Source organism: uncultured Bacteroides sp. (assembly GCF_937912035.1).
In the GTDB taxonomy this organism is placed as follows: domain Bacteria; phylum Bacteroidota; class Bacteroidia; order Bacteroidales; family Bacteroidaceae; genus Phocaeicola.
On record NZ_CALDPF010000010.1, the window covers coordinates 57,672 to 107,403 of the forward strand.

Here is a 49,732-nt window from a genome sequence, read left to right on the forward strand (position 1 = left end):
TCCGGTTTGAGCCATCTTCCTGGCTGCAAAAAGTTTTCCGCCTAAAAACAGTGGTTGTTCTATCTGAACGCCACCTGTATAGGTGTTGTTCAGATTAAGTTCAGCAGCTACAGAAGGCATCAGTTCTGCACCAAAATCTTTATCCGCATAAAGATAGCCACCTGCAGCTGATAACTTTGGAAGGAAATTGCTGTTCATGTTCTTTAACTGCAATTGGGCTTTTTGTATAGAAAAATCAGCCAGTTTCCCCTGCTTGTTATTTGCTGCTGCAATATCACAGCATTCTTCCAGTGTCAATTGTTGGGAATATCCCCAAAGAGAACAGAATGAAAATATACAGGCAATTATAATCTTTTTCATAATCAGTCACATTTTATTTTAAAGAATAATGCATAAAATACTGGTATAATCATCAGCGTGATGATGGTACCCACAAGTAGACCTCCCATAATGGCTACTGCCATTGGTCCGAACATGGCATCGGATGTTAGCGGTATCATTCCAAGTATCGTAGTCCCGGATGCCATCATAACGGGGCGAAGGCGTGAGGATGATGCAGCAAGAAGTGCATCTACCGGTTTTGCTCCTGCATTCATCTGAGCTGTAATCTCATCGATTAGTACAACTCCGTTCTTTATCATCATACCGATAAGTCCCAGTGCACCGACGATGGCTACAAAACTGAACGGTTTTCCGCTTACCAGGATTCCAAACACAATGCCGATATAAGCCAAAGGAAGACATAGGAAAATAATGATGGGTTTCTTGAAATCACGGAACAAATAAATCAGAATACCAAACATCATGATGATGGCTATCGGAAAATTCATGAACAGGTATTTGTTTGAATCAGTACTTGCCTTATATTCACCCAACCATTTCATGGTATATCCTTCGGGAAAATGTATCTGCTCCTTGATTTTCTTTTCCAGTGCCTGCCGTGTATTTTCAGCAGTGTATCCTGACGCATTGTTGCATTGTACCATTATAGCACGCTGTGCATTGTAGCGATATACTACAGGATCTTTCCACACATAACTCAGACTATCAGTTACTGAATTCACAGGTTTGGCATAAGTGAGACCTATAATAAGATCTTTTTTGTCTGCACCGCTCATCAGTACGTCTTTAACCCGCGATTCGTTTGTTAGAGTGTTGATGTCGGGCATTACATTCCACAACTGGACATTGTCAAGCTGATCATAACCGGATGTTTTAAGCAGTATGTTCTGTGAGATGTTACCATCGTAGAAGCGACCCACTGGAATTCCATCGGTTGCGGACAGTAATGACATGCCGGCATCAGTCCTGCTCAGTCCTGCCCTTCTTCCCAATTGCTGGTCATAATTTATATTGATGTCAAGCACAGGATCATCCCAGTTGTCTGTAACCAATGTTGCTGAAGGCTCCTGACGCATAATATCCTGTATTGAATCTCTTAAATTCTTCAAAACCTGAGGGTCTGGACCAGATATAAGCAGCTCAACGGGGAATTCCATGTACATAATATTATATTTCTTCAAACGGATAAATGAATCGGGATAACGACTGTTTAAATAGGCTTGCCATTTTTTCATACAGGCATCGATATCCTTATTGTCTTTGAAGTCAATAATCAGTTCACCGTAGCGGAGACTCGGATCGGCTACCGAGCGTACAAGGTTATAACGTGCAGGTGTACCACCTAACGACATGGTTACATGGGTTACTTCTTTTTGAGATTTCAGGAAATCCGTTATTTCTGTCAGATCCTTTTCCACTTTTTCAATTCGTGAACCTTCCGGCAGTTTATATTCCATGTAAATCTGATTGTAAGTCAGGTCTGGAAAGAATGTCTGTGGCAACAGCCGGAAGCATGCCATACTGACGAGCAGCAATGCTACAACACATGTGAGTGTGATAAAACGGTGTCTGAGAAATACCATCAGCATGCTGCGGAATTTGCGATACAATGGTGAATTGAACACTTCGTCAGAAGAAACATTATTGTCAAGCTTCAAGTAGCTGTTTGCATGTATCGGCACATGTACAAGAGCCAGCACCCAGCTCAACAGTAAGGATACAGCTAGTACAACAAACAGATCACGGGCATATTCACCAGCCATATCGGGAGACAATGAGATGGGCATGAAAGCAATGATGGCAATCAAAGTAGCTCCAAGAAGCGGACGAGCCGTGATATTGGCAGTATGCACCAGTGATTCAGGCCTTTTCATACCTCTTTTACTGTCCACAAGAATACCATCAACTACCACTATTGCATTATCAACCAGCATACCCATGGCAATGATAAATGCACCAAGAGATACCCTTTGGATGGTACCGTCAAAATAGTAAAGTCCAACAAAAGAGCCTAAAACCGTGATTACAAGTCCTGTACCTATAATCACACCGCTTCTGAATCCCATTGTAATCATCAGGATTACTATGACAATTACCACTGACTCTATCAGATTTATAATAAAGTTATTGATAGCATCATCTACACGCTCTGGCTGATAAAAAACCTTATGAAATTGAAAGCCTGACGGCAGTTCTTTCTGTAATTCTTCCAAACGCGCGGTTACTACTTCACCGACCTTCAGAATATCATAACCGGATTCCATGGCTATTGCTATGCCACAGGCTGTTTGGCCGTCATAGACAATCTTATTACGCTGCGGATTTTCATATGCCTCTCTTACATCAGCTATATCTTTCAGACGGAACATATCTGATTCATGCCCGTGAATCATCAGATTACGGATTTCATCCAAGGAGTGAAACGTGTCTGACACATTTACACGCATTCTTTCCTCACCGCTGTTGAAATAACCAGCATAAACGGTTTTGTCCTGATCCTGAAGGGTTGTAATAATCTCTGCCGGTAAAATTCCAAGACGGGCCATTTTGTCCTTGTCAATAACTATTTCAACAGTGGGTGTAGCAGTACCATAAAGCTGTACATTGCGTATTCCTTCCAGATTTATCAGCTCACGCTGTATGAACTGGGAATAATGCAGCATGTCACGCTCAGAAAAGCCATCGGCAGTAATGGTATAAAACATACCATAAACCGCACTGAAATCGTCTAATACCTGTGGTACAGAAGCACCGGAAGGCAATTGTGATGTACAATCTACAATTTTCTTTCTCAGCAAATCCCATTTCTGTTCCAGATCTTTGCTTGGCACTGTTGTTTTCAGAACTACTTTTATCAATGAAAGGTCATTCATTGATTTCGACTCTATATAATCAATGTCTCCCATTTGTCTGATGGCTTTCTCCAATTTGTCAGAAACTTCGAGTTCTACCTTGTGGGCATCAGCACCCGGATAGACAGTCATTACAAGTGCCTGCTTTACCATCAGCTCCGGATCTTCCATTTTACTCATAGAGTAGAATCCCCACACACCTCCAACTATCAATAAAGCAATAAAAAACTTTATCAGAGCCTTGTTTGTCAATGCATATTCAGAAATACTTCTCATAACATTCCTCCTATATTTGTTTTAGATGGGGCAGACATGATGTTTACGGCTTCCCCTTCTTTAATAGAATGAATACCGCTTACTACAACCTGCTGTCCTTCATTTATTCCGGATACTGTTACCTTGTCATGGTCTATATTCCGTATTTTTATATTTACTTTTTTAGCAATGTTCTGTTTTTCCAAAACCCATACTGATGTTTCGTTGTTCGAGTTCATAATGGCCGAAAGTGGTATGCTTACTGTTTTCTCAATATCAGGTGAAGAGAATGTCAGTCTTACCTGACAGTTTTTTCCGGCGACAATCTTATGCTCTGCTGCATCTTTCGGCTGAATAATAAATTCAGCTTTATAAAGTTGTGCCGCATTGGCCTGTTGACTGATACTGCCAAGTTCTAAGTTTATGTGTTTGCCATTTATCTCCAGCCAACTGCTGGTAAGGCTGTCAATTCTTTCAAAATCTCGGAAAGGCAGGAATACTTCTACCTTCAGGGTATTCTTTGAAATAAAAGAAATGACAGGCATGCCGGCTTGTACAATTTCCCCTTTCTGGTGGTAGATATTTTGTATATAGCCATCAAAAGGGGCTCTAATATTGGTATATTCTAAAGCATCCTTGGCAGCCTGATATTTAGAAAGTACAACTTTATGTGCAGCTTCTGCTTTCTCAAAATCATTGGGTGATATGGTTTTGGACGCATAGAGTTGCTTAATACGATTAAACTCATTATCCGATTGCTGGTATGCAGCCAATGCAGCTTTCTCATTAATCTCATAATCATGGGAATCCAATGTGGCAAGCAAATCACCTTTTCTTACTTCCGTTCCTGATTTGTCCAATAAACTTTCAATTTGTCCGTTTACTCTAAACGAAATAGACAAATCGTCCTGTGGCTTAACAATGCCAGGATAATTATGATTTTCACTCAGGTTATTGACTGTAGCAGTGGTAGTTTTAACCAAAGGAGCATGGTGTGCTTCTTCTACCTGCTTTTTACAAGAACTAATTGTAGCTATCAAAGCTAAAGCAACTAAACTTAATATTGATTTTGACATAATACATTTGTTTTTTACGCCGCAAAGTTCTGTATAAAAAGTGGATGATACATAACCGTTTATTCCTGAGTGATGTTCTAAAATCCGCAATGATTGAAATTATGTTCTATTATTCAAGAAATGCGTTCCATTATTCTGTTTCATATTGAAAATAAGATAATAACGGATAACTTTGCGAAAAAAACTATGAACGGAACAACAAAATTAATGACATCAATTAATCAGGTTATCAGAGGTGATGTATCCTGTATTGATGATAACTTTATTATTATTGACAGGCTGGATAAAATTAATATTTCTACGTCGAGCTGTCCTATAAGAATTAATGCTGCTACTATAGGTGTATGTTTTTCAGGAGAAATGATTATAGATATAAACGGGGTTGAACACCAGATTAATCCTGGAGAATTAATTATAACACTGTCAAATGACATAATTCAATATAAAAAGATATCAAATGATATCAAAGGAATGTTGCTTATAGTCTCACAAAATTTTCTGGAAGATACATTAGAAAGGGTTGACGAAACTTTGCCTCTGTTTCTTTATATACAAAAATACCCTTGTATGAATCTGTCAATTAAAGAATGCAGTATGATACAAAACTACTATAACTTCTTTGAAATGCAGTTGGACTATAAACATCCTTATCCTTTTCAAAATAAAATTATCCGTTCTATCCTGCAGGCTTTTATTTGTTATATCACAAGTATTTTTGTCATGGAAAAAGACTTGAACAGACATAACAGGAATGAAGAAATTTTCAGACAGTTTATACAGCTTACTATAAGCAATTTCAAGAAAAGAGAAAAGCTCGATTTTTATGCACAGAAACTGTATATATCAACTAAATATTTGTGCGACATAATTAAGAGGACTAGTGGTCATACACCAAGAGAATGGATTGACCATTATACAATTCTTGAAGCAAAGATTTTGTTACAGACTACAGATAAAACAACAGAGCAAATATCTTACGAATTAAATTTTCCTAATCCTTCTTTTTTCTGTAAATTCTTCAAAAAAAATGTGGGAATGACAACAAAAGAATACAGAATGTCATTATTACGATAAGTATACATTAGCAATACATTACTTTATATCATAATCCTTATTTAGGATATAACCACCGTTAAGAAATCTTTTTTAAATGTTGTAGAAAGTTAAATCACAAGATTACATAACCAATTTCTTTGGTATTGATGTAATTGTTTTTACATTTGTGTCTGACAATAGTGTCAGAATAATAGTCAAACACATATAAATATATGATTAAGTTAGGTTTAGATGTAGGTTCAACAACTGCAAAAATGGTTGCTGTAGATAAAGAAGGTCGTATCATATATTCAAAATACGAAAGGCATAATGCGAAGGCAAAGGATGTGATTATTTTAATGCTTAAAGAACTGGGAACTATAGTAAATAATGAAGATATTGCTATAAGAATAACAGGTTCAGTTGGAATGGGACTTTCAGAAAAATATGGTATTCCGTTTGTGCAGGAAGTGGTTGCAGCAACAAAGGCTGTTCAGAATAAATATCCACATATAGTATCTATGATAGATATAGGAGGTGAAGATGCCAAAGTTGTTTTCTTTAAGGATTCAGAAGCTGTTGACCTACGTATGAACGGCAACTGTGCCGGAGGTACAGGGGCTTTCATAGACCAGATGGCCATTATTCTTGGTGTCAGTGTGGATGAAATGAATGAACTGGCAATGAATGCTACACATGTATATCCGATAGCTTCACGCTGTGGCGTTTTCTGTAAGACTGATATACAAAATCTTATAGCCAAGAATGTGAGTCGTGAGGATATTGCAGCTTCCATTTTCCATGCAGTAGCAGTGCAGACGGTTGTAACCCTGGCAAGAGGATATGATATAAAGACTCCGATTCTCTTCTGTGGCGGACCTCTTACTTTCATTCCTGCTCTTAGAAAGGCTTTTATCGAATATCTGTCAGTCAATAACGATGACATTATCTTACCGGAAAACGGAACACAGCTTCCGGCTCTGGGAACAGCACTTGCTCATGTTGAGAAGGAGTATATAGTTTCTTTGTCCTCGCTTATCGCGACTTTAGAGAAACCAGAAGAAACTGCTGTACGTAAAGACGGTCTCAAACCTGTTTTTTCAAACTCTGAAGAATATGATAAGTGGAAAGAAGAAAAACAGAAGAATGTTGTAAAAACAGGAACTCTAAAACCAGGTAAACAGGAAGTCTATATAGGCATAGACTCAGGATCAACAACAACTAAAATCGTTGTGACTGATAAAGATGCAAATCTTATCTATTCATTTTACAGCAACAATGGAGGAAAACCTATTGAAACAGTAGAAAAGGGATTTAGAGGTTTGCTTGATGAATGCAGCAAAACTGGAACACAGCTTGTCGTAAAAGGAAGCTGCTCTACCGGTTATGGTGAAGACCTGATAAAAGCTGCATTCCAATTGGATTACGGTATAGTTGAAACTATTGCACACTATATGGGTGCACACCATTTTGACAAGGAAGTATCCTTTATTCTGGATATTGGCGGTCAGGATATGAAAGCCATTTTTATAAACAATGGTGTAATAGACAGAATAGAGATAAATGAGGCATGTTCTTCCGGTTGCGGTTCCTTTATAGAAACATTTGCCAAGACGCTTGGTTATACAGCACCGGAGTTCTCTCAGGCTGCCTGCCGTTCCACTTGTCCGGCTGATCTTGGAACCAGATGCACAGTCTTTATGAACTCAAAAGTAAAACAGGTACTTCGTGAAGGTGCTACGGTGGAAGATATTTCAGCCGGCCTTGCTTACTCAGTAGTGAAGAACTGTCTGTATAAAGTTCTTAAACTGAAAGATACTTCCGTTTTGGGAAATCATCTTGTTGTTCAGGGTGGTACAATGAGAAACGATGCCATTGTAAGAGCTTTGGAAATCCATACCGGTATGAAAGTTACAAGATGTAATATACCGGAACTGATGGGTGCATTCGGATGTGCCCTTTATGCCCGTGAGCATTCCTGCCGTGAAATTCCTTTTGAGACCATGGTAAGCATGGCCGGATTTACCTCACGCACCTTAAATTGCAAAGGATGCGACAACCAGTGTCCGGTTATCTGTTATCATTTTGAAAACGGGAAACGCTATTATTCAGGCAATCGGTGTGAGAGGGTTTTCACCAACGGAGAAAAAAACATGAAACGTGGTGAAAATATGTATCAGATAAAGAATGAACTGCTCTTTTCACGTAAGTCAATAGCTGATAATTCAACTCTTACAGTCGGTATTCCGCGTTGCCTTAACATGTATGAGGAATATCCGTTCTGGCATACACTGCTGGAGTCATGTAACATCAAGGTCGTGCTGTCGGATGTATCCAATTACACCAGATATGAATGCAATGCCAGAATGGTCATGTCTGATAACATCTGTTTCCCTGCAAAGCTTGTTCACAGCCATATACAAAATCTTATAGACAAGAAAGTTGACAGGATATTTATGCCTTTTGTCATATTCGAGCGTCAGGGCAAGGAACAGAACAGCTATAACTGCCCGATTGTTACCGGTTATTCTGAAGTGATAAAAAGTGTCCAGGGTTCCGGTGCTGTTATAGATTCCCCGGCCATTAACTTTAAAGACAAGAAGCTGCTGTTTAAACAATGCGAAGAATATCTTAAATCCCTTGGTGTTGATTCACGTAAAGTAAAGACCGCTTTTGAAAAGGCATGTCAAGAACAGGACAGATTTATAAATGAACTTATCACCAGAAATGAGACAATATTAAACAAGGCACTCGAGGAAAACAGAATGACGGTTCTGCTTGCCGGACGTCCTTACCACACAGATATGCTGATTCAGCACAAAGTGTCTGACATGCTTGCAGATATGGGTATAAGCATAATTACAGATGATTTTGTGAGAAATAAAGAAACAGACCTGGATGACGTTCATTTTCTTCCTCAATGGTCATATCCAAACAGAATACTTCGAGCTGCAAAATGGGCATGTGCGCAGGATTCAAAGATTCAGTTTGTCGAACTTACTTCATTCGGCTGCGGACCTGATGCCTTTCTTGTTGATGAAGTCAGGGATCTTCTCATTAGAAACGGGAAAGTATTCACTCTTCTGAAACTGGATGATGTCAATAATGTAGGTTCGATGAAGCTCAGGGTCCGTTCATTGATTGAGAGTATCCGTCTGGCAGAAGAAAACAAACATACAGGACACGCACATCATGATTTCAAGACTGTACCGGTATATGACGATGAGTACCGGAACAGGAAAATCCTTGTACCATTCTTTACGCCGTTTATATCTCCTCTCATACCGGCTGTTATGAAAGTGGCAGGTTACGATGTTGAGAATCTTCCTCTAAGTGACAGTCAGTCATGTGAATGGGGGCTAAAATATGCCAACAATGAAATATGTTATCCTGCAACTCTTGTTGTTGGAGACATCATTAAAGCTTTCAAAAGTGGTAAATACGATCCGGACAATTCTGTAATAGCCATGACGCAGACAGGAGGCCAGTGCCGCGCCAGCAACTATATTGCCATTATCAAAAAAGCCCTGGTAGATGCAGGATATGAAAACACTCCGGTCGTTTCACTTACCATGTCAGGTTCAATAAAAAATGACCAGCCAGCTTTCAGGATAAACTGGCTTAAAGTATTGCCGGTTGCTTTCCGTGCAGTCCTCTACAGTGACTGTATATCCAAATTCTACTATGCGTCCGTTGTAAGGGAAAGAAACAAAGGTGAAGCAGAAAAACTTAAGGACATGTATCTGAATGTGGCAGATGAGCTGATCCGCAAAAACCATTCAAAAGAACTCCTGAATTATCTTTCTCTTGCCGCAGCAGACTTTAACAGGATATGTATGGAAAAGGACTGTCCTAAAGTCGGCATTGTCGGAGAAATATATCTGAAATTCAACACTTTTGCACACAGGAATTTACTATCGTGGCTGTCAGAACGCGGTATTGAGGTAGTACCTCCGGTACTGACCGACTTCTTTATGCAAAGCTTTGTAAACATAAAAGTAAATGTTAAGTCAAATATATGTGGTAAGGATTATCCTGACTTTGTTTATCTATGGATTTATAAAATAATTCGCAGAGAAATAGATAAATTTAATGATGCAGCTTGGAAGTTCCGCTATTTTACATGTTTTGAGGATATATTTGAACAGGCAGAAGAAGCACGTAAGGCTATATCATTGAATGCACAGTTCGGTGAAGGTTGGCTTTTACCTGGCGAGATGCTGTCATTAGCCAGAAAAGAAGTGAAAAATGTCATCAGTTTACAGCCTTTTGGCTGTATTGCCAACCATATTGTTTCTAAGGGAATAGAAAAGAGGATAAAAACTTTAGTCCCTGATATTAATATATTATCTTTGGACTTTGACAGCGGTGTCAGTGAAGTGAACATAATTAACCGTATGCTGTTGTTTGTAGATAAACTTGAAAAATAATAATTCAAAATATGGAAAATAATATTCTGGAAGAGAAAATTATAGCTGTAGCTAAAGAAGTCTTTATAGAAAAGGGATTTGACGGTGCAAGTATGAGTGATATTGCAGCAAGAGTGGGTATAAACCGTCCGACTCTGCATTATTACTATCGTACAAAGGACAAGATGTTCCAGGCTGTCTTTTTGTCTATTATACAGTCGTTCATTCCAAAGATACAGGATGTGTTCGTAGATGACAATAAGCCGTTTTCAGAGAAAATAAAGATTGTTGTTGATACATATCTTGAAGTTGCCAAAAATAATCCATATATGCCTATGTTTGTAATGCGTGAAATAAACCGTAATGCAAAAGATTTCATAAAGGCTGTAAAACCCGTATATATGGATAAGTTTCTTAATCAGATAGCAATATATCTGCAGTCTGCCATGGATAAAGGGGATATAAAACAAGTCCCTTTGAGAATAGTGTTCAACACATTCTATGGGCTTATGTCATTCCCTTTTTTGAGCAAGAATCTGATATTTATGGAATCAGATAAAGAGTTTAATGATCTGATTGATGAGTGGAAACCATATATGGTAGATCAGATGATACATTTGTTATGTAAATAGACGCGATTAAAAATAATAATATAGTATGAAACAGATTCTTTCAATTTTAGTTCTGACATTATGTGCCTGCTCTTCCAATAATAACATTAATTTGACAGGCCGTTGGATAGAGGTTCTTCCACAGGGAGTATCTTATGTACAAGGTATGGACTTAAAAGAAGACGGTTCTGCAGAGTCGGTAGGTATGAGGACTTTGCTTTATCATCAGTGGAGTGTATCGGATAACAAACTGATATTGAATGGAGAAAGTATAGGTAACGGACAGACTATCCAGTTCTCTGATACAATGAGAATTGTCAGATGTAATATAGATACGCTTGTCGTAGAAAGAAACAACAGAAATATTGTATTTATCAAGGATAATGGTACTTCAAAAGCAGCGAATAATGAACCCACAAGAAAAGCATATGATGGCTTTGTATGGAAACAGCTCTCAGGTGCCGGTCTCACACTTTGGGCCCAGGAAAATGAAAATATACGATTAATAGCTGATCCGTCTTTACCGGGTATATCAATGGTAAGAAAAGGAGATAAAATTCCACATAGACTTATACAGATTTTTAATCTACCTAATAAGGATATAAATGATGTTATCAGAACATTGGAAACTTCTTCAAGCTGGGATAAAGGACAGACTTGTAAGTTTGAAGAAATAAAGTCAATGAAACAAGGAGTCAGAAAATTCATTATGGTTCCTGATGGAGATTATGCTACGATAATCAATGAAAAGATGCAGTCAGAACCTGTTCCTGCTCCATGCAACGGATGGGGTGTCGGTAACAGTGGAAAACGATACTTCGAGATACATGACAGTAATCCGGGCAAGGCTATTTTCATTGAAATAGGCCAGGATGCTCCTTTATTTGACGAAAACAGCATCTCATTTTCCGGTTCAACGATTTCTCAGCTTAATGGTGAAATATCTAAAGATGAATTATATACATTGAAAGGTACATTGACTATTGGTCATGAAGTTCGTTCTTTTAAACCTGAAGACAGTAGCGAAGAATATTGGATAGTGGATAAAACAGACTCTTTGAATGATATATATGATAAGGCAACTAAAGGACGTAAGAATGGAAAGCCGTTGCAGGCAGTTTTGAAAGTAGAATACAACGGAAAGTGGAATGATGGCTTTGCTGCGGATTATGCTGGTGTGTTTTTTGTAAGGGAAATTATTTCTGTGAAATAATAGTTGCTGGATAATTTACTGTTGATTGACGTATATATTTGGTTATAAACCATAGTAGAAACTCCTTTAGTGCAAGGTGCAAGCCTCTTTATATATTAAGGGGCTTGCACCTTGCACTAAAAGTGTAGCAGAGAGCTTTGGAAAATATTTATTATCAATCATTTGGCTTTTAGTTCGAAAAAGATTACCTTTGAACCGTGAATTAGTGATGACGGAGGTTGTCAACAAGGGTTCATTAGAGATTTGGCAGTTTTGCTACAAAAATGCTACAGAAGAAAGTGTTGACAAGTGTAAAACTAATTGATATACAGAGTTGAAGCTGAAAGGTTCGAGTTCCCCAGCTTCCGCAAAAGCTCCATAATCAATGATTATGGAGCTTTTTTGTTATTTTTATTTTCAAATTATAAGAGATTAATTTATTGGGGATTAAGTAAGTGTCTTGCCAATTGTCTTATTTGTTTCATACTTGGAAAAGAATATTTGAAGTTATTGATTTGTACTCTACGTTCAAATAGCATCATTATTAGTAGTATAACAGCTCCGATTATAAGATATCCGAATATTTCCTTAACTGAGACCATATATATCTGTTGGTTTACCAAAGAAACCAAATCGTTGTAAGGCATTTCAATAGCCCGGAGGTTAAGAGAGTCTATTTCAGAATTTAAAACGGTAAGATTTTTTCTCTGTAGATACAACAGCATGTTATCTATCAGGGACATGCCTATAGGAGTTCCTAACGACATTCTCATAAAACCTATAATACATAAAGACTGGAAATTGTGTACAAAAGGTACGATGTAGGATATATACAGTGTAAGTATTATGTAAAGCCATAAAAGCGCAAATCCTCGAATAAAAGCCGGGAAGTAGAATTTTTCAATGTTACATTCCGGATTTATATAGAAATACATCATGACAAGATATACAATAAAAAGGCAATATCCGCTAATGATAATACCTCTCAATCTTTTTCTTTTTCTGAAAAACGTGTAACACAGCAAAGCACTTATTATCATGCCTCCTAACGAGAAATATGACAGATATGAGATATTCTGCTGGTCTAATTTGAGTACACTTCCCATATAAGGATTTTGTAACATACCGGGAGCTGCCTGAATAATGTATATTGCACCGAATAGTACAAATATTTTCATTAGCTTCGGATACTTCCATGCTGCCGGATTTATATATGGTCGTTTGATACTTTTAATATTCATATATTGTAATATTGATGCTGCCGTTAAAATTATAATGGCAAATCTAATATGTAAGGAATGTCCCCATTCTAGATATTTACCGTATGTCATAATGAATAGTAAGGCTGTAAGAATAACTCCCCATAGAATAAAGCCCAGCCAGTCTATTCCATATAAAGGGATACGTTTTCCTTCTCTGTAATGACGTATCAGTACCATTATGAATATTGCTGTAATCACCAACGATAGTATTACAATCCATTGAAAATAAATCCAGGATGAGTGACATACAATATCTGTAATAACAGGTGTAAATAATTGCGAACTGCCTTGCACTATTACAAATACAACAGAGTAAAATATGGCATAATTCCTGCTCGGTGTAACTATAAGCTGAATACAGACCATTGCCTCAAAAACGGCAAGCATTCTGAAAAATCCTGCAACAAGACTTACGCAACATAGCAATGCTACATTGTCAGTAGCGAGCAGACAAATATGGCATAATATTACTACAAAGGATGATGCCAACATGAGTTCTCTAGTGGTAAATCTGAACCGGAGCCTGAATAACATCGGAAAACTGATATTCATACCGATAAAAGCCATAAACCCAATCATAGTGGCGTCTTCCTGGATAAAAGAGAATCTGCCTACTTGCATATTCATGGTTGCCATGTGTGATGCTCCAGATAGAAGAAATACAAACGACCAAAGAATCATTATCCATAATCGCATTCTTTCAGGAACAAAGTTTCTGAAACATCTTATGCTGTTCTTTTCCATTTTCAATATCTAACAAGACATTCAACGTTCATTCCCGCACGGAGTTTTCTGATAAGACCTTTATCAACATCCGACTTATCGAACTCTATGCGTACCGGTATTCTCTGTTCTACCTTCACAAAATTTCCTGTAGAATTATCTTGTGGAACAATGGAAAATGCAGATCCTGTTGCATCCGACAATGATGAAACTGTTCCGGAGAATTTCATGTATGGAAAGGCGTCAACTTTTATCTCCACAGTTTGTCCTTCAGCAATATGAGCTATCTGTGATTCACGAAAGTTGGCCATAATCCATTTTTCATTACCGTCCACTATATTCAATAAAGTCTGTCCGTCTTGTACCAGCTGTCCTTCCTGAATGTTTTTTCTTCCAATTACTCCACTGCATGGAGCTGTCAGTATAGTATATGAGAGATTCAGTTTGGCAAGATTCTTTTTTAAGGATGTCAGTTTTATTTCTGATTCTGCCAGCTGTATGCGTTGTTCTTGCTGTCTTTTTTTAAGTATGGCGTTTGACTTTTTTTCTTTGCTGGTATTGTATTGTGCAAGTTTTACCTGATAATCAGCCTGAGCATTGTCAAACTGCTCCTTGGTCACAGCCTCTTTTTTTATAAGGTTCTCGTATCGTTTGTATGCAGTTAGAGCATTTTCTTTTTCTGCTTCGTTTTTCTTGATTTCCGATTCCGCTATTATAATTTCCGATTCTGCTGTATGGAGTAATATTTCCGATTCTATTTTTTGTGTTACAGCTTTTTGATATGCAACTTCCGCTTCATTTAATGCCAAGATATACTGTTCATCTTCAATTATCAACAGTGTATCTCCTTTCTGTATATTCTGAAATTCATTGAAGTATATTTTCCGGATATACCCTTTTACACGATTGTTCACAGGTACTACAAGTTGTCGGACTTGTGCATTTTCCGTATATTCAACATTCCCAATATACAAACAATTGTTTACTATATAAAATCCTGCCAAAACAAGCAGAACTATGGCAATATAACGGATTATACGGTTTATTTTATTCCTCTTTTCATTTTTATTCTCCATATTATAACTCTCCCATTATTTTTTTTATGATACAATACTGATAATATGCCTCAATCTGTATATCCAGATATTCTATATTTGCCTGCAACAGATTGTTACGGGCATCCAGCATTTCTGTAAGTATGGCGGTACCGCCGGAATACCTTTCATAAGTAAGATTATACAAGTCTTCAGCCAATCGAATCTGTTCTGTCATGATATCGAATTCTTCCAACAACTCATTTAGCTTTGTCTTTACGGTAAATAATTCTGTTTCATTTTTTCTATACACCAATTCGGAATGTTCTGCCATAGACTTACTTAAACTTTTAGCAGATTTAATTTTACTTTTGTATTTGTATAAATTCCCTATGTTGTATGACAGTCTGATACCAACTCCCCAGTTGTTTATATTTTTGTTAAGCGGAGGTGTGGATGATGATAAAGGCCCGGTAAGATTGTTTTCAAACCATCCGCTTAATTGAGGCCATTTTACTGATTTCACAAATGCCTCATTTGCTAATGATTCATTATATTGATTAATGCTTTCTATATAAGACAATGAATATGCAGGTTGTGAATTTATTTCCCTTAATTTTTGAGGCGATGGTATTTCTTCATAAGGTATAACTACTGTATCTTCAGGAAGATCTAAAATCCTTGTAAACTGGAAATTTAGTATTTTCAGTAAATTATTGTTTTTAATAATAGCCAGTTCGCGCTTTTGTAATTCAAGTTTATAGTATGTAACGTCACTTCTCAATGCAGTACCCTGTTCATATCTATAACTGGTTTCTTGTAATAGCTTATGGATTCTTGCTCTGTCTTTTTCAAGGATGTCATTCATATTCATATATTTAATGTACTGCAAGAGCCAGTCGGCAAGCATAAACCTTATATCCTGTTTTTTTAGCTGAAGCTGAACGTCAAGAACTTTATTGGTTGATTTACGTAACTCTTTTTCCTTGTTCAGTGCCATATCCAATATGGGCTGGTTAATCTGCAAAGAAAGATTATTTGAAAAATGTGGTAAAACAACGGATTCGATATTCGTGAAGTTTCTGTTCATAATAGTAGCATTTCCCTGATAACCGGCTGTTGCAGTTATGTTTATATCCGGAGTAAACTGCATCTTTATATGTTCCAATTCATGCAGGGCATTCTCAATTAAATATTCCGCTTCCTTTATAGAATGGCTTTTAATGTCTGCAATATCAAAAAACTGTTGCATTGATAGTTTTATTGTATCGCTTTGAGCTATGACATCTGTACTTATAATCTGAAGCAATACAGTAAAAAAGATAATTCTGATAAATTTCATGTCGTTTTTTTATTTTGCAAAAGTAGAGGTTGCAGGGTACTCAATGAAGTTTTATCTTTGCAAAAAATGGTTTTAAGTGGATATTGAATATAATTTATATCATTGGTAATGGGAAATTTGGTATCATATAATATTATCAATTTACTGAAGGAATCAGAAAAACAGGAAATACAAAAATATGCTATAACAGCATTCCAAATAAATAAAGGGTGTTTAAATGACGATACTGTCATAGAAAATCAGTTTTATTTATATATGCTGATTACTGATGGTTGTGGCAGATTTGAAATAAACAAGCAACCTTATGAAGTTTCTAAAAATGGTTTTCTTATAATCTCTCCCATACATTTGTTTAAAATAATAGTTGTAGATGATAATTTCTCTGCAAAGGTGCTGCTTACCTACAAATCTATTTTGGATATTACACCTTCAATGGAAAAGGTATTCAAGCAATTAAACAGAAGTTTGAAGATTTACAAGAATCCGTTTCTGCAACTTAATGATAATGAATGTCTTTGTATATCAGAGAATATGAATAATATAAAAAGAAGATTATCCCAGACAAATCATCATCTACACGCTGAGGTCATACAAAATTCTTTTATTACTTTTTCTTTGGACTGGATTGATATATGGAATAACTATCATTCCATATTTGCATACTCAAAAGAGCAGACAAGAGCTGATGAAATATTCTCTTCATTTGTTAAATTGTTGAGAGTTAATTATAAAGAAGAGCATAATGTTTCTTATTATGCTTCAAAATTGTCATTATCAGAACACCATCTCAATGTGGTTATTAAAGAAATAACCGGACATTCAGTTTCTACATTAATATATGAATTGCTCTATTGTAAAGCTTGTATATTACTTAATCAATCAACAAATTCTGTAGACGAAATTTCCGAGGTTCTGCATTTTTCTGACGCTTCATCCTTTTGTAAGTTCTTCAAGAAAAGAGCAGGCATAACTCCATTGAAATACCGTAAAGAATTAAATAGCTAATGGAAAGAAACGTTTTCATACCGTCAACTATAAATATCTGTTTAATTACATTATTAGGCATGTAATAAATTATCAATTTAAGTATATTTTTTATATTATCCTTCAATGAATATAAATCTTATAATTCCATCATTATTTATCCTATTACTGTTTAAAGTATAAAACTGCTTTTAGACAGTAATAGAATAAACAACAAAGGACTATCCGGATTTGGATAGCCCAGTTATATGTGTCCTGCAAAAAATAGAGTCTGTCATCTTTTTATTGATCTTCCATCATCAACATCATCATAGCTACCTTTCTGTCCAACTTCCCACTCACGTTTCTCACTATGGCTACCACCACCTACATCACGCAGCTTGGCCTTGCCTAAAAAACGTGAAGTAGACTTTGTTTGTTGCTGGTATTTTTGTAGTTCAATTTGTTTCACAGATTGTTTCTTTAGCCGGTCAAGATTGAAGTTTTCTTCAGTAAGATTTATAATGATATGCTGATTGAAATTTATGACATAAGTTGCATCCTCTTCCTGACGTATAATAAAGCCCTCTTCACGAAGTTGGCTTTTGACCGAAGTTACAGTTTCATCATTGAATATCTCACGCAACCGGTTTACAGCATCAGTGTAGTAGTGTGTTCTTTCCGGAGATATATCTACCAGATCTGTCCGAGAAACCTTGAATATCTTACAAAGCAAATCCCGTTCAGCCTCAGTAGCCGGACTGAACATCTCAACCATAGCTATACGGTTGTTACGGTCGATAGCTTCTGCCATAAAAGGTTTCAACGGACGGCTTTGGCCATCAAAATAAATGATGCCTTTCTTGATATAGGCACGCTGCTTCCTTATTTTACTGTATATTTCACTTTGGGTAATCTTCGGATTTAGTGTAAATAACCGGTCAATATAGTCCTCTATCCGGTTGAACCGCTCTTCAGGTGTAGCAAAGTCCAGAAGTTCCTCTACAGCCAGCACTCTTGCACCATGAATGACAGTCCTGTTTGCATGATCAACGAGCATATATCCGTAGGGTGCATCCTTCTTGCCGAAGAACACAATATCAATACCGAACTTCGTTTTCAATTCCTTTTGCAGCTCCTCCTTGTTGGAACTTACGTCACGGTATTTCTTTAATATACTTCTGAGCTGACGGCAACGAGTCCTTTCCCGATAGCCACTCTTGAAAAGACTTTCTATTTCAGTAAAAGGAATTTCCTTCTGAACCTTTCCACCATACTTGACGAATACATTCCCATCTTTCTGATAGACCTCATATCCCATGGAAACCATGATTGCCTTAAACTGGGCAAATGAAGAGAACGTGTACAGCTTGGCCAAATTAATGTCATCTGCCGTTTTCTTTTTCCTGTCGTTACCAAGAATACGGTCAATGACTTCCTGAGAACGTCTGCGCTCATGGCTGTGCTGAATCTTTTTTCCATCAGGTGCCACTCTCGAAGTGACAATATGAAGATGGGTATTCTCTGTGTCATAATGGGAGTAAACAAGCAACGGCTGACCAGATTCTCCGTATCCTATTTCCTTGAGATACTGGTGTGCAAAATCCAGCAACTCATCTTCCGACATTTCGTGTCCCTTGCATGATATGGCCACATGAAACTGTGGTTTCCTGATTCTGCTGTTCTGTGAACTGTACTTCTGGAGATAACCGACCAGTTCACTCAGGGTTGGTTTGTGAAATGTTCCGAGTGTACCGAAATTCAGAATCTCGATAAGCCGTGCAACACCTTTCGAGACTTTATGTTCATTGTAACCGACAGCATGAAAGTTCGTGCTTCCCGGTAATATGGTTGCTATCATATTTAATTCTAATTATCATGGTTTATGTGACTGAGAAACCGAAATACTTCAAGTTCATTAATCTACGGTTACACAATAATAATATCTGAAATGACTGAATACCGTGTAACTGATAACTCAGATTCTGACAGCTTTCTGTGTCAGAGAATCAAGGTCTTTCTTTATTCTGTTCAATGTTTCCTGAGTTTCAAGAATAACCGGTAACAGAACTTCCTGAATATAGCTGGGAGCGAGTAACCCGGCTACCGCAAGCTCATTGGCACGTTTAACCGACTGATTAAGGTTTCCTCCTGCCCAGGAAAGTTCATTCTGATATTTCCGGTAAAACAAACCCAAATCATTCATCAGTTCAAGTTGTCTTTTGGTTCCGATATCTGAATACTCTGCCAGTGCCGAGCGTATATAATGACTCACAGATGAATAGGAGGCAGATTTCTCCTTAAACTGTTGTACTTCCTCTGGTGTCATTCTGACCTTGATGTACTTGGTTCTCTGATTCTTCATGCTTGGATACATTGGTGGTTAGGTTTCCCGGACCTTCTTTCGCCATGCGAAACAGCGGCTATCCGCTCCGATGCGCCAGCATTCGGCAAGTTACTTTTGAGAGTACGAAACGGGGTTTTGTGGCCACAAAAGTACAACTTGCTTGGAAAACTCTGCACGGCAGAACGATGCCTTCCGGGAATGATTATTATACCCAAATTTACCGGAGAAAGCTGTTGCAAACCGAAATCAACAACACAATTCTTTGGAGGCATATTCCTGCTTACCATGTGCTGTAACATCCGGTTGTCCTGGAATATCCATATAGCGGAATATTGTTGTATAGAGTCCTAGAACCTATCAAGCCAATTTCAATGTGTTCTGAAATAGATGCTACAAGCATTATTCAATCATAGAACCATACAAATCGAAGTAATCAGTAAACAATGTTCCGTTATCTATGGTTGGATAAACCAAAGTTTCAAAAACACACAAGATGTAGTTATATGGAATAGATGGCTATTGTTCTCATAAAACCTATATCCAATATAATATGTAGTCCTGATACCATGATAGTATGGTAAAAGTATCCTGATTATCTAAGTTATTGGAATCCCAATAAAAGGGAAAATAAAATCTTGTTGCTGATTCAGCTGATGAAATGGCTATCGGGAAATCTTATTTTATCTGAACTGTATTGCAGAAACATTCAGGTAGAATAATCATGTAATCAGAGTTTGGAGATTCCTCGTTATCATGATGATATAACACTGATAATCAGTAGAAAATCTACTCGGATAATAAGAAAATAGTGTTGCGCAAATTTCTGTATCTCATTGATTTTTAGTATATTTATATAATTAATAAACTCTTATACTCATAAATATTACACATTATGTTTGAACTGCTGTTGATTATATATCTGCTGCCGGTACTTATTATCGGTATGCTGCTCCTGAAACTAGTATTCTGGCTTTTTAGGATTGCCATACGTCTGACTGTCTGGTTGGTAAAGAAGGCTTTCATATTGACATGGAAGCTTATCATACTTGTCTTTGCTATAATTATAGGCCGTGAAATCATGCCCTGGAATCAACCGGACAAATAGAAAGAACCGTATCAGTGAGTGAAATGATACGGTTCTGATAAAGATAAGTAGAATCCTCCCTTTGTGTTAATGGCTTGTTTCAGTTTTCCGATTACATGAATCCTTTTCCCTTGCTTCTTTCATACACAACTTCCTTCTTGGAATCACAGTTCATAAGACGGAACTGAACCATACATCCTATAGGTATATCCTTGGGTAACTGTTCAACCAGTCTGTCGATAACCTGGTCTACATTACTGAAACCAATGTCTGTTATTTCACCGATAACGTCACCTTTGAAATATGCACGGCCATAGATCATCATCTTTTTGGTGATACGGAACATCTTGTCTGCCGGTGTCTCGAAGTCACGTGCCTTGCCTTGCTTGCTCTTCTTGCTGCTGAAGAAAATGAAGTCAATCACTTTGGCATTTAGTTCCCAGGCAGGAGTGAAGTCTATCTTGACATAGCCTCTTGTTATATTCAGTCCATGACTATGGTTCATGCCGAAAGCAACTTCATACAGATTGGCATCACAGTCGTTTTGGGCAATTGTAGCCCAGGTATGACGGAAAGTATAATAACAGTAGTAATCCTCTTTCTTCATTCCCATATCAGCACATATCTTTCTGATTCCAATGTTTACGTTGGCATTGAAACTGTCCGGATTGCTGTAACGCTTATGGAATTTGAAAAGATATTCGTCATTCTCGTCTGAAAGATACTTGTCAAATGTGGCCTGAATGAACGGTTCCACACGCATTTCAATATAGGCTTCGTCTTTTCGGCTGTGCTTTGTCTTAGCTCTTTTATATCCGATAACTCCATCCTTATAGTTTTCTTTTTTAAGCTCAAATATATCTACGGTATTTATTCCACCCAAGCACAAGGATAGGAGTGCCACGTCTCTGCCCAGTTCCGGAAGAGATGAAATCATTTTGGTTTCCGGTAGAGGACGATTGAAAAACTCCCTACATGCCTCTGCACTGATGGCTCTTTGAACTGTACTGTCAGATTTTGGAATGGATACTTTTAACCAAGGATTGTATTTGATTCGCACGATACCACGTTCTTCATCGTTCAGCTCTATAAGTGCCCTTTTGAATATCTGTCTTAAACAGGTTGGGTACATTTCTTTCGCCCTGTTCGTCAACGAAAGGCTATTAATCCATCTTGTTAAAACAGAAGATGACAAGTGAGTAAACATCACTCTGGTTGTTCCTAAATATCTTTCGAGGTGGTTTACAGCCAGGCGATAGTTCTTAGCATTACGTTCATGTCCTTCAGAGGCCATACGGTTAATGAATTTTGTAGCATAGTCACTAAAACATATTTCCTCATCTGAATGGATAAGGAATTCAATTAGTTCAGCAACAGAATAATTTGAGACATCCTTACGGTTTATCATATCGCTATAACGTAGGATTTCTCGTGAACAATATTCGTTGACCACAATATCCTTGATTTCGCCATTCTTGGTGATTTGCTTGTCCGTAATGAGTTTATCGGTTTTAATATAACCCATTCTTGAACGGTGGACAACACGAATGTACACTGGATAAAATCCGTCAGCTCTCTTTTTTCTTACGACTACTTTAAATGTTGCCATATCAGATTGATTTATAAGTTATTAAATGGTGTATGCGTTGGTGTATGCGCCACTGTTCAAAAGTGTATGCGTGGTGTATGCAAGTACCGTTTATTTGGCTCATTTTTTGCGGACAAATGCACGAACCGCCTAAAAACAACTTAGGCTGTAACGCCTGATAAACAGTTCGTTACAGCCTAAATCAAATATTATCCTATATAGCTTATGCTTCTTCAATAGCAGCCTGCGCCGCCGCAACCCTAGCTATAGGCACTCTAAATGGAGAGCAGCTGACGTAGTTAAGACCTACTTTATGACAGAATTTGACTGAAGAAGGTTCGCCGCCGTGTTCGCCGCAAATACCGCATTTCAAATCAGGACGGATAGCACGACCTTTTTCTGTTGCCATACGAACTAGCTGACCTACACCTTTCTGGTCGAGAACCTGGAATGGGTCAACCTTAAGGATTTTCTTTTCCAGATATACTGGAAGGAATGATGCGATGTCGTCGCGAGAGTAACCGAATGTCATCTGAGTAAGGTCATTAGTTCCGAATGAGAAGAATTCGGCTGATGATGCGATTCGGTCTGCTGTGAGGGCAGCTCGCGGAACCTCAATCATTGTTCCTACTTTGAATTCGATTCTGTCGTTCTTTTCGGCAAACAATTCTTCGGCAGTTGCACGGATAACCTTTTCCTGTTCCTTGAATTCGTAAAGAATACCAGTCAATGGAACCATGATTTCAGGCATTGCTTCAATACCTTCGGCTTTCAATTCCAAAGCAGCGCCAAGGATTGCTCTTGTTTGCATGGCTGTGATTTCAGGATATGTGTTGCCAAGACGGCATCCGCGGTGTCCGAGCATAGGATTGTGTTCGCACAGTGATTCAACTCTCTGCTGGATATATTTCACGGAAACTCCCATTGCTTCTGCCATTTCTTCCTGTCCTTTCAAATCGTGAGGAACGAATTCGTGCAATGGAGGGTCGAGCAGACGCACTGTGACCGGACATCCTGCCATTGCCTTGAATATTCCTTTGAAGTCTGCCTGCTGATAAGGAAGAATCTTTTCAAGGGCTTTCTTGCGTCCTTCGGAATTTTCGGCAAGAATCATTTCACGCATTGCCTTGATTTTTTCTCCTTCGAAGAACATATGCTCTGTTCGGCAAAGTCCAATACCAACGGCGCCGAAGCTTCGTGCAATTGTGGCATCGTGTGGAGTATCGGCATTTGTTCTGACTTTCAGGCGTGAATATTTGTCTGCCAATGCCATTAATTCTGTGAAGTCTGCTGATAATTCAGCTGCTTTTGTCTGAACTTCACCAATATATACTTCGCCGGTAGAACCGTTTATTGAAATATAGTCGCCTTCTTTCAATACTGTTCCATCTACTTCGATTGTTTTCTTCTTGTAATCGACATTCAATGTTCCGGCTCCGGAAACACAGCATTTTCCCATACCGCGGGCAACCACGGCAGCGTGTGATGTCATTCCGCCTCGAGCTGTAAGAATACCTTCGGCAGCTTCCATTCCTGCCAAATCTTCAGGAGAAGTTTCAAGGCGAACGAGCACTACTTTCTTTCCGTCCTTATGCCAAGCTGCTGCATCGTCGGCAAAGAACACGATTTGTCCTGTAGCTGCGCCCGGTGATGCCGGCAAGCCTTTCACAAGCACTGTAGCTTTTTTCTGAGCTTCTTTGTCGAATACAGGGTGAAGAAGTTCGTCGAGCTTGTTCGGTTCGATGCGCAAAAGAGCTGTTTTTTCGTCAATGATTCCCTGGTGAAGCAAGTCCATGGCGATTTTCACCATTGCTGCGCCGGTGCGTTTTCCGTTACGAGTCTGCAAGAACCAAAGTTTTCCTTCCTGAACTGTGAATTCCATATCCTGCATGTCACGATAGTGCATTTCCAGTTTTGTCTGCAGCTCGTCGAGCTGTTTGTATATTTCCGGCAATGCTTCTTCCATTGACGGGTAATTTGCAAGGCGTTCTTCTTCGGAGATTCCGGCACGTTCTGCCCATCTCTGTGAACCAAGTTTGGTGATTTGCTGTGGAGTTCGGATTCCGGCAACTACGTCTTCGCCCTGGGCATTGATAAGATATTCGCCATTGAACACGTCTTCGCCTGTTGCAGCGTCACGTGAGAAGCAAACACCTGTTGCAGATGTGTTTCCCATGTTTCCGAACACCATTGCCTGAACTGTAACGGCTGTTCCCCACTCTGCCGGTATTCCTTCCATCTTTCTGTAAAGGATTGCGCGTTCGTTCATCCAACTGTTGAACACGGCACAGATGGCACCCCAAAGCTGTTCGTAAACAGATGTAGGGAAATCTTTTCCTGTCTGTTTTTTTACGGCATCCTTGAATTTTACAACCAGTGTCTTTAGGTCATCTACATCAAGCTCGTTGTCGAGTTTTACACCTTTAGCTTCTTTTACTTCTTCAATTATAGCTTCGAACGGATCGATATCATCTTTATTTACAGGCTTCATGCCAAGAACTACGTCTCCGTACATCTGTACGAATCTTCTGTATGAATCCCATGCAAAGCGTGGATTGCCTGTCTTGCGTGCCAAACCTTCAACAACTTCATCATTAAGTCCGAGGTTAAGAATAGTATCCATCATACCAGGCATTGAAGCACGGGCACCTGAACGGACTGAAACCAAAAGAGGATTTTCAACATCTCCAAATTTGGAGTTCATCAGTGATTCAATATTTGAAATAGCTTCTTTGACATCGTTTTCAAGAATTGATACAACTTTATCTTTTCCCAATTCATAATATTCTGAGCAAACTTCGGTTGTAATGGTAAATCCAGGAGGAACCGGAACTCCTATCAAATTCATTTCTGCAAGATTCGCACCCTTACCTCCAAGTAAATTTCTCATATCGGCTTTACCTTCGGCATTACCATTTCCAAATTTGTAAACTCTTTTCTTTTCCATAATTTAGTAATAATTTATGCCAACCATCAGTCAGAAACTAGTTTCAGCATCTAATACATTAAAGAAGATATCGACAGTAAAGTGAATAACTTCATTAAACTTATGGTTCGCTTTAGTTTGTTTTAAGTTAACATTTATTGTTTTATTCTGTTGCAAATATATTCCTTAATTCAACTTATGCAATAACTTTTTTTAAAATATTTTGCATGTTTTAAAACTTAAATAATAATTCTTATCAATAGAATATATATCTTTATGCGCGCAAATTTGAGATTTATGAATAAAAGACTATTTGTTTTATCTTTATCACTACTCACACTGTTTGCCTGCGAGCAAAAGCAACTCCCTGAAAACCCGAAAGATAATGAAGAATATGTGGATAATTCCGGAAATCACTGGCTGTGGAACGCGATGCTTATGCGATGGATGATTACTTCGCCTATGGGTGTTACTCATTATTATTATCCGCAATCAAACGTATGGCAAAATTCGAACGGAATGAAAACAACTCCTCCGGTAAATCTGAAGGAAACGGTTCAGAAAACGAAATCTTCTTCGTCTGGTGTATGGGGAAAGTCGAAAAGTGTGTTCGGTAAAACTGGTAAATCATATTCTATACGTTCATGAAAAGGATTGTTCAGTCTCCCAGAAATGATTTCAGAGAAAAAATAGAATCTCTTGGTTTTGACTTCCATCAGGATTATTGGCTGGAAAATGCCTGCTATGAATTCAGCAGCGAGGAAATAGGAATTTTGGAAGAGGCAAGCCGGGAATGCTATAATATGTATTGCGAAGCTGTTGAACGTGTGATTAGAGCTGACAGATTCGATGATTTGTGCATACCTCGCAATATTGTTGATTTTATAAAAACCAGCTGGGAAGAAGACGACCTTTCGCTGTACGGACGCTTCGACTTTGCTTTTGACGGAACTGACACGATGCCGAAGCTGTTGGAATTCAATGCCGATACTCCTACTTCTCTTCTGGAGGCTTCAGTAATTCAGTGGCAATGGCTACAGGATAAGTATCCGCAAAAGAATCAATATAATGCCATCCATGAAATACTTGTTCAAAGTTGGAAAGACATTCACGAACAATATGGACAAGACAGATATTATTTTGCCTGTGAGCATGATTATGCTGAAGATACGTCAACTCTGAGATATTTGCTTTCCACGGCTCAGGAAGCGGAATTGCCTACGGCGGAACTGGACATCTGCGATATCGGTTTTTCGGAATCCGACAATCAGCTGACCGACCCTGCCGGCGAGCCTATTGACTGCCTGTTCAAGCTGTATCCGTGGGAATGGATGTTCAATGAGAATCTTCATGCCTGCAAGGCGGATTGCCTCTTTATAGAGCCTTTGTGGAAATCAATGATGAGCAACAAGGCGATGCTTGCTCTGTTGTGGGAATTCTTCCCGGACAGCCCATATCTTCTGCCGGCATATAAATCTCCGGAAAGACTTGGGAATTCTTATTGCCGAAAGCCTGTGTTCTCACGCGAAGGGGCAAATATTTCTCTGGTTAAGAACGGGAATGTCATTGAGGAAAGTTCAGGCGACTATGGTGCCGAAGGTTTTATTTATCAGCAACTTGTGGATATTGTTCCACAGCATGGGAAATATCCTGTTATCGGAAGCTGGATTATCGGAGGCGAGCCTGCAGGAATCGGCATAAGAGAAACCGATTCCCGCATAACTGACAACCTGAGTTATTTTGTGCCACACTATTTCTAGTGTTTTATTCCTTCGAACATATCCATTCTGTCTTCTTTGCTGCCTGAGGTCTTGCCGCTGAAGCTGTTGAATGTCCAGCTGAGGGTAAGCATTATCTGAGGATATTTAGGTTTTATCCTGGTGAGCGACCTCAGGTCTGATGTTTGTATGTCGGATATATATTTTGCCGTTCTGAAAATATCTCTGAACACAAGTGAGGCAGTGAGTCTTCTGCCGAAAAGCTGCTGACGTATTGCCATATTTGCATACCAGTATGCATCTGTCCGTCCCTGTGTTGTCACTGACGGACCGACGAAACTTGCGTCGAACTGAAGTCTGGTGTATTTAGCAACGTCAAACAAATTGTTCCACAATATGTCGTAATTGGTGCTTGTGGCAGTGTTTCCTCCGGCTGCACGCTCATTTTTCACCTTGTAATGATAAAGACTGCCGTTGACAGTTGTTCCCCAGAATTTGAAAGGGCGTAAATTGACGCTCAGTTCAAGTCCTGTAGAATAATCATGCCCAACATTTGCCATTGAGTCCAGAGTCACTCCTGCCTCGAAAGGAACTCTAAGTCTCTCGATTTTGTCTTTCCTTGAACGATGGAAGGCGGTGACTGAAACCTGGTTTTCACCGAAATCCTTTCTATAATTCAACTCATAAGAGTTTATATATTCCGGGCGGATATCAGGGTTTCCTATCTCTGCCGTATAGAAATCTCGATATGTAATGTAGGGCTCCATGTAGAATAGTTGCGGACGAGTGGTTCGCCTTGAGAATGAAGCCTGCAAATGATGTTCACCAGGGAAATCATAGCCTACGTGTGCAGATGGGAAAAGCTCGAATCTGTTCTTAGTTCTGTCGGCACCTTCAACGGAACTTCTCAGAACTGTGTGAGTATGTTCTCCCCTCACTCCTGCCTGCACATCAAATCTGTTCCACGACTTAGCCAGGATGGCATAGATGGAATTCACGCCTTCCTGGAAATAGAAAGTGTTGTAGATGTCGTCTCTCCAGTAGAAATGTTCTCCCTGCGGATTCCACCATTCCATTTTGTAGTCTCCATCTTCGAGATATGAATAATACTGATATCCGGCTTCGAGGCGCGCTGTTTCGTTTATAGGAAGCGTGTAGTCCAGGTTGGCACGCAGAGTTTCGCGGTGTTCGGCTTCGTAGGCTCTGTGTCCCTGAACTCTTTTGCCTTCGAGACTCATCAGGTCGTTGAAGAAATATTCAAGGGCATCGCCACCATATTTATAGTACGCGCTTGCGGACAGTTCGTGCCCGTTATCATTGAAGCGATGCTTAAGGGCAAAACTTCCGAGGCCATATTTTTCTGAGTTATCATAGTCGTCGATACTTCTGTAATATTCTGTCTGCGGTTCGGAGCCATTGATGCTGCGAGTTTCCTTGTAGTTCATTTCGCCTTTGCGCTTGTTTCCTCCATATCCGCCTTCTACGTCAACGGAAATGCTGGTTTTGGGCAACTCGATGCTCCAGCCACCTTTCAAGGAATAATTGTAATTGTCTCCGGTTCTTGGTCCGACGGAATGAGACGTTGTAGTCTGGTCTCCGACTATCGTCATTTTTTCCTGGTCGAAATCACTTTTTCGCAGTCTGTCGGTCCACTGACCGCCAACGTACCATCTTGAGTTGGTGTTCTGCTTGGTCAGCAGGAAATCTATATTCCTTGACAGCCATGTGCTTCCCGAGAGATTGACCATTCCGCTCAATCCCTGTTGCGAATGTTTTTTGGTTATAATGTTTATAATTCCCACATCACCGTCGGAGTCATGTTTAGCCGATGGAGTTGTGATAATCTCAATATTTTCAATTTGTCCGGCAGGAATATGTTCCAATGCCTGAGTGCCGGAGAAAACGCTGGGTTTTCCGTCAACATAGACCAGGAAACCGCTGCTGCCTCGAAACGTCACTTCGCCTTCTGCGTCCACGCGTATTGATGGAGTGTTTTCGAGAATATCAACTGCCGAGCCACCGCCAGCCATCATATTTGCCGAAGCTTCTACAATTTTCTTGTCCAACTTATAGACCAACTGCCTTTTGGAAGCCACAACTTCAACTTCAGAAATTCCCATTTCGAGAGGCTTCATACTTAGGTTTCCCAAATATTTATCCTCATTGTTGATAACGATATCTTTTACGGTGACAATATCATAGCCAATGAGCCGCACCATAAGTGTGTATGTTCCGTTCTCAACTTCATTGAAAATGAATTCACCTTTCTCATTCGGAAATGTTTGCATAACCGGCTTTTCTGAGACACCATTTTTATACAGGAATAAATCTGCATAGTCGATTACTTTTTCCGTTCCGGACTCGAGCAACTTACCTTTGATATTGCCGTCTGAATTATCTGCCCATAATGAAGCCGAAGTCATCAAGGCTAACAAAATACAGGTTGTCTTTTTCATTTGATAATTAGTAATTAAGTTTCGCTTAAAAATTGACAAGAAAATGATTTCACAAAGCAGCACAGCAGTTATGGAAACCACTGTGCTGCAATACATATTTAAATATAATTAATCAGACTCTGTTATACTGTTTTTTCTCTTCCGGAACAATTGAAGTCAGTCCTTCAATATTGACAGGTTTACCCGTCTGGATACTCTTTCTTGCCGCGATACCAATCAGGCAAGCCAAAGAACCGTCTCTGACGTTGGCACACTGCTTCATTGGATCAGGAACATTCGGTTTGAATATCTGGTCTTTCAGCAATGCGTCGCCACCGCCATGTCCGGAAGTTCCAAAAGGAATATGGAAATATTGTCTTTTTCCGAAATTCTTGAAAAGAATTATTTCGTCATAATCACGATCGGACATTCTGTTGGATTCTTCAATCCATGCGTCAATTCGTCCTTCAGTTCCGTTGAAAGCAATTCTGTATCCTTCATAGGGAGAATAACTTGTCAATGAATATGAAACCTGGACACCGTTTTTATATTTGATTGTTGCAGCCATCTTGTCATAAATATTTACATCGTTGGCAAAGACACAACCGTCTCTGTTGTATTTGTCATATTTATAATTGTCAACATACAACTTTGTGAGGAATGAGTCTTTTGTTATGTCCCAATAGTAATTACATTCAGACTTATGACTGCACATTCTACAATTCTCACCTCTGAATTTGCCATTTTTGCCATAGTGTTCAAGTGCTCCGACGCAATATACTGTTTCGGGATCACTGTCTATCCACCAGTTCAGCAAATCAAAATGATGGCAGGCTTTGTGAAGCAGCAAAGAACCGCTATTCTCTATTTTTCTATGCCAGCGTCTGAAATAATCGGCACCATGAGAAGTGTTCAAATACCAGTGGAAATCAACGGATGTCAACTCTCCGATTTCTCCATTTCTCAACAGTTCCCACATTTTTGCTCTGTGAGGAGAATATCTGTAGTTGAAAGTTACACGGACTTTCTTTCCAGTTCTTTTCTCTGCATCCAAAATTGCCTGGATTTTCTGTTCGTCGATAGTCATCGGTTTTTCGGTTATGATATCTGCTCCATACTCCATTCCTTTGATTATAAACTCATGATGAGTACAGTCTATTGTACAAACAATAAGAACGTCTGGCTTTGTGGTACGCATCATTTCGTCGAAATCCAAAAATGTCGGACAACCGGCTCCGATATGCTGACTGGCAAAATTCAATCGTCCTTCATTTATATCACACAAGCCGACGAATTCTATCAAATCAGGATAATCCCTAACGAGGTCTTTTCCCCACATTGTAATACCTCTGATTCCGGTTCCAACTAAAGCAACACGCATTTTCTTTGCAGCAGCTTCTTCAATAAAATCATTTGCACTGACTTTTTCAAAAGGAAGGTTTCCTAAAATGGCAGTTCCTGCCAAAAGACCTGAAGAGGCCATAAATTCACGTCTGGAGATTTTTGTCTTTTCCATCGCACATCACACTTTAAGTTAACAAAATAAATTTCAAATCAGGCATAAAACATAAGTTTATGCCTGACTATATTGGTTTTTCAACAAATATTTCCGGTAAATATACAATATTTTCCGTATTAAATACAAGAAGTATGATTTTTATAAGTCGGAAGAATCACTTTTCAGACTTTTGTAGATATAATCCATATCCACATGTTGTCTTACCCAATCGGCCAACTTATCATATTGCTCATTTTTGAATGTCGCATAATCAAAGTTATCATTTACAGGATTTTTATCGAATCCTTCAGCCAGATGATTGAGAACGTCAGTGTTATCCAAAATACCGTGCATATAACTTCCCCAGCAATTCGGGCCCAGATAATATCCGTCTGTGCGCCCGTCTTCCAGCAATGCTACAGGTTTTTGAGGAGCGTCGCCTATAATAGTTGTCCGTCCCATATGTATTTCATATCCTTTGCAGGATTTCGTCTCAGGATTTTTGCCGTTAAGGAAAGAGAAGTTGCTCTGTTTAGTAATTTTCTCCGGCTCAATAACTGTGCACTGAGGCAAAAGTCCCAAGCCCGGAATGACAGGAATATTTCCTTCCAATGCATCCGGATCTTCCAGCCTTGCTCCCATCATCTGATATCCACCACAAATGCCGATGACTTTCTTTCCGTTCTTGAAGCATTTCACTATTACATCAGCGACTCCATTGGCACGCAAGTGCTGCAAGTCTGCCAAAGTGTTCTTTGAACCGGGCAACAATATGATATCTGCCTTTTCGATGTCTTCCGGATTATTTGTATAATATGGATTAAAACGCGGGTCCATTTCCAGAACATCAAAATCAGTGAAATTGGACATGCGCTTGAGCAATATTATTGCCACATTGATTTTTCCGCTGCTATAAGTTCTCATCTTCCTTTCCAGGACAACAGAGTCTTCTTCTTCAATCTTGATATTACTGAAATAAGGAACGACTCCTACAACCGGAACACCGGTCAGGTCTTCAATTATTTTCCGTCCTTCGTCGAAGAGAGAAATATCTCCACGGAATTTGTTTATGATTACACCTTTTATACGCTTGCGTTCTTCTTCAGTCAGCAAAGCTATTGTTCCATATACGGAACCGAAAACTCCACCACGGTCGATATCTGCGACAAGATATGTGTCTGCTCCGGCTTTTATTGCCATTCTCATATTTGTTATATCACGGTCGCGCAGATTTATCTCGGAAATACTTCCTGCTCCTTCCAGAACTATAGGATTGTATTTCGACTCCAAGCGGGAGAACGCTGCTACTGCTTCCTTGAACAATTCCTCTTTCTGAAGTTTCATCCCGAAATAATCCTTTGCAGACATATTTCCAATTGGACGACCGTTGAGAACTACTTGCGAACCTTTGTCGCTAGTCGGCTTCAGCAAAACGGGATTCATATCAGTATGAGGCTCGATGCAGCAAGCTTCTGCCTGTACGACCTGGGCTCGTCCCATCTCGCCGCCGTCGATAGTTGAATATGAATTCAAAGACATATTTTGTGCCTTGAAAGGCGCAGGAGAATATCCATCTTGTTTGAAAATTCGGCAAAATGCTGCATTGATGACGCTCTTGCCAGCGTCGGAGCAAGTGCCGACAAACATTATTGGTTTTAAACGATCTTTCATTATTATAGTGTTTGAACTATTTCTTACTTGTGTAGGGCAAATTTATATATTCTTATTTTTATTGACAACACACCATATTTATATGGCTCATAAAAACAAGAATCCCATCCAGTGCAAGACTTCTCACATTGGATGGGACTATATTATTAAAAAAGTTATTGACAGAGAATTACTACAGTATCGGGATTTTATCCCATTTTGCTTATTTTACGCAATTTATCTTCATCAATCAGCTTTATTTTTCTTCCGTCGATTGCTATTATTCGCTCTGCGACAAATGTTGAAAGAGTTCTGATTGCATTTGAAGTTGTCATATTCGACAAATTAGCCAAATCTTCGCGGGCAAGATAAATACTCAAAGTAGCACCGTCTTCTTCCAATCCATAGCTATCTTTCAGGAATAACAAAGATTCTGCCAAACGGCCTCGAATATGCTTTTGAGTAAGATTTACTGTTCTCTCATCTGCAATACCCAAGTCTATTGACAGCTGGCGAATAAAGAACATTGCCAATTGAGGATTTGCCATAATCAGGTCCGTGACAATAGTCATAGGAATCATACAAACTGTTGATGCTTCGAATGCTGAAGCATTAGTCAAATAATCTTCCTGAGCAAAGTTTGCTCTATAGCCAAAATACTGGATAGGCTTTATCATTCTGATTATCTGGCTTCTTCCGCCAACACCATCTTTGTAGATTTTGACCTTTCCTTTCAGAAGGCACATCATCTCTTTAGGCTCATCACCTTCACAATATATCAATTCGTTGCGCTTGAAGTGCTGTATAGACGAATTGTTTCGAAGAATATCGCGTTCTTTTTCAGTCAATACTCTCCAAACTTCCGACAAACTAGCCGAAAAATCTATTTCTTCTCTTTTTTGCTGCTTTACCACGACTGCTATATAACATACTTATCAAGCACAAATATATGGATTTTTATTTTAAATCAAAAAAATGTATGAAAGATTTTTTATTAATTACTTATATCATGAATTTTATTACTATCATATCATTCAATGATTTATATCATTTACTCTTATTATCCAAATTCCTTTTATTTTAGATTGCTTATTCAAGTACTCTTTTAAGCTTTCTCTATTTATAACGACTCTTTTCTCAGCTGACGAAGCATGAATAAATTTAAGCATGCCATCTTGCCAATAAGCAAATGCCATATGTGAGACATCCAGGCCTTTAATACTTGTTACAAAGCCAATTATATCTCCATTTTTGATTGAACAACTTGCCTTATCGAGCGATTCTTTGGGAATATAATAATAGTCTCTCTGGTTTGCTTCTTTTTCATAATCTCGGATAATGGCGGTCCATTCCGGATTGGATTCGAGCTGTTTATACAAATTTGGATGAGAAGAGATAAAAGACAAATCCAAATGATATTTTATGTTTCCTTTTATTCCGGATGTAATATCTTTCAATATGCCTTTCTTTTCATTATAAGTTTTCCAGTCTGCAATATAATGCAATCTTTCCATATAAGATACTTTTCCATTTCTATATCGGATATTCTCCAACGTATTACAATAGTCTGCAAAACTCTTTCCTCCGGTCTGAAATGTACGGACCAAGGCAAGAACTGTTTCAACTAATGTAGTACAATCCAGTTCCCTTAAGTTCACGACCAGAGTTTCCGGAGTTTTCTCCAATGTTGAAGCAACATAAGGCAAATCGAGAAATAGCTTTGCAGTACTGATTATCTGCTCTCCTGCCGGCTCAGACGACTTGTCAGACAGAAAAGCAATATATTTCTCAACTTTCAGAGAATCTTCCTTGTGATAAAACTTTCGGTCTTGTGCTTCAGCCTTTGGTAATCCAAGGCTGAAAACACACAGAAACAACAATATTAATTGTCTCATATTATTCCTTTTTATTATTCAACAATTCTTCAAGTTTCAGAAGCTCATCTCTGTATTGTGCTGCTTCAATAAATTCCAGCTTCTTGGCAGCTTCATTCATTTGCTTTCTTGTTCTTTCAATAAGCTTTTCAAGCTGCTGGACATTCATATATTGTGCAACAGGGTCGGCTGCAACCGGACGTTCCGGCTCAACATAAGCATAAGGCTCGGCATTCTGCTGCTTTTCGGCTACAATAGAAACACTGTTCTTTACGACCTGTCTTGGTGTTATGCCGTGAGCTTCATTATAAGCCATCTGCTTTTCTCGCCTACGGTTGGTTTCATCCATAGTCAGCTTCATGCTTTCTGTTATCTTATCTGCATAGAAAATAACTTTTCCGTTTACATTTCTTGCTGCACGTCCAGCTGTCTGTGTAAGCGAACGGTGCGAACGCAAGAATCCTTCTTTGTCTGCATCAAGAATAGCAACAAGCGAAACTTCCGGCAAGTCCAAACCTTCTCTCAACAAGTTTACTCCGATAAGAACATCAAACAGGCCTTTTCTCAAGTCGTCCATTATCTGAACTCGCTCAAGAGTGTCCACGTCGCTGTGGATATAATTACATCTCACTCCCATTCGGCTCATATATATTGTGAGTTCTTCCGCCATTCGCTTAGTAAGAGTAGTGACAAGGATTCTCTCGTCCTTAGCTGCACGCACTGTTATTTCTTCCATCAAATCATCAATCTGATTCAATGTCGGGCGAACTTCAATAATCGGGTCAAGCAATCCGGTCGGACGAATAACCTGGTCAACAACAATTCCCTCACTCTTCTCCAGTTCATACTCTGCAGGAGTGGCACTCACATATATGGCGCAAGGAGTAAGTGACTCAAATTCATCGAATGTAAGCGGGCGGTTGTCCATAGCCGAAGGCAAACGGAAGCCATATTCCACAAGGTTTTTCTTTCTTGCATAGTCGCCGCCATACATTGCCCTGATTTGAGGAATAGTAACATGGCTTTCGTCCACAACAAGAAGGAAATCTCTAGGGAAATAATCAAGAAGACAGAAAGGTCTTTCGCCTGCGGCGCGTCCGTCAAAATATCTGGAGTAGTTCTCGATTCCGGAGCAATGACCGAGTTCACGAATCATTTCCAAATCGAAGGTCACGCGTTCATACAGACGTTTTGCCTCGTAATGCTTTCCTATTTCCTTCATATACTCGACTTGTGTGCCCAAATCCACATCAATCTGGCTGATTGCCTGGTTGATTCTTTCCTGAGTGGTGACAAAAAGGTTTGTAGGATAAATATTCAATTCGTCCTGCTCGTCAATCTCCTGCCCAGTCTGAGGGTCAAAGGAAGATATGCGGTCTATCTCGTCTCCCCAGAATTCGATTCTGTATGCGACACCGTCAAATGTTTCAATTGCAGGGAAAATGTCAACAGTATCACCGTTGACTCGGAAGCATCCGCTTTTAAATTCCAGCTTGTTGTTTATATACAGAGCATCCACGAATCTTCTGATAAGTTTGTCTCTGTCAATCTGCATTCCTCGCTCGATATGAGTGACCTTTTCGGCAAATGCTCTCGGGTCCGCCATACCATAAAGACATGAAACAGACGAAACTACAATTACATCTCTTCTTCCGGACAGCAAAGACGCTGTGGCTCTCAGTCTCAGTTTGTCAATCTCGTCATTAATCGCCAAATCCTTTTCTATATAAGTATCGGTAGATGGCAGATATGCTTCCGGCTGATAATAATCGTAATAAGAGACAAAATATTCAACAGCATTATTCGGGAAAAAGGCCTTGAATTCGCTGTAGAGCTGAGCTGCGAGCGTCTTGTTATGGCTCAATATCAATGTCGGCTTCTGAACTTCCTTGATAACATTCGCAATCGTAAATGTCTTTCCCGAACCAGTTACTCCGAGTAATGTCTGATATGGCACTCCATTCTTCAATCCGTCAGACAAAGCCGCAATTGCTTCCGGCTGGTCTCCCATCGGACGGAATGGTGATGATAATTCAAAATTCATTCAATTCTTTGTTTGAAATCGTCAAATTAGCAAATCTGGTTTTCTATATCCGATATTAATAGTAGATTTTTTCCTGAGGAATTACCAACCATAATATCAGATATAACAGAATTCCTGTTCCCAGCATGAAAAACATAAGAACATATATAATACGTACGATAGTCGGGTCAATATCGAAATAATTTGCAATTCCGGCGCAAACTCCGGCTATCATTTTACCATTTACAGGTCTGAGAAGTCGTTTTGGATTTTCCATACTGATTCATTTTAGTTATTAAAGAATAAAATAAATAGAATATAAAACACAAAAAGCTTGCTTTATACTTTCTATCTTATTCAAAGATATAAAAGTAAAAAACAAATGTCAAGTCTATTTTAGCTCTTAGCCATAAAAAAAGTAGCGACATCTTCTAGAAGCCGCTACTTATCAGTATATATGAAATTTCACTCATTAATCAAACAACCTTCTGAACTTAGCAAAAATCTTTTCCTTCATGGATTTGTTCGGCATGAAGTTTGGAGAATTTTCCAGTCCGTTAAGTGTTTCTTTTTCTGAAGAAGACAATGTTTCAGGAACATAGACGCTGACGTTAACAAGCAAATCGCCTGTTCCATAACCGTTCACTGAAGGAAGACCTTTGTTTCTCAAGCGCAATACTTTTCCCGGCTGTGTTCCCGGTTCAATTTTAAGTTTGGCTTTACCGTCGACAGTAGGAACTTCAACGCTGCATCCCAAAGCTGCCTGAGGGAAGCTCAACAGCAAATTATACAACAAATCGTTGTCGTCACGAATCAAATCAGGATGTTCTTCTTCCTCAATCAGGATAAGCAAGTCACCATTGATACCGCCGTGTCTTGCAGCATTACCTTTTCCGTTCATTGACAACTGCATGCCTTCGGCAACGCCGGCTGGAATATTCAAAGTGATGATTTCTTCATCGCGAACAATACCTTCACCATTACATTCCGGACATTTCTTAACGATAGTCTTTCCTTCACCACCGCAAGTAGGACAAGTTGTCTGAGTCTGCATCTGTCCCAAGATTGTGTTGGCAACACGTGTAACTACACCTGAACCTTTACAAGTTTCGCATGTTTTTGTTCCTTCGTCGCCATCAGCACCTGTTCCGTGACAATGCTTACACGGAACATATTTCTTAACCTTGATTTTCTTTTCAACTCCGTTTGCGATGTCTTTCAGAGTCAGCTTCACTTTCACACGCAAATCAGAACCTCTGTTTACGCGTCGTCCGCCACGTGAACCGCCACCGAATCCGCCAAAACCGCCGAATCCGCCAAAATGACCACCGAAAATATCACCGAACTGAGAGAAGATGTCATCCATAGACATACCGCCGCCGAATCCGCCTTGTGAAGATGCGCCTCCAACTCCGGCATGACCGAACTGGTCATAACGCTGACGTTTCTGCGGGTCGCTCAACACATCATAAGCTTCAGCCGCTTCTTTAAACTTTTCTTCAGCGTCCTTGTCGTCCGGATTCTTATCAGGATGATACTGGATTGCCTTTTTTCTATAAGCTTTCTTTATTTCATCTGCTGACGCATCTTTGCTTACGCCCAGCACTTCGTAGTAATCTCTCTTTGCCATCTTCCTTCCTTTAATTATTCTCCAACAACAACTTTAGCGTGACGAATCACTTTCTCATTAAGCATATAACCTGTCTGAACGCAGTCAATAACTTTTCCTTTCAGGTCTTCCGTAGGAGCCGGAATAGTAGCGATTGCTTCATATATATCAGCATCGAATGACTGTCCTGCTGTTTCCATAGCTTTCACGCCCTGTGAAGTAAGATATGCAATAAACTTGTTGTAAATCAGCTCAACGCCCTCTGCCACAGCTTCAACATTATCTGCTTTACGCACGTTCTGCAATGCACGTTCAAAATCATCTACAACAGGAAGAAGCTGAGTCAAAGCATTTTCTCCACCATTCTTTATCAATTCTGATTTTTCTCTCAGTGTTCTTTTACGATAGTTATCGAACTCTGCCATCAGGCGAAGATGTGAATCGTTAAGTTCATTATATTTTGCCTGCAACTCAGCAAGTGGGTCAGCCACTTTGTCAGTTTCCTCAGTGTTGTCTGACGAATTTACCTGCTCTTCATGCAAATTTGTCGCATCCTGCTGAACATTTTCCTGTTCAACATTCTCATTAATTTGCTCTTCGTTATGTAAATCTTTCTGGCTCATATCTAGTAATCTTTTATTATTCTTTTGTTTAACAATGTGTTAAAAGGATATCTTCAGAACTTTATCTTTTTACTGATTCCTTTTACATTATATTATACAGCAAAAAGGTTGCCAAACTTCAAAAGAACTGACAACCTTTTGTGTTTTAGTTGACGAGAGACAAGTTAACGAGTTGATAAGGTAAAATATCTTGTCAACTCGTCTCTGTAGCCTAGTCTACTTTAATATCTATTCTCCGACAAAAACAGCAACTTTCTTATGGTCTGTTTCCACTGTCTCAAATTCAGAAGAAACTGCACTGCTTCCCATCGGAACATTTTCATTGCGATATTCCATACGGCTGTAAACGATGCTTCTTGCTGAAGTATGGAATTCTTTTGCACCTGTTTCCTTTTCAATAAGCTCAATATTATTTTCACGGACACCGCATCCAGGCATTATGATTATTCTGTCTCCAGCCTTGGCAACAAGTTCCTTCAACAAAGGAATTCCTTTTACGGCATCAGATTGCTGTCCTGAAGTAAGTATTCTGTCACAACCTAATTCTATTAGCTGCTCCAAAGCAGTAAATGGGTCGCGGCACACATCGAATGCACGATGGCAAGTTACAGACAATGGTTTTGCTGCATCAATAAGTCTTTTCATCAGAGGCACATCTATATCTCCTTCTTTTGTCAGACAACCGAACACAACACCATGAACACCCAACTGTTTGCAAAGTTCGATATCGAGCAACATCGATTGTATTTCTGCTTCAGTGTATAAGAAATCACCTCCACGTGGGCGAATAATAACATTAATGTCAATATTCGACGTCAGAGCTTGAGCCGTTTTTATTTCTCCATAACTTGGAGTAGTTCCGCCTTCCGGAATTCCTGCACATAACTCAACTCTGGTCGCTCCGCCTTTCTCCGCCTCTACACAGCTTTGGGCAGAATTGGCACAAATCTCTATAATTCGCTTCATATAATCTGTTATTAATGTTTTTGAGTGCTCAAATATGTCGTAACACAAATGAACAACTTACAAATTCATATTCTTTCTCACTGCAAAGATACATCTTAAAATCCATATTTCACATATTATAATGTAAGTTGTATAATCAGCTGTTATGATAGTCAAAACTAATTTGAAGTGATTCAAATCTTCATTCTTAAAAAGAATAACATATCTTTGAACTCACAAATAATAATTGTATAACCTAATTTAATAAAGAATGAAAAGGAGAGAATTTTTCAAAGGAGCAGGAGCTGCTACAGTTATGGCTGCAACCGCAGGAACAATTTCATCTTGCACGTCGGAAAACAAATTGAAATCCGGTGAAATATATCACACAGTTCAGTTCGACCTAAAATATCCTGTCGGCTCTGCTGAAGCAGAAAACTTCATTAAAGACGGTGTAAGAATACTTACTGCTGTTCCTGGTGTATATGAATTCCAGGCTTGCCGCCAGTGCAGTCCGAAAAACGACTATCAGTATGCTTTCCTTATGAAATTTGCCAACCAACAGGATTTCGACAACTACACAGCAAATCCAGACCATTGCAAGTTTGTGGAAGAAAGATGGAACACTGAAGTCACACGTTTCCAGGAAGCAGATTTCCAAAGTTTCTGAAAAAATAAAATCATAAATAGATACTCAAAACAAAAGGAGTCTTGTAGCCAAACGGCTACTTGACTCCTTAAGCCCCAAAAAATCAATTATACAGGTCCTTATTATGGGACATAAACACCATCATAAGGATTCTGGTCGCCATTAGGCCAGATATCATCAACCATTGATGTATTATTCTTCAATTCTGAAGACGGTATCTGATAAATGAATCTCCATGAATGAGCCGGCAACTGAATTGAACCGCCATAAGCTACATGGTTACCGCCACGAACCAACGGTTTCTCAGTACGAATCATATCAAATGTAGCGAAACCTTCACCATAAAGTTCTTTGCGTCTTTCAATCCAAATTGCTTCAAGCAATTCCTGTCCAGAGGCTTCTGTACGTTTTGCCTGACGCATATCCTGTAATTGCCACAATAATTCTTTTGCTTCGCCTTCCTTGCCCTGGCGTGCACAAGCTTCAGCTGCATTGAGCAACATTTCATCAGAACGCATCACAACTATTGAACCACGACAATCTTCATTATCCCTGAATTTCATTGAAACCCAGAATTTCTGTCCGGAAGTATTTTCCCACTGCTGCATCTGCTGGAAGCGGATATCTGATTCATCGAAAAGAGCTACGAAATCATCAGCTAAGATAAAGCAAGCGAAAGTCCAGCACGAACGAGTATTGTTATACCACATTGCAAATGGAGAATAGTCACCCATATTCTGTTCTTCAGTCTGCTTGATTGACCAAATCCATGAACTCAATGTATGGTCATTGAATCCAGAAGTATATTCATCATTAGATGTCAACGGATACTGTGCCAAAACTTTTCTAGAATATTCTTCCGACTTAGCCCAATTATGCATAACCTGATATACTTCGGACAAAATACCATCCACAATTGCCTGGTTGAAGACATTAGGATTGCTACTACTGCGAACAAAACCTTCGAGCATAGGTTCTGCAGTTTCAAGGTCAGACAGAACCTGCTGATAAGTTTGCTCCAACGTACCACGCGGCTTTCCTTGAGTTGCTTCAGTTGTCGGTTCTGTATAGATAGGCACACCAGGCATATCTTTTGCTATAGCATATGTCTGCTGGAACAATCTTGCAAGGTTGAAATAAGCCCAACCTCTCATTGCAAGAGCCTGGCCTTTTATATATTGCTTTTCTGTCGCATCACCTTCACAATCGTCGATATATGTAATTACGGAATTAAGGTTGTTGATAAGGCGATAATGGAATGTCCATAGCTGACCTGAACGGAAGATGTCACCACGAGTTTCTCCCCAATAATTATAATTGTAGCCATACCAACCACCGCCATTATTTATTATATCTTCACCACACATATCAGAAATCATCTGTATAGAAGGAATTCCCCAGTCATCACTACGGTTAGCACCACCACCGCTATAGCACTTCATTTGATAATAACAACCATTCAGAGCTGCTTGTGCACCGGATACTGTAGTGAAAACCTGAGTATCAGAAACGTCTGTTGAAGGATTAGTCTCAAGGAAATCGCTGCAAGATGTCATAGAGCCAACTAAGGTCAAACCAGAGAAGGCACACACTGTCAATATATATTTTACTGCTTTCATATGAAATACTCTTGATTAAATAAGTTCAACATGGATATTATAAATTCAATTGCAGACCAAAAGATACAGATTTTGTTGTCGGGAAACGGTTACTCGTACAACCATCTATACCCTGTTCCGGATCAGTACCACGGCGGGCTGCACTACCCCAAGTCAGCAGATTGTCACCCTGTACATAAAGTCGAAGTGAGTTAACCTGGAACTTACGTGTCCAATTCTGTGGCAATGTATAACCCAAAGTCACATTACGCAAACGAGCAAAGGAGTTGTTGAAAATAAACTTAGAAGTATATGCATTCAAATAGTTTGCATATGCTGTAGAAATGCGAGGAAACTCGGCATTAGTATTTTCTGGCGTCCATGAATCGAGCATATCAGGGTGCATACCATAACCGATACGGTAAGACATCATCTGTGAATAGTCACTATCGTAAAGTTTTCCTCCGATACTATAATAAATCATGAATGACAAATCAATACCTTTAAATGCAAAATTGTTAGTTATACCTCCAAAAATTTTAGGAATCGCATCACCAAGATACTTCTTCTGTTTGTCGCTACTCACCTGATTGTAATCTTCTGTTTTTACTCTTTCCTTGACATATTCATTACCGTTTTCATCTGTAGCGTAAACATTCATCCAGTACATATCGTTACCAGTTTCCGGGTTTACACCTGCATATTCAGCTCCCCAGAAATTATATCTGGATTCGCCTTCGCGCCATTTGAACACACCTGAGTTAATTTCTTCTTGCGGAAGTCTGGTGATAGTGTTCTTATAATGTGTACCGTTTAAATCTATTGTCCATTTAAAATTCTTATTATTAATTGCAGCAAAGTTCAAAGAAAATTCCACACCTGTATTCTTTACATCACCGATATTACGGTTGATACCGCTGAATCCTGTAGAAGGAGCCATTGGCAAAGAGAACAGAAGGTCTTTTGATTTACGATTAAACCATTCAAAACTACCGGAAAGACGATTAAAAAGTGCGAAATCAACACCTATGTTTGTCTGCAAATTAGTTTCCCATTTCAAAGTATAATTCGGAAGACGGCTAATCAACAAACCCGGTTCGTTGTAGTTGTTCATACCAGTTGCGTAAAGTCCTTGGTAAGCATAATAAATTTGATCTGAACCAGACATCAGATTATCGTTACCCACAGCACCATAGCTGGCTTTCAGCTTCAAGTTATCCAACCAGTCTGTTGTTGAAGACATAAAATCTTCATTTGATATACGCCAAGAACCGCCGACAGACCAGAACTTACCCCAGCGATTGTCCGGATGGAAACGAGAAGAACCATCAGTACGGAAGCTGGCAGATACATAATAACGATCTTTATAGTCATATTCAGCACGGCTCAGGTAACTCATAAGGCGATAGTTATCAGTATATGAGTTCATAGAGTTCATCTCAGAAGCAGCACCGATTTCAGTTATACCAAAGAAAGGCAAACCACGTTTAGATGCATCGAGATATTTATAATTCATTGAATAAGCTTCCTGACCAACAAGGATATTGATTGAATGGTCGCCAAAAGCCTTTTCATAAGTCAAAAGGTTGTTCAATGTCCAGGAGAAAGTACGGGCAGAACTCTTGTAAGCTTCACCGCCATAACCTGCTGCAAAACCATATTCACTGTTTGTATATCCGTCGTAAGTATAACCAACATAGTCGAAACTAAAGTTAGTACGCCATTTCAATCCAGGAATAAAGTCAATCTCGAAATATGAACGCGCAGAAGCGTTGTCATTCATATAAGGATACTTATTATATTCATTATCGGCTACAGTGTTCCATCCACTCCATCCTGTACGGTTGTCACCATAATCGTAAATCAATTTACCATTGTCGTCACGGGCATAAGCTCCTGCTTCAGCATCCCACTTATATATAGGATAAATGGTAGGCATAGTGCGGAGCATCCAAACAACAGATTCACTTGAAGAACCTTCGCGTTTGCTATGTGACAAGTTAATATTAGTTCCAACCTTTAACCACTTGTTTACCTGATAATTCAAATTAGCACGGGTAGTGAAACGTTCAAATTCAGAAATAGTGAAAACGCCCTTGTCGTTCAAGTAGCCGGCAGAAAGATAATAGTCAGCTTTCTTTGACTTACCACTGAAGTCAACATTATATTCCTGGCGAAGACGAGATTTCATCAAAGCTCCTCTCCAATCGCCAGAGTAAAGCAATTCAGCATCAGGGTTCATTTTACCGTCAAGACCTACTGGCTGGTCTACGCTGAATGGATTTATACCAAACTGTCCGGTAAGGTAAGTTGAAGCATAGTTGGCAGCATCGCTCTGAGCATAGCCGTTATCCATATAACCATTATAAAGGGCTTGCCATGTTAACTCAGAATATTCCTGCGGAGACAATGCACGAGGCAAATCTACAGCAAGGCTTGACCAACCCCAAGATGAGCGGAAATTAATCTGACCTTTCTCGCTGTTACCCTTCTTTGTTGTAATCATCACAACACCATTTGCTGCACGTGAACCATACAATGCAGTTGCTGAAGCATCTTTCAAAACGGTCATAGATTCGATATCTGCCGGGTTGATAGCATTCAGATAACCATCATAAGCAGTTCCATCGACAACATATAGCGGAGAACTTGAAGCATTCATTGAACCAATACCACGAATCATAATTGTAGCATCTTCGCCCGGCTCACCAGTACTGTTCAAAACCTGAACACCACTACTCTGTCCTTGCAAAGCCTGTGTAACGTTTGATGCCTTGATTTTTTCCAATGATTCGCTCTTAACTACTGTAGCAGAACCCGTAAAAGAAGATTTCTTTCCAGTACCATAGGCAACTACCATAACTTCGTCCAATGCAACCAAATCTGGTTCCATAACAATCTTCATAGTTTTACCGTCAATCTTAGTTTCGATGGCTTTATAACCAAGATAAGAAACCAATAAAGATTTTGTTTTTGGGGAAACTTGAATAGTGAAATTACCATTTAAATCGGTAATCACTCCGGTATTACTCTGTTTATCCATAATAGATACACCCACCATTGGTAAACCGTCTTCAGAAGAAACGACAACTCCCGAAATCATCCTCTCTTGCGCTTGCAACGTTTGTGAGAATATTGCTGCAAGACCTAGCATTGGTAACAATTTCCTCATAAAATAAACTCTAATAATTAATAATTAAAAAAACACATTGAAAAGCACGAGTCTAATCAAGAAAAAGGTTAACACTTCAACTAAACTAAAATAATTAATCTACATTTCTCATAGCGCTTTTCTCTAATCACAAATAAAATGAATTATTATTAAAAATGCAAGTTTTTATTAAAAAACACCATTAAAAATATATAATTTATAACATATTTCTTCTTTAATATTGCCTTTCTCTCATCTATTAATTCGAGATTTACTATTTTACAAGACAACACATGAAGCAATTTACACATTATCTATATGTAAGTAAAACAACAAAATATATGTCATTTTGATTAAATATAGCGTATTTATCTGATTGCTTTAATATTTATTTTCTTGCGTTTTTACTCAAAACGAGCTATAATTCTGGACTTTTTCGGGAATAATTACAACATTTTCGGCAAACATCTACAAGAAATCTTGGATACAACTATAATTATCTTGCTATACTATTATATTTATTCATCTATACATCTATATATATTTACCAGAATGTCCGGATAAATTTCCCGGAATCTAAATAATTTGTCGAAAAAGCGCCTAATTCCTTGTCCAAATTCGTCTGGAAGAGAGCAAATCACGAACGTAATTCAAATATCATTTTTCCATCAATAAAAACTTTTCTCCGAATGCATTTATATAACCAATCACAAAATACCAGGTAATTACTGTTCAAGTTACACAAATATAACCTCCAATACTTACATATTGAAAAAGCTAAACTCTCTGAGAGTCCGACAAAATTCATCAACCTTATCTCATGCCTTAAAAACACGAGCCACAAGAAGTTTATTTATCAAAATGTCAAAATTGACATTTTGATACTTTCTGTTTTGAGAATCTACATTAATCCACTCTCGGAATATGAGATTTTGCTAAAAAGAGGCATGGGTTTATAGTTCATATATAAAAAAACATGCTAAATTTGCAAAAGATGTAATTCTATTTCTTAATCAAAATTTGATATTAAATATGAAAAGGGACAACATTATTTTTGACATCATTGAAAAAGAACATCAGCGTCAGTTGAAAGGTATTGAGTTGATTGCTTCTGAAAACTTTGTAAGTGAACAAGTAATGCAGGCAATGGGAAGTTGCCTGACTAACAAATATGCCGAAGGTTATCCTGGGAAACGTTATTATGGTGGTTGCGAAGTAGTCGACCAGAGTGAAACAATTGCAATCGAAAGATTGAAGAAAATATTCAATGCTGAATGGGCAAATGTTCAGCCTCATTCAGGAGCACAGGCTAACGCAGCTGTTCTTTTGGCTGTTCTTAATCCTGGTGATACTTTCCTTGGATTGAATCTGGCTCATGGTGGTCACTTGTCTCATGGTTCTGCTGTGAATAGTTCAGGTATTTTGTATCGTGCTACAGAATATAATGTAAAAGAAGAAACCGGACGCGTCGACTACGACCAGATGGAAGAAGTTGCATTGCGCGAAAAACCGAAATTGATTATCGGTGGTGGTTCTGCATATTCTCGCGACTGGGATTATAAGAGAATGAGAGAAATCGCAGACAAAGTTGGCGCTTTGCTTATGATTGACATGGCTCATCCTGCAGGTCTTATCGCAGCCGGATTATTGAACAATCCGTTGGAATATGCTCATATTGTAACTTCAACAACTCACAAGACTTTGCGTGGTCCACGCGGTGGTATCATCCTTCTTGGCAAAGACTTTGAAAATCCTTGGGGAAAGAAAACTCCAAAAGGCGAAATCAAGAAAATGTCACAATTGCTTGATTCTGCTGTATTCCCAGGAATTCAGGGTGGTCCGCTTGAACACGTAATTGCAGCTAAGGCTGTTGCATTCGGTGAAGCATTGGAACCTGAATATAAGGAATATCAGATGCAGGTTAAGAAAAATGCAGCTACAATGGCTCAGGCATTTATCGACAAAGGTTACAAGATTATTTCCGGCGGTACTGACAACCACAGTATGTTGATTGACCTTCGTACTAAGTTCCCTGAACTTACTGGTAAAGTTGCAGAGAGAGCTTTGGTTGCTGCTGACATTACTGTCAACAAGAACATGGTTCCATTCGACAGCAGATCAGCATTCCAGACATCCGGTATCCGTATCGGAACACCAGCTATTACAACACGTGGAGCAAAAGAAGAGTTGATGGGTGAAATCGTTGAAATGATTGATACAGTTCTTGCATCACCAGAATGCGACAAGACAATTGCTTCTGTTCGCGAAAAGGTTAATTCAATGATGAAAGAATATCCTATCTTTGCATGGTAATATTTCAAGGGGACAAGTTGACGAGAAGACAAGTTGACGAGGTTATAATTTATTGTCACATTGCATTCTTGTCTACTTGTCCCCTCGTTAATTGTCTACTAAAATAATCATAATTCATTAAACTAAACAATCATGAAAAAGCTTTTAGCAACTTTATGTGCCGGAATGGCATTATGCTTATTAGCTTCATGTAATGAGGAACAAGGTGTAGTTAAAGTCTACAACCAGGGAATCAACATTATCCCTGCACCTATGAGCCTTACACAACATGACGGCCAATTCAAGCTAAACAAAAAAACTACATTTGGTGCAACAACTCCTGAAGCGAAAACTATCGCAGAGTTCTTTGCATCTAAAATGAAAGCTGCGACAGGATATAATATCCAGGTAGCAGACAAAGGAGATATAACACTATCAATTGATGAATCTCTTGACGTAAATGATGAAGGATACGCTCTTGATGTTACTCCTTCAAATGTTACTGTTAAAGCTAAAACTCCTCAGGGTCTTTTCTATGGTATGCAGTCATTCATGCAGCTTTTGCCTGCTGAAATTGAAAGCGCTCAGAAAGTTGAGGGTATTGCATGGACTGCTCCATCTGCAAGCATCAAAGATGAGCCTCGTTTCGGCTATCGTGGTATGATGATTGACCCATGTCGTCACTTTATGCCTGTTGAAGACATCAAGAAACAGATTGATGTTTTGGCATTGTTCAAAATCAACCGTCTGCACTGGCACTTGACTGAAGACCAGGGATGGCGTATTGAAATAAAGAAATATCCGAAACTGACAGAAGTAGGTTCTATTCGTATTGATGGCGAAGGAACTGAACATAAAGGTTTCTACACTCAAGAAGAAATCAAAGAAGTAGTAAAATATGCTGCAGACAGATTTATCACAGTTGTTCCTGAATTGGAAATTCCGGGACACGAACTTGCTGCTATTGCTGCTTATCCTGAACTTTCATGTAAAGGCGAACCAACTACTCCACGTATAATCTGGGGTGTTGAGGATATCGTTATGTGTCCGGGTAAAGAAGATATGTTTGAATTCCTTGAAGACGTTATCGACGAAATGGTTCCTTTGTTCCCTAGCGAATATTTCCATATCGGTGGTGACGAATGTCCTAAGACTAGCTGGAAGAGCTGTCCTCTTTGCCAGAAACGAATCAGAGAAGAAGGTTTGAAAGCTGACGGAAAACATACTGCTGAAGAAAGATTGCAGAGCTATGTTATCCAGCGCATGGAAAAATATCTTGCAACTAAAGGTAAGAAAATCATCGGTTGGGACGAAATCCTTGAAGGAGGTCTTGCTCCTACAGCAACAGTTATGTCATGGCGTGGTGAAGAAGGCGGTATTGCTGCTGCTTTGATGAATCACACTGTTATCATGACTCCTGGCGGAAACGGAATGTATCTTGACCATTATCAGGGCGATCCTAAAATCGAACCGGTTGCAATCGGTGGTATGACTTTGTTGGAAAAGACTTATTCTTACAATCCTGTGCCTGACACATTGGCTCAGATGGGCAAATCTGAATTTGTTCTTGGTGTTCAGGGAAATGTTTGGTCTGAATATCTTTATAATGAAGATGTCCGCGAATATCGCACTTATCCTCGTATCATTGCTATTGCTGAAATTGGCTGGACTCCGGAAGACAAAAAAGATTACAAAGACTTTGAACGTCGTATAGACAATGCTTATGTGCGTCTTGACGAACATGATATTAATTATCATATTCCACAGCCTGAACAGCCTAACGGTTCTTGCAATTTCGTTGCATTTACTGACAAAGCTTCTTTGGAATTCAAGACTAGCCGTCCGATTAAGATGGTTTATACAACTGACGGAAGCGAACCAACAGAATCTTCTACAGCATATTCTGCTCCTATCGAAATTACAGAAACAACTACTTTGAAAATTGCTTCTGTTCTTCCTTCAGGCAAGATGAGTCCGGTTCGTACTATCCAAGTTGAAAAACAGGCTTTGGCTCCAGCTAAGGAAGTTGCAAAGAAAGCTCCTGGTTTGAATATGGAAGTATTCGACGGAATGTATCTCAATGTAAAAGAACTTGAAGCTGCCAACAAGACTGGCAAGAAATCTGTAATCAAGGAAACTAAAGAATTGAGAAGCCAGGTTAAGACTAGCGAATCAATGCGTGGCGTAAAACAGTATGCTGCTGTTGCTAACGGTTATATTGATATTCCTGAAGATGGTGTATATTATATTTCTTCAGATTTGGAAGAAGTTTGGATTGACGGCAAATTGCTTGTAAACAATGCAGGTGAAGTTAAGCGTTTCTCAAGAAAAGACAACTCTGTTGCTTTGGCAAAAGGTTTGCATGAAATCAAAGCTGTATTCCTTGGTCATGTAATCGGTGGTTGGCCTTCAAACTGGGGCGATGGTTCAATCAAACTTCGCAAAGCTAGCGAAGAGAAATTTGCTGCTGTAACTGGTGATATGTTGTGGCATTAATAAAACTGAACCGGAATTCGGGAGCTTCTTCCCTGTTCCGGTTTTGACAAGATAAAACAAAGGCTGTCTGGATTGTGACATGCACCCCGAAAGTTAGACAAAAAACTTTCGGGGTTTTGTTATGTCTAAA

At 39.0% G+C, this 49,732-nt stretch carries 33 protein-coding genes (1 of these 33 running past the window's edge); 11 read left to right on the forward strand and 22 right to left on the reverse strand.

Features of this window, described 5'->3' with window-relative positions; genetic code table 11:
* The 3 genes in view from Q0486_RS01740 to Q0486_RS01750 are tightly spaced (at most 2 nt apart) and all read right to left on the reverse strand, a layout consistent with a single transcriptional unit that may run on beyond the window.
* On the reverse strand, positions 1-360 hold the beginning of the coding sequence (locus tag Q0486_RS01740; RefSeq protein WP_299229869.1) for a TolC family protein. It extends 915 nt beyond the left edge of the window; only the first 360 of its 1,275 coding nucleotides appear in the window; it begins with the start codon at positions 358-360; its stop codon lies off the left edge, out of view.
* A 2-nt stretch (positions 361-362) separates the two neighbouring features.
* A complete protein-coding gene (locus Q0486_RS01745) occupies positions 363-3,470 on the reverse strand; it encodes an efflux RND transporter permease subunit (RefSeq protein WP_299229871.1) in 3,108 nt (1,035 codons plus the stop codon).
* Positions 3,467-4,525: an efflux RND transporter periplasmic adaptor subunit gene (locus Q0486_RS01750; protein WP_299229873.1), complete on the reverse strand. Its 1,059-nt coding sequence runs from the start codon at positions 4,523-4,525 to the stop codon at positions 3,467-3,469. Before Q0486_RS01750 ends, Q0486_RS01745 begins: the two co-directional genes overlap by 4 nt.
* Positions 4,526-4,711: 186 nt before the next feature.
* Here Q0486_RS01750 and Q0486_RS01755 point away from each other — a divergent pair, with 186 nt between their 5' ends.
* The 4 genes from Q0486_RS01755 to Q0486_RS01770 all read left to right on the forward strand — a co-directional run bounded on the left by Q0486_RS01755 (position 4,712) and on the right by Q0486_RS01770 (position 11,793).
* The gene (locus Q0486_RS01755) at positions 4,712-5,599 is read left to right on the forward strand and encodes an AraC family transcriptional regulator (protein WP_160247789.1); all 888 of its coding nucleotides are present in this window, start codon (positions 4,712-4,714) and stop codon (positions 5,597-5,599) included.
* Positions 5,600-5,793: 194 nt separating this feature from the next.
* Positions 5,794-9,990 carry an acyl-CoA dehydratase activase gene (locus Q0486_RS01760; RefSeq protein WP_299229880.1) on the forward strand — a complete coding sequence of 1,399 codons (4,197 nt, stop codon included), beginning with the start codon at positions 5,794-5,796 and terminating at the stop codon, positions 9,988-9,990.
* Positions 9,991-10,001: 11 nt separating this feature from the next.
* Entirely contained in the window at positions 10,002-10,601 is a 600-nt protein-coding gene (locus tag Q0486_RS01765; RefSeq protein WP_299229882.1) for a TetR/AcrR family transcriptional regulator, read from the forward strand.
* 25 nt (positions 10,602-10,626) lie between these two features.
* On the forward strand, positions 10,627-11,793 hold the full coding sequence (locus Q0486_RS01770; protein WP_299229884.1) for a lipocalin family protein: 1,167 nt from the start codon (positions 10,627-10,629) through the stop codon (positions 11,791-11,793).
* Between the two features lie 416 nt (positions 11,794-12,209).
* Here Q0486_RS01770 and Q0486_RS01775 read toward each other — a convergent pair whose 3' ends face one another.
* The 3 genes from Q0486_RS01775 to Q0486_RS01785 are packed head-to-tail and all read right to left on the reverse strand — an operon-like array spanning position 12,210 to position 16,133.
* Entirely contained in the window at positions 12,210-13,778 is a 1,569-nt protein-coding gene (locus Q0486_RS01775; protein ID WP_299229886.1) for a hypothetical protein, read from the reverse strand.
* Between the two features lie 2 nt (positions 13,779-13,780).
* On the reverse strand, positions 13,781-14,833 hold the full coding sequence (locus Q0486_RS01780; protein ID WP_299229888.1) for an HlyD family secretion protein: 1,053 nt from the start codon (positions 14,831-14,833) through the stop codon (positions 13,781-13,783).
* Between the two features lies 1 nt (position 14,834).
* The gene (locus Q0486_RS01785) at positions 14,835-16,133 is read right to left on the reverse strand and encodes a TolC family protein (protein WP_299229891.1); all 1,299 of its coding nucleotides are present in this window, start codon (positions 16,131-16,133) and stop codon (positions 14,835-14,837) included.
* Between the two features lie 108 nt (positions 16,134-16,241).
* Here Q0486_RS01785 and Q0486_RS01790 point away from each other — a divergent pair, with 108 nt between their 5' ends.
* Positions 16,242-17,138, forward strand: coding sequence for an AraC family transcriptional regulator (locus Q0486_RS01790; protein WP_299229893.1), 897 nt, complete (start codon positions 16,242-16,244; stop codon positions 17,136-17,138).
* A 253-nt stretch (positions 17,139-17,391) separates the two neighbouring features.
* Here Q0486_RS01790 and Q0486_RS01795 read toward each other — a convergent pair whose 3' ends face one another.
* Positions 17,392-18,957 (reverse strand): relaxase/mobilization nuclease domain-containing protein, encoded by a 1,566-nt coding sequence (locus Q0486_RS01795; protein ID WP_299229895.1) that lies wholly within the window; start codon positions 18,955-18,957, stop codon positions 17,392-17,394.
* A 117-nt stretch (positions 18,958-19,074) separates the two neighbouring features.
* Positions 19,075-19,461 carry a hypothetical protein gene (locus tag Q0486_RS01800; RefSeq protein WP_299229897.1) on the reverse strand — a complete coding sequence of 129 codons (387 nt, stop codon included), beginning with the start codon at positions 19,459-19,461 and terminating at the stop codon, positions 19,075-19,077.
* Between the two features lie 874 nt (positions 19,462-20,335).
* Here Q0486_RS01800 and Q0486_RS01805 point away from each other — a divergent pair.
* Positions 20,336-20,548 carry a hypothetical protein gene (locus Q0486_RS01805; RefSeq protein ID WP_258997145.1) on the forward strand — a complete coding sequence of 71 codons (213 nt, stop codon included), beginning with the start codon at positions 20,336-20,338 and terminating at the stop codon, positions 20,546-20,548.
* Between the two features lie 91 nt (positions 20,549-20,639).
* Here Q0486_RS01805 and Q0486_RS01810 read toward each other — a convergent pair whose 3' ends face one another.
* Together Q0486_RS01810 and ppdK are read right to left on the reverse strand one after the other, a co-directional pair.
* Positions 20,640-22,136: a phage integrase SAM-like domain-containing protein gene (locus Q0486_RS01810; RefSeq protein ID WP_299229902.1), complete on the reverse strand. Its 1,497-nt coding sequence runs from the start codon at positions 22,134-22,136 to the stop codon at positions 20,640-20,642.
* A 202-nt stretch (positions 22,137-22,338) separates the two neighbouring features.
* The gene (ppdK, locus tag Q0486_RS01815) at positions 22,339-25,062 is read right to left on the reverse strand and encodes a pyruvate, phosphate dikinase (RefSeq protein WP_299229904.1); all 2,724 of its coding nucleotides are present in this window, start codon (positions 25,060-25,062) and stop codon (positions 22,339-22,341) included.
* 276 nt (positions 25,063-25,338) lie between these two features.
* On the opposite strand from ppdK, the gene Q0486_RS01820 reads away from it, so the two are divergent.
* Together Q0486_RS01820 and Q0486_RS01825 are read left to right on the forward strand one after the other, a co-directional pair.
* Entirely contained in the window at positions 25,339-25,689 is a 351-nt protein-coding gene (locus tag Q0486_RS01820) for a hypothetical protein (RefSeq protein WP_299229906.1), read from the forward strand.
* Positions 25,686-26,801: a glutathionylspermidine synthase family protein gene (locus Q0486_RS01825; RefSeq protein WP_299229908.1), complete on the forward strand. Its 1,116-nt coding sequence runs from the start codon at positions 25,686-25,688 to the stop codon at positions 26,799-26,801. The genes Q0486_RS01820 and Q0486_RS01825 overlap by 4 nt, the downstream gene beginning before the upstream one ends.
* On the opposite strand, the gene Q0486_RS01830 is transcribed toward Q0486_RS01825, so the two are convergent.
* The 10 genes from Q0486_RS01830 to Q0486_RS01875 form a co-directional block, all read right to left on the reverse strand.
* Positions 26,798-29,215, reverse strand: a complete 2,418-nt coding sequence (locus Q0486_RS01830; RefSeq protein ID WP_299229910.1) for a TonB-dependent receptor — start codon at positions 29,213-29,215, stop codon at positions 26,798-26,800. The two genes, Q0486_RS01825 and Q0486_RS01830, sit on opposite strands and share 4 nt — an antisense overlap.
* A gap of 112 nt (positions 29,216-29,327) precedes the next feature.
* Complete coding sequence (locus tag Q0486_RS01835) at positions 29,328-30,710, reverse strand: Gfo/Idh/MocA family oxidoreductase (RefSeq protein WP_299229912.1); 1,383 nt, start codon at positions 30,708-30,710, stop codon at positions 29,328-29,330.
* 141 nt (positions 30,711-30,851) lie between these two features.
* Positions 30,852-32,363, reverse strand: a complete 1,512-nt coding sequence (locus Q0486_RS01840; RefSeq protein WP_299229914.1) for a cobyric acid synthase — start codon at positions 32,361-32,363, stop codon at positions 30,852-30,854.
* Positions 32,364-32,551: 188 nt separating this feature from the next.
* Entirely contained in the window at positions 32,552-33,256 is a 705-nt protein-coding gene (locus Q0486_RS01845; protein ID WP_299229916.1) for a Crp/Fnr family transcriptional regulator, read from the reverse strand.
* A gap of 120 nt (positions 33,257-33,376) precedes the next feature.
* The gene (locus Q0486_RS01850; protein WP_299229918.1) at positions 33,377-34,237 is read right to left on the reverse strand and encodes an N-acetylmuramoyl-L-alanine amidase-like domain-containing protein; all 861 of its coding nucleotides are present in this window, start codon (positions 34,235-34,237) and stop codon (positions 33,377-33,379) included.
* Between the two features lies 1 nt (position 34,238).
* Entirely contained in the window at positions 34,239-36,260 is a 2,022-nt protein-coding gene (gene uvrB, locus Q0486_RS01855; RefSeq protein ID WP_299229920.1) for an excinuclease ABC subunit UvrB, read from the reverse strand.
* 55 nt (positions 36,261-36,315) lie between these two features.
* Positions 36,316-36,516, reverse strand: coding sequence for a PspC domain-containing protein (locus tag Q0486_RS01860; RefSeq protein ID WP_299229922.1), 201 nt, complete (start codon positions 36,514-36,516; stop codon positions 36,316-36,318).
* 195 nt (positions 36,517-36,711) lie between these two features.
* A complete protein-coding gene (dnaJ, locus tag Q0486_RS01865; RefSeq protein WP_299229924.1) occupies positions 36,712-37,869 on the reverse strand; it encodes a molecular chaperone DnaJ in 1,158 nt (385 codons plus the stop codon).
* Between the two features lie 14 nt (positions 37,870-37,883).
* Positions 37,884-38,471: a nucleotide exchange factor GrpE gene (locus Q0486_RS01870; protein ID WP_299229926.1), complete on the reverse strand. Its 588-nt coding sequence runs from the start codon at positions 38,469-38,471 to the stop codon at positions 37,884-37,886.
* Between the two features lie 228 nt (positions 38,472-38,699).
* Positions 38,700-39,437 carry a copper homeostasis protein CutC gene (locus tag Q0486_RS01875; protein WP_299229928.1) on the reverse strand — a complete coding sequence of 246 codons (738 nt, stop codon included), beginning with the start codon at positions 39,435-39,437 and terminating at the stop codon, positions 38,700-38,702.
* A 250-nt stretch (positions 39,438-39,687) separates the two neighbouring features.
* On the opposite strand from Q0486_RS01875, the gene Q0486_RS01880 reads away from it, so the two are divergent.
* A complete protein-coding gene (locus Q0486_RS01880) occupies positions 39,688-40,086 on the forward strand; it encodes a Dabb family protein (protein WP_299229930.1) in 399 nt (132 codons plus the stop codon).
* Positions 40,087-40,187: 101 nt separating this feature from the next.
* Here the strand turns inward: Q0486_RS01880 and Q0486_RS01885 are convergent, their stop codons facing one another.
* The gene (locus Q0486_RS01885; protein WP_299229932.1) at positions 40,188-41,684 is read right to left on the reverse strand and encodes a RagB/SusD family nutrient uptake outer membrane protein; all 1,497 of its coding nucleotides are present in this window, start codon (positions 41,682-41,684) and stop codon (positions 40,188-40,190) included.
* 37 nt (positions 41,685-41,721) lie between these two features.
* Positions 41,722-44,835 carry a TonB-dependent receptor gene (locus tag Q0486_RS01890; protein WP_299229934.1) on the reverse strand — a complete coding sequence of 1,038 codons (3,114 nt, stop codon included), beginning with the start codon at positions 44,833-44,835 and terminating at the stop codon, positions 41,722-41,724.
* 1,011 nt (positions 44,836-45,846) lie between these two features.
* Here Q0486_RS01890 and glyA point away from each other — a divergent pair.
* Complete coding sequence (glyA, locus tag Q0486_RS01895; protein ID WP_299229936.1) at positions 45,847-47,127, forward strand: serine hydroxymethyltransferase; 1,281 nt, start codon at positions 45,847-45,849, stop codon at positions 47,125-47,127.
* Positions 47,128-47,259: 132 nt separating this feature from the next.
* Positions 47,260-49,602, forward strand: a complete 2,343-nt coding sequence (locus Q0486_RS01900; RefSeq protein ID WP_299229938.1) for a family 20 glycosylhydrolase — start codon at positions 47,260-47,262, stop codon at positions 49,600-49,602.
* Positions 49,603-49,732 lie beyond the last annotated feature (130 nt).

Excerpts from the sequence above, each read along its gene's own strand:
- Q0486_RS01835 (WP_299229912.1), bottom strand. The coding sequence starts at position 30,710 with ATGGAAAAGACAAAAATCTCCAGACGTGAATTTATGGCCTCTTCAGGT.
- Q0486_RS01825 (WP_299229908.1), top strand. The coding sequence starts at position 25,686 with ATGAAAAGGATTGTTCAGTCTCCCAGAAATGATTTCAGAGAAAAAATA.
- Q0486_RS01770 (WP_299229884.1), top strand. The coding sequence starts at position 10,627 with ATGAAACAGATTCTTTCAATTTTAGTTCTGACATTATGTGCCTGCTCT.
- Q0486_RS01765 (WP_299229882.1), top strand. The coding sequence starts at position 10,002 with ATGGAAAATAATATTCTGGAAGAGAAAATTATAGCTGTAGCTAAAGAA.
- Q0486_RS01850 (WP_299229918.1), bottom strand. The coding sequence starts at position 34,237 with ATGAGACAATTAATATTGTTGTTTCTGTGTGTTTTCAGCCTTGGATTA.
- Q0486_RS01885 (WP_299229932.1), bottom strand. The coding sequence starts at position 41,684 with ATGAAAGCAGTAAAATATATATTGACAGTGTGTGCCTTCTCTGGTTTG.
- Q0486_RS01760 (WP_299229880.1), top strand. The coding sequence starts at position 5,794 with ATGATTAAGTTAGGTTTAGATGTAGGTTCAACAACTGCAAAAATGGTT.
- Q0486_RS01780 (WP_299229888.1), bottom strand. The coding sequence starts at position 14,833 with ATGGAGAATAAAAATGAAAAGAGGAATAAAATAAACCGTATAATCCGT.
- Q0486_RS01775 (WP_299229886.1), bottom strand. The coding sequence starts at position 13,778 with ATGGAAAAGAACAGCATAAGATGTTTCAGAAACTTTGTTCCTGAAAGA.
- Q0486_RS01810 (WP_299229902.1), bottom strand. The coding sequence starts at position 22,136 with ATGGCAACATTTAAAGTAGTCGTAAGAAAAAAGAGAGCTGACGGATTT.
- Q0486_RS01755 (WP_160247789.1), top strand. The coding sequence starts at position 4,712 with ATGAACGGAACAACAAAATTAATGACATCAATTAATCAGGTTATCAGA.
- Q0486_RS01840 (WP_299229914.1), bottom strand. The coding sequence starts at position 32,363 with ATGAAAGATCGTTTAAAACCAATAATGTTTGTCGGCACTTGCTCCGAC.
- Q0486_RS01830 (WP_299229910.1), bottom strand. The coding sequence starts at position 29,215 with ATGAAAAAGACAACCTGTATTTTGTTAGCCTTGATGACTTCGGCTTCA.
- Q0486_RS01900 (WP_299229938.1), top strand. The coding sequence starts at position 47,260 with ATGAAAAAGCTTTTAGCAACTTTATGTGCCGGAATGGCATTATGCTTA.
- Q0486_RS01875 (WP_299229928.1), bottom strand. The coding sequence starts at position 39,437 with ATGAAGCGAATTATAGAGATTTGTGCCAATTCTGCCCAAAGCTGTGTA.
- Q0486_RS01805 (WP_258997145.1), top strand. The coding sequence starts at position 20,336 with ATGTTTGAACTGCTGTTGATTATATATCTGCTGCCGGTACTTATTATC.
- ppdK (WP_299229904.1), bottom strand. The coding sequence starts at position 25,062 with ATGGAAAAGAAAAGAGTTTACAAATTTGGAAATGGTAATGCCGAAGGT.
- Q0486_RS01750 (WP_299229873.1), bottom strand. The coding sequence starts at position 4,525 with ATGTCAAAATCAATATTAAGTTTAGTTGCTTTAGCTTTGATAGCTACA.
- Q0486_RS01870 (WP_299229926.1), bottom strand. The coding sequence starts at position 38,471 with ATGAGCCAGAAAGATTTACATAACGAAGAGCAAATTAATGAGAATGTT.
- Q0486_RS01860 (WP_299229922.1), bottom strand. The coding sequence starts at position 36,516 with ATGGAAAATCCAAAACGACTTCTCAGACCTGTAAATGGTAAAATGATA.
- Q0486_RS01820 (WP_299229906.1), top strand. The coding sequence starts at position 25,339 with ATGAATAAAAGACTATTTGTTTTATCTTTATCACTACTCACACTGTTT.
- uvrB (WP_299229920.1), bottom strand. The coding sequence starts at position 36,260 with ATGAATTTTGAATTATCATCACCATTCCGTCCGATGGGAGACCAGCCG.
- Q0486_RS01800 (WP_299229897.1), bottom strand. The coding sequence starts at position 19,461 with ATGAAGAATCAGAGAACCAAGTACATCAAGGTCAGAATGACACCAGAG.
- Q0486_RS01745 (WP_299229871.1), bottom strand. The coding sequence starts at position 3,470 with ATGAGAAGTATTTCTGAATATGCATTGACAAACAAGGCTCTGATAAAG.
- glyA (WP_299229936.1), top strand. The coding sequence starts at position 45,847 with ATGAAAAGGGACAACATTATTTTTGACATCATTGAAAAAGAACATCAG.
- Q0486_RS01795 (WP_299229895.1), bottom strand. The coding sequence starts at position 18,957 with ATGATAGCAACCATATTACCGGGAAGCACGAACTTTCATGCTGTCGGT.
- Q0486_RS01790 (WP_299229893.1), top strand. The coding sequence starts at position 16,242 with ATGGGAAATTTGGTATCATATAATATTATCAATTTACTGAAGGAATCA.
- Q0486_RS01785 (WP_299229891.1), bottom strand. The coding sequence starts at position 16,133 with ATGAAATTTATCAGAATTATCTTTTTTACTGTATTGCTTCAGATTATA.
- Q0486_RS01880 (WP_299229930.1), top strand. The coding sequence starts at position 39,688 with ATGAAAAGGAGAGAATTTTTCAAAGGAGCAGGAGCTGCTACAGTTATG.
- Q0486_RS01890 (WP_299229934.1), bottom strand. The coding sequence starts at position 44,835 with ATGAGGAAATTGTTACCAATGCTAGGTCTTGCAGCAATATTCTCACAA.
- dnaJ (WP_299229924.1), bottom strand. The coding sequence starts at position 37,869 with ATGGCAAAGAGAGATTACTACGAAGTGCTGGGCGTAAGCAAAGATGCG.